We start from the raw sequence: 54,203 nt of genomic DNA on the forward strand, positions 1-54,203 counted from the left end.
GCCCAGCCGCAGCAACCGCGCCGCGGCCTGGGCAATGCCCAGACCGGCGCCTTCCAGCTCCTGGCGTTGGGGGACATACACGTAGGGCACCAGCGCCCGGGCGGGCAGAACTGGCGCCAGCAGCAACCCCAGCGCACCCACCAGAACCGCGCTCGAGCGGTGAGCCTTCGAGAGGCGGGTTGTTGTCAAACCAGTGAGCCACTGGCCCATGCGCCACTGGATGCGCCACGGGTCGATGCGCAATTGGCGCGGTGCCATCGCTTGGGGACAGATCCGTTCAGCCTAGGCAGTGCCGCCCTGGCTGGCCTGCAGGTTCCGCCGCCACATCCAGGGTTTGAGGCGGCGCAGGGCTGAGGCTCGCAGGCGTTGATCCCAGTCGGCATCGCTCCAGAGCAGGGCCTCGTCGGCCTGCAGATCGAGCAGCCAGGGCCTGGGCTGGAGATCCGGATCGTGGCTGCTGTCCAGGGGCTGCTGATTCCAGGGACACACCTCCTGGCAGATGTCGCAACCGGCCACCCAGCCCTCCAGGGCGCCGGCGATCGGCTCGGGCAGCTCGGGATCCCGATTCTCAATCGTGTGGAAGGCGATGCAGCGGCGGCTGTCCACCACGAAGGGCTCCGTGATGGCGCCGGTGGGGCAGGCGGGCAGGCAGCGGCTGCAGCTGCCGCACAGGGGCGTGGCGGGGGCATCCGCCGGTAGCTCCAGGCTGGTGAGCAGGTGGCCCAACAGCAGCCAGGAGCCGCGGCGGCGGTGGATCAGGTTGCCGTGTTTGCCGATCCAGCCGAGGCCGGCCTGCTCGGCCCAGGCTTTGTCCATCAGCGGGGCGCTATCGACGCAGGCCCGCCAGCGCACCCCGGGCACCTGCTGCTCCAGCCAGCGGCCCAGCCGGCGCAGCCGGCCATCGATCACCCGGTGGTAATCCCGGCCCCAGCCGTAGCGGGCCACCTTCAGGGAGCCGGGGGCGCGCTCGGCCGCTACGTAGTAGTTGAGCCCCACCGCCAGCAGGCTGCGCACCCCCGGCAACAGCTGCTCCACCGCGCGCCGGCGTGGGTCGGCCATCCAGGCCATGTCGGCTTGATAGCCGGCCGCCAGCCAGCGCTCCAGGGCCGCCGTCCGCAGGCTTAGGCGCTCTCCGGCAGGCACGGCGGCGAGGCCCACCGGGTCAAACCCCAGCTGCCGGGCCTGCTGTTTGAGCTGGTGTGCCAGCTCGTGGTGGGCGTGCTGCGTCATCGCCCGTACAGTTGCGCCGTCTTCTCAATCTGCCGCGAGCCCCTCCTGTGAGCACTGCCTCTTTCGGCCGCCTGGGCCATCTGCTGCGCTGGCTCGGCCTCACCCTGGTCGTGTTGCTGGCGCTTCAGCTGCTGGTGCTGCTGGGCTCCTGGAACTGGGGCGAGGAGGGTTACCGCCAGCTGCTGATGGACCGGTTGGTGACCCAGTCGCCGATGGCATTGGTGGGTCTGCTGCTGATGCTGTTCGGCAGCCGCCTCGACCATCCCGCCGCCGGCCGCACGCCCCTGCGCTGGTTGGTGGCAGTGCTCAGCATCCTGCTGGCCCTGGCGATGCTCGTGGCGGTGCCCGTGTCGATCAGTGGCGACCGCGCCCTTTCCGACCAGGCCGACCAGCAGCTCGAGGCCCGCAAGGCCCAGCTGGCGGCAGCCCGCTCCCAGATGGAGAATCCCCAGGTGATCGAGCAGTTGATTGCCCAGGCCGAGCAGGCTGGCCAGATTCCTGCCACCGCCACGGCTGAGCAGAAGCAGCAGGCCGCCAAGGCGTTCATGGAGCGCCAGCTCAAGCAGGCCGACGACCAATTGCAGCAGCAGCAGCGCGCCCGGGATCTCACCGTCAACCAGCGCCGCTACGGCGGCACCGGCACTGCCGTGGTGCTGGCCATCGGCTTTGTGCTGGTGGCCCTGGTGGCCCTGCTTTGAGCCTGGCTGGCTAAGTTGCCAACAGGTAGCGAATGGGCCGGACGTCCGGGTTGTCAGTTGGTTCAATTCAGTCCCAAATCTGATCAGCCCCTGGGGGACCGGCTTCAGGCCGACCTCAAGAATGACCTGATCGCCGGCCTGCTGGTCGTCATCCCCCTGGCGACCACCATCTGGCTGGCGACCACGGTGAGCCGCTTTGTGCTGGCGTTTCTCACCTCGATCCCGAAGCAGTTCAACCCGTTCAACACCCTCAACCCGTTGCTGCAGGAGCTGATCAACCTGGGGGTGGGTCTGCTGGTGCCCCTGCTCGGCATCCTGTTGATCGGCCTGATGGCCCGCAACATCGTCGGGCGCTGGTTGTTGGAGTTTGGCGAGGGCACCCTGCTGCGGATTCCCCTGGCGGGCTCGGTCTACAAGACCCTCAAGCAGTTGCTGGAAACCTTCCTGCAGGGCAGTTCCAGCAAGTTTCGCCGGGTGGTGCTTGTGGAATATCCGCGGGAGGGGTTGTTTGCCCTGGGTTTTGTCACCGGTGCGATCGGCACGGCGCTCCAGGCTGGTTTCAGCGAACCGATGCTGAGCGTGTTCATCCCCACAGCCCCCAATCCCACCACCGGCTGGTACACCGTGGTGCCCGAGCGGTCGGTCAAGGACCTGGACATCTCGGTGGAGGATGCTTTCCGCACGATCATTTCCGCCGGCATCGTCAATCCCGACGAGCGCTCCACGCCCAACCGCAGCTTCTCCAGCCTGCTGGCTCAGCTGCGCACCCCCCAACTTTCCTGAGGCCAAGTCGTTTTGATGCAGAGCCGCACCCTCTCGCGCGAACTGGCCCTGCTGATGCTCGGCCAGACCAGCGACCGCGCCGGCGCCCCTTCCGCAGCCCAGCCCACCGCGATGGAAGGTCTGTTGCAGCAGGTGCTCGCCACCCTCAGCCAGCACGTGCGCGAGGCCCTCGACCGCTCCGCCGAGGACCTGCAGGCCGCCCAGCAGGAGTTGCTCGACAGTGAGCTGCAGGACCAGGGCGAGCAGCAGTTGCCGCGGGTGCGCCAGCACCTCAATGCCGGCCTGGCGGCGGCGGAGCAGGCCATCAACCGCCTCTCCGCCAGCCTGGAGCTGCCCCGGCTGTTGCTGCTTGCCGACCAGGACGAAGTGCGCCGTGGCGCCATCGACCGGGTGGAGGCGGTGCTGCGCGATCGGGAGTCCATCGATGCCCGTCTCGACGGGGTGATGGAGGGCTGGCGGCTCACCCGCCTGCCCCGCATCGACCGCGACATCCTGCGCCTGGCGGCCGTGGATCTGGACCGTTTCCGCACCCCCGCCGCGGTGGCCTGCAACGAGGCCGTGGAGCTGGCCAACCGCTACAGCGACGAGCAGGGCCGCCGCATGATCAACGGCGTGTTGCGGCGCTTCACGGCCGCCCGGCCCGTGGCGGAGGCCTGAGGGCGCCATGGTTTACGACTGGTTTAATCGAACCGGGCCTGCCGCAGCCGACGGCGAGACCCCGCCCAGCCAGGGATCGGTGCCTCCGCTTGCCCCGGATGACGCGACCTCAGCGGCTGCCGCTGCTGCCCAGCCCGAAGGCGGTGCGGGCGATCCCAATGCGGAGGCCCTCGAGTGGGCGCGTCAGGCCTACGCCCGCCTGAAAGCTCAGCAGGAAGCCCAGAAGCAGGCCCAGCAGGAGCCTGCGCCGAACCTCACTGCCGAACCTCAGGCCGAACCTCAGGTCGGTTCCCAGGCAGATCCTCAGCCAGATCTCCAGGCGGATCTCCAGGCACAACCGCCTCTGCCCAGCTCCGGTCCAGATTCTGTACAGGCTGTACAGAATCCTGCAGAGGGCTTCGCTTCGCCTGCCTCTGCCGAGCCGGCTGCTGGGCTGTCGCTGCTGGAGCAGGCCGCCGCCCAGCGGGCCGAGCGCCAGCAGGCGATTACGGCCGCTGGCCCTGCACCGACGGACGCCCGGCCTGCGTCAGCCCTGGCCCCCCAGCCGCCGGCTGAAACCGATTCCCCCGAGCCCAGCCTGGGCGACTTCGACACCACCTTCACCTGGTCGGCCGAGGTGCTGGCGGCCCAGGGCAAGCGGGTCGACCAGGTGTCGCTCGAGGAGATCGACTGGCTGGGTCGCCTGCGCCAGGGCCTGGAGAAGACCCGCCAGGGCTTTGTCACCCAGCTGCTCGACACCCTCGGCGACGATCCACTCACCCCGGAGGTGGTGGACGACCTGGAAACCACATTGCTGCGGGCCGATGTGGGCGTTCAGGCCACCGATCAGGTGCTGGATGCCCTGCGCAAACGCATGAACGAGGAGGTGGTGGATCCGGCCGAGGGGCTGCGCTTCCTCAAGGAACAACTCCAGGACCTGCTGGATGCCCCGACCCGGGCCAGCGGCTCCCCCCTGCTGGCCCCCGAACGCGGTCGGCTGAACGTGTGGCTGATGGTGGGCGTCAACGGCGTCGGCAAGACCACAACCCTGGGCAAGCTGGCCAACCTGGCGGTGCGCAGCGGCTACAGCTGTTTGATTGCCGCCGCCGATACCTTCCGGGCCGCGGCGGTGCAGCAGGTGCAGGTGTGGGGCGACCGCAGCAACGTGCCGGTGATTGCCAATCCCAGCGCCAACGCCGATCCGGCTGCCGTTGTATATGACGCCATCGGTGCCGCCCAGTCCAAGGGCACTGAGCTGGTGCTGGTGGACACGGCCGGCCGCCTGCAGACCAAGCACAACCTGATGGAGGAGCTCAGCAAGGTGCGTCGAATTGTCGACAAGCTGGCGCCGGAGGCGGTGGTGGAGTCGCTGCTGGTGCTCGATGCCAGCCAGGGTCAGAACGGCCTGCGCCAGGCCATGGCCTTTGCCAAAGCAGCTGGGCTCACGGGCGTGGTGCTCACCAAGCTCGATGGCAGCGCCCGTGGTGGGGTGGCCTTGGCGGTGGCCTCTGAGGCGGGCCTGCCGATCCGCTTCATCGGCGCCGGCGAAGGCATCCGCGACCTGCGGCCCTTCAACAGTTTCGAATTTGTGGAGGCTCTGTTGGCGCGTTAAGCCGATCAGGCAGCGCCGGATTCGAGAGCTATCTTGCGGGCTCGCCGCGGCCGCCCCGTGCGCAATCGGTGAGCAACAAGCCGCCCCCCCACCCGCTCCAGCAGGCCTCGTCTGCAGACGCCCCGGTGCTCTCGGCCGCGGCCTCGCTGCGCCAGTTGCTCGACAGCCTCAACCGGGAGCAGCGGCGCAACCAGGAGCTGCTCGCCTCGTTGGCCTTTGCCCTGCGCAGCTTCACCAACCTGGGCCGATTTTTGGAGCTGGTGCCCGTGGTGGCCACCCGCCTGGTGGAGGCGGAAGGAGCTGTGCTGGTGGTGTTCCACGAGGACGGCCGCCTCTGGCGGGAGCAACTGCAGGCCACCCCGGTGGAGCGCTGCGCTGAGTTGGTTCGCCAGTTGGCGGCCCTCGGCGATGCCGAGCTGGCGGCCCTCAGCGGCGAAGCGGCGGTGGTGGCCCTGCTCGATCAGCGCATCGGTCGGCTGCTGGGGGGAGAGCAGGTGTTTGCCACGTCGGTGGTGTCCCGCAGCCTGCAGCGGGGTCGTCTGTATGTCTTCAGTGGCCGCAAGGGGTTTGCCTGGAGCGAGGTGCACCGCCGCCACCTGCAGCTGGTGGCCGATCTCACCGCCGTGGCCCTGGAAAATGAGGCGCTGCTGCAAACCATGCGGCGCCATGAGCGCTTGGACCGTCAGCTCAGCATCGGTGCCGAGATCCAGGCCCAGCTGTTGCCGGATCGCTGTCCGCTGATCGACGGCGTGGAGCTGGCGGCCCGCTGCCGCCCCGCCTTCCAGGTGGGGGGTGACTATTACGACTTCATCCCCACCCGCCCCCAGCTGTTGGGCCGCCGCCGCGAGCAGGCCCGCTGGGCTCTGGTGATGGGGGATGTGATGGGCAAGGGGGTGCCGGCGGGCCTGCTGATGACCCTGCTGCGCGGCATGTTGCGGGCCGAGGTGCTCAGCGGCCACTCCCCCGAGCGTATCCTCCACGACCTCAACCAGTTGGCCCAGGAGGACCTGGCCCAGTCGCACCGGTTCGTGACCCTGTTCTATTCCGACTACGACCCCCGCACCCGCCTGCTGCGCTATGCCAATGCGGCTCACAATCCGCCCTTGATCTGGCGCCGCCACCGCAATCAGGTGGAGCGCCTCGATGCCCCCGGGCTGCTGATCGGTTTGCAGAGCGAAGCCGATTATGGACTCGAGCAGACCGTGCTCGATCCCGGCGATGTCCTGCTCTATTACACCGATGGCGTGACGGAAGCCACGGGCTTCAGTGGCGACCGTTTCGACGAGGAGCGGTTGGTGCGGCACCTGCAGGGGGCCTGCCGCTCCGGCATCGGCGCCCAGGGGATTCTCGATCAGCTGTTCGCCCGGCTCGATCGTTTTGTGGGGGCCGATCGGCAGCTCGACGACGACGCCTCGATGGTGGTGCTCAAGGTGCGGGAGGAGGTGATGCTGCCCTCCCTGCCAAGCTGACTGCCTGCAAAGCCAACCTTCTGCCCCGCGCAGCCTGCCAAGTCCCGAATGGCCGTTGATTCCACCGCCTCCACCTGGAGCCAGCGATTCGAGCAGGGTCTGCATCCGGCCATCGAGCGCTTCAACGCCTCGATCGGCTTCGACATCACGTTGTTGCAGCAGGACCTGGATGGTTCGATCGCCCACGCCCGCATGCTGGGTCGTTGTGGCGTCATCGCTGAGGACGAAGCCAGCCGGTTGATCGAGGGCTTGGAGGCGATCCGCGCCGAAGCCGCCAGGGGTGACTTCAACCCAGGGCTGGAGGCGGAAGACGTCCATTTCGCCGTGGAGCGGCGCCTGATCGAGCTGCTGGGGCCCCTGGGCAAGAAACTCCACACCGGCCGCTCCCGCAACGACCAGGTGGGCACCGATCTGCGCCTGTGGCTGCGTGGTCAGATCGATGCGATCGATGCGGCGCTGTTGCGCTTTGAGCGGGCCTTGCTGGCCCAGGCCGAGCGTCACAGCAGCGTTTTAATCCCCGGCTACACCCACCTGCAGCGGGCCCAGCCGGTGTGCCTGGCCCACCACCTGCTGGCCTACATCGAGATGGCAGAGCGGGATCGCTCCCGGTTTGCCGATGTACGCCAGAGGGTCAATATCTGCCCGCTGGGGGCGGCGGCCCTGGCCGGCACACCGGTGCCGATCGATCGGCGCCAGACGGCCGAGGAGCTGGGCTTCGACACCATCTACGCCAACAGCCTCGATGCGGTCAGCGACCGGGATTTTGCGGTGGAGTTCATGGCGGCCGCCAGCCTGGTGTTGGTGCATCTCAGCCGCCTCAGTGAGGAGGTGATTCTCTGGGCTTCCGAGGAGTTCGGCTTCGTGGGCCTCACCGACCGCTGCGCCACTGGCAGCAGCCTGATGCCCCAGAAAAAGAACCCCGACGTTCCGGAGCTGGTGCGGGGCAAGAGCGGCCGCGTGTTCGGTCACCTGATGGGGCTGCTCACCATGATCAAGGGCCTGCCCCTCGCTTACAACAAGGACTTCCAGGAGGACAAGGAAGCCCTGTTCGATGGAGTGCGCACCTGCCTCGATTGCCTGGAGGCGATGGCGATCCTGTTTGAGGAGGGTCTGGAGTTTCGGCCCCAGCGGCTGGAGGCGGCGGTGGCGGCGGATTTCTCCAATGCCACCGATGTGGCCGACTACCTGGTGGCGAAGGGGGTGCCCTTCCGCGAGGCCTATCAACTGGTCGGCGGCCTGGTGAAGGGATGTCTGGCGGAGGGCATTTTGCTGCGCGACCTGCCGCTGGAGCGCTGGCAGCAGCTCCATCCTGCTTTTGAAGCCGACATCTACGCCGCCATCACCCCCCAGCAGGTGGTGGCGGCCCGTCGCAGTGAGGGCGGCACCGGTTTCGAGCAGGTTCAGCAGCAGTTGCAGCGAATCCGGATCCGTGTTGCCCCCTGAGCGGAAGCAGGCCTCACCGGGGGTCTTAGGCTGCTTTAGTTAGCGGCCTAATGGCCCACATGCATCGGCCCTGCGGTCGATCTCTGGTTCGTGAGTATTTTTGTCGGCAACCTTCCCTTCCGCGCTGAGCAGGACGACGTAGCGGAATTGTTTGCACCCTTCGGCGAAGTGGTCAACTGTTCGCTGCCCCTCGAACGCGACACCGGGCGCAAGCGTGGTTTCGCGTTTGTGGAAATGTCGGATGACACGGCGGAAAGCAAAGCCATCGATGCGCTGCAAGGCGCCGAGCTGATGGGCCGCCCCCTGCGCATCAACAAGGCGGAGCCCCGGGGAGCCGGTGGAGGAGGAGGTGGTGGCGGTCAGCGTCGTGGCGGCTACGGCGGTGGCGGCGGCTATGCAGGCGGTGGCGGTTATGGCGGCGGCGGGGGCTACAACCGCGGGGATAGCGGCGGGGGCTATGGCGGTGCCGGTGGTGGTGGAGATCGGGGTTCAGGGGCTCGGGGCTGGGAAGACCGCAGCTACGGCGCCGGCAGTGCCGCGCCGAGCGATGGCTTTGATGCCGGTCGCACCCGTCGCCGCCGCAGTGGCGGTGGTGACAGCGGTGGTGACAGCGGTGGATACAGCGGCGGTGACTATTACGGCGGCGCCGAGGGTTAGGCCGGAGCCCAGGGGCTAATACCCCCGTTCCTCCAGCGCTCGAGCAGCGGCCTCCAGCACCTCGGCACCGGCCTGCCGGTCTGCGGCGGCCTGGGTCAGCTGTTGGCGCCAACGCCGGGCGCCGCTCACTCCCTCCACCACGTGCACAAGGTGGCGCGCGATCGGCCAGAGCCGTTCGCCCCGGGCTCGCCACTGCTCGGCGTAGGGAATCAGTCCACGCACCACGTGCGAGGCGCTGGCCGGTGGTTGGCTGGTGTCGGCGAACACCCGCTGATCCACCTCGGCCCACTGCAGCGGATGGGCATAGGCGGCCCGGCCCACCATGGCTCCATCCAGTTGCTCCAGGTGTGTCAAACAGCTCTCCAGGCTCTCCAGGCCCCCGTTGAGTTCGATGGTCAGCCCGGCTCGATCCCGTTTGAGCTGGTACACGATGTCGTAACGCAGGGGCGGAATCGTGCGGTTTTGCTTGGGATCCAGGCCCTCCAGCCAGGCCTTGCGCGCGTGCACAGCAAAGCGCTGGGCTCCCGCGGCAGCCACTGCATCCACGAAGGCCAGCAGCTCGGCGTAGGAGTCGCGGTCGTCGATGCCAATCCGGTGTTTCACCGTCACAGGCAGTGGGCTGGCGCCGGCCATGGCGGTGACGCAGCGTGCCACCTGGTCGGGTTCGGCCATCAGGCAGGCTCCGAAGCGACCCTTCTGGACTTTTTCGCTGGGGCAGCCCACGTTGAGGTTGATTTCGTCGTAGCCCCAGTCGGCTGCCAGCTGGGCGGCCTCCGCCAGCAGGGCCGGATCGTCGCCTCCCACCTGCAGGGCCAGGGGCTTTTCGACGGGATCGAAGCCCAGCAGCCGCTCCAGCCGGCCCCCTGGCGCGCTGGCTCCGGCTTCCAGGCGGGCGTGGTGCAGGGCCTGGGCCACCACCATTTCGGTGTAGAGCAGGCTGCGCCGGGTCACCTGGCGCATCAACACCCGGAAGTGCCGATCCGTGTAGTCCATCATCGGAGCCACACTGAAGCGAAAGCTGGCTGGATCGGTCTGGCCCATCACCCCATGCTGCCCACCCGTGTCCCCCGCCCTGCTGCTCCGTGAGCCTCCCGAGCCAAGCCGCCGTGGTGGTGGCAGGTGGTGGCGCCGCCGGATTCATGGCCGCCATCGCGGCCGCTGAGGCGGGCGTCCGCGACATTGTTCTGCTGGAGGCCACCACCGAGCCGTTGCACAAGGTGTTGATCAGTGGCGGTGGGCGCTGCAATGTCACCCATGCCTGCTGGGATCCGCGGGCGTTGGTGGGGCACTACCCCCGCGGTGGCCAGGCTCTGCGGGGCCCCTTTTCCCGCTTCGCGACGGGCGATGCGGTGGCCTGGTTCGACGCGCATGGTCTGGAGCTGGTGGAGGAGGCCGATGGCCGGCTGTTCCCCCGTTCCAACCGCTCCGAGTCGGTGGCCGCCACCCTGCGCCGGGCGGCCCTGCAGGCCGGCGTGCAGCTGCACGCCGGGGTGGCCCTGCAGCAGGCCAGTCCCCGGGCTGGGAGCGGTTTTGATCTGCGGCTGCGCGGTGGCCAGCAGATGGCTGCCGATCGGCTGGTGTTGGCCACGGGGAGTCACCCCAGCGGCCGCCAGCTTGCCGCCGCCTTGGGCCATGGGCTGGTGTCGCCGGTGCCGTCGCTGTTCACGCTCTCCCTGGCGGGCGATCCCCTGCTGGAGTTGGCGGGAGTGGTGATGGATCCAGTGGAGCTGGCCCTGCATCTGCCAGCGGATTCGCAAGCCGGCGGCCGTGGCGCTGAACAGCGTTTCCGCCAGCGAGGGCCGGTGTTGATCACCCACTGGGGGTTGTCCGGTCCGGCCACCCTGCGTCTTACCGCCTTTGCCGCCCGGGCCCTCAAGGCCGCCGGCTACCGGGGGGAGTTGCGGCTCGACTGGAGCGGCGGACAGTCCCAGCAGGATCTCGACGCCCTGTTTGCCGAAGCGAAGCGGGTACAGGCCAAGCGGCAGCTGGCCAATTGGCGGCCCTGGCCCGCCCTCAGCCGGCGCCTCTGGCTGGCCCTGCTGCAGCGCCATGGCCTCGATCCCCAGCAGCGCTGGGCCGACCTGGCCAAGCGTCACCAGCAGCAGCTGATCACGGCGCTGCGCGACACCCGGGTGGCGGTCACGGGACGGGGCCCCTTCGGCGAGGAATTCGTGACGGCGGGCGGCATTCCCTTGGGGGAGGTGAATCTCGCAACGATGGAGAGCCGCCAGCAAGCCGGCCTCTACCTGGTGGGTGAACTGCTGGATGTGGATGGCGTGACCGGGGGATTCAACTTTCAGCACTGCTGGAGCAGTGGTTGGCTGGCCGGTCAGGCTCTGGCAACTAAATAACCCCCCAGAACTATTTGATATTTTCAAAAACGGCAAACATGGGCATATACATTGCCAGAAGGATGGAGCCTACGATTCCACCCACTAGCACGATCATGGCTGGCTCCAGCATCGAGGTGAGGGCTTTGACAATGGCCTCAACTTCGTCTTCGTAGAAGTCGGCAACTTTGGAGAGCATGGCATCCATTTCGCCTGTTTCTTCGCCAATCGAGAGCATGCTGATCGACATATCTGGAAAGACATTCATGCGTCCGAGGGCCACGCTCAAGGGGATGCCTTGGAGAACATCTTCGCGACTGTTGGTGATCGCGTCTGAAATGATGGAGTTGTTGGTGATCTCTCGCACAATGTCCAGCGACATCAAAATCGGGACACCAGCTCGGGTTAGGGAGCTGAAGGTTCGGCAGAATTGAGCTGTGGCTGTCTTTTGAATCAGTTCGCCAAACAGAGGAAGTTTGAGAATGACGGCATCCACCCGGCGACGGCCAATGGGAGTGGCATAGAATTTGCTGAAGAGATAGACGAAAACAATCAGACCGAGCCCTAGGTAGAGTGAAAAGGTTGAGCGCAGGAGACTGCTGAGATCCACCATCATTTGGGTAAACCAAGGCAGATCGGCGCCCAGGCTGTCAAAAATCTCAGCAAAGGTTGGAATGAGGAAGATTGTCATTCCTAGAAAAACTGCAACAGCGATGACAAGTACTGCCACCGGGTAGCCCAGGGCACCTTTGATCTGGTTCTGCAACTTGGCGTTGTCTTCCAGCAGCTTGGCCAGCCGCCTGAGCGATTCATCGAGGACGCCACCGGCCTCACCGGCTTCCACCATGGCGATGCTCAGCTTGTCGAACACCTTGGGCCAACGGCGCAGCGCTTCACCCAGGGACATTCCTTGGTTCACTTCTAGGCTGACCGACTGCAGGGCACGTTTGAACAGCGGCATCTTCTGCTGGGAAGCCATCAGGTCGATGCTGCGCACAATCGGTACCCCGGCATTAACGAGGGCGGCCATCTTGCTGGCAAACACAGCTTTCTCTTTGATGCCCGGCTTGGCCTCCAGCAGTTCGTTCAGCTTGGAAAACCTCAGCTTGTCGTTCAGTTGAGCGGCTGCACTCGAGCTGGTGGCGGTCGCATTTGGTTTGACTTTGATTTCGGTGGCTCGAATGCCCCGTAGGCGCAGGCTGCGTTTGGCCTGAATTGGATCGGCTGCATCAATGTCGATCAGCGCTGACTTGCCCTGGGGATTGATGTAGGTGGCGATGAAGGTGGCCATGGCTCAGGGGGTGGCCGGAGATCAGCTCAGTTGCGTCACGAGGCGTTTGAGTTCCTCGGGCCGGGAGGTTTTCAGCAGGGCTTCGTTCATGGTCACCTGGTTGCTCAGCACCAGATCGCCCAGGGCTTTTTCCAGGGTTTGCATGGAGAGCTGGCCACCGGTCTGAATCTGGGAGTAGAGCTGAGCCGTTTTGCCCTCCCGAATCAGGTTGGCGGTGGCCGGCGTGTTGATCATGATTTCCTGGGCCATCACCCGTCCAAATTGACCAGGACTTGGGTTGTGGCGTTTGCAGAGAGTTTGGGAGAACACGGCCACGAGACTGCTGCTCAGCTGGACGCGAATCTGGGTCTGCTGGCTGGCCGGGAAGACGTCCACCATGCGGTCCACCGTTTGGGCTGCGGAACTGGTGTGCAGGGTGCCGAACACCAGGTGACCGGTCTCTGCCGCTGTGATGGCCAGCTGAATGGTTTCCAGATCGCGCAGTTCCCCCACCAGGATCACATCCGGATCTTCCCGCAGGGCGGCTTTCAGGGCGTTGGCAAAGCTACGGGTGTCGTCATTGAGTTGACGCTGGTGGATCACGCTTTTGACGGGTTTGTAGGTGAATTCGATCGGATCCTCGATGGTAAGAATATGCTCAGCTCGTGTTTGATTGATGTGCTCCAGCATGGCAGCCAGGGTTGTTGTCTTGCCTGAGCCGGTGGGTCCGGTGACAAGAATTAGCCCCTTTGGCATGTGGCTCATTTCCTCAACAATTGGAGGCAGGCCGAGGCTTTCTAGGGTGGGTATGCTGTTGCCGAGAGCTCTCAAGCAGGCAGCATAAGTACCCCGCTGGCGATACACATTGACCCGGAATCGTGCGACCCCTTTGAGGCCGTAGGCGCAGTCTAGTTCCCAGGTTTGTTCGAGTTGTTTGCGTTGGGCATTGTTCAGCATCGAGAAGATCAGTTTGTTGCAATCTTCCTCGGCTAATGGTTCATCCTGCAGGGGCCTAAGTTGACCATTGAAACGCCCATAAGGTGGCACTCTGGCGCTGATGTGGAGATCACTGCCACCATCTCTTACCAGCTGGCTCATCAGGTCTTCGATCATCACGGCCATGGGGCGTTCAACGGCTGGTCAGACAGTAGGGACATTCAAGCCATTCGTCTTGCAGTCCTGCACCACAGCAGCTGCAGGTGAGCGTGCTGAGTGAGCGAGACCGACGTTCTGATTCGAGCCCGGAGTCGGTCAACAGCATGCGCTCAACTTCCGTCAATGTTGTGAGACCTTCCCGGACGAGTTGGAGTCCATAGCCTAAAAGGGTTTTCATCCCGCCTTCAAGGGCCATCCGGCGGATCACATCTGTGCTTTCCCGTTTGGCCACAGCCGCAGCGAGCGTGTCGTTCATTCGTAGAACTTCGTAGACACCGACGCGCCCCTTGTAACCAGACCCGTTGCAGGTCGGGCAGCACCCCTCCTGGCTGTTTTGTTGGGTGTTTGCCCGAAAGAAGTTCACATTCGTTTCGTGGCTACTCAAGAGGCCAAAACGGCCAAGCTCTTCATGGCTGGGCTTGTAAGGCATGCGGCAATCGGGGCACACGCGTCGTACCAGTCGCTGGGAGACGATGCCCAGCAGTGAGGCGCTCACCATGAAGGGCTCCACGCCCATCTCATCCAGTCGGGCGATGGCACTGGCCGTGTCGTTGCAGTGCAGGGTGGTCATCACCAGGTGGCCGGTGAGTGCGGCTTCAATCGCCGTTTTTGCTGTCTCCAAGTCGCGCGTTTCTCCTACCAAGAGCACGTCAGGGTCTTGACGCATGAAGGCGCGTAGGGCTGTGCTGAAGTCGAGTCCCTTTTCGCGGTTGACCTGGGTTTGGGTGATGCCGTGGAGGGTGTATTCGATTGGGTCTTCAACGGTGGAGATGTTGATGCCGGGGTCGTTGCGCTCCGACAGCAAGGCGTAGAGCGTGGTCGATTTGCCCGAGCCTGTTGGACCCGTGACCAAAAGCATCCCGTAGGGCTTGGCCCCTAGGTCCCGAACGATCTTTCGGGCTTCAGGGTCGGTGATGAGCGTATCCAGGCCCAGTTGGGTGGCGCCGCTGTCGAGCAGCCGCATGCAGATCTTTTCGCCGTTGCGGCTGGGCAACGTGCTCACCCTGAAGTCCATTTTGCGGCCCCGAAACAGGCGTCGGACGCGGCCGTCTTGGGGTAAGCGCCGTTCGGCGATGTCCAGGTCAGCCATGATCTTGATTCTTGAGGTCACCGCCGGCGTCAGGCTCTTCGGTAGATCTTCAAATTGCTTCTGCAGCACCCCGTCGAGGCGAAAGCGGATCTCCAGGGAGTTTTCTTGCGGTTCCACGTGTATGTCACTGGCGCCCGAAGTCAGCGCCTCGACCAGAATTCGGTCCACCAGGCTGACGATGGGGGAGGCGTTCGTGCTGGCTGTCGCGGTGTCGATTTCGAGGTTTTCGATAGCGGCGATCTCCTCGAGATCACCGCCCGATGCACTGGGGATGTCTAGATCCTGGGTGAGGGATCGGGGGGCGTTGGTGGTAGCGGTGGGCTTGGGTTGGGAGGGTCTGGCTTGGAGAACTGCGGTCAGGTTGCTGGCCAAGGCCAGCTGGAGATCGGCGCTGAACCCCGCCCGTTGCAGCTCCTCGCGCAGCTCTTGCCGCTGCTGGGGGGCCCAGTGGCTGGGCACAGCCACGACCAGCCGGCCCTCGGTTTCGTGGAGGGGTAGGGCGCCGAGTTGGCGCCAGCGATCGGTGCTGAGTCCCTTGCCGCTCAGAAGCAGGTCTTGGCCGACAGCTTGCAGTTGGATGTCCTGCAGCACTGGTTCGCCCATCAGCAGTTCCACCTCCAGGCGTTGTTGCTCCTCGCTGGCGGCTTCAGGAACAGGACGCGAGGGGGTGAGGGTCATGGCGTCAGGAGGTGCGGGCTTCCGCCGCTTGTGGGAGGTGGGCCCTGAGCTTCAACATGTCTAGAAACAAAGTCTGACCATGTCAGCCATGAGTGGGGACACCTCGATGAGCGGTGATAGCAATCCGGGAGCTGAGGTCTCCCATCCCGGCGAATCCATCGAGACCTCGCCCAGCCCTGGGAGTGCCCCAGAACAGGCCGTGGCCGCCGATCAGCCTGATGGAGCCGAGGCCAACGGTTTGGATCGGGCCGCCCAGCTCGAGGCCCAGCTGGCGACACTGAAGGCCGAGCACGAGGCCCTCAATGGCCAGTACATGCGGCTGGCGGCCGACTTTGACAACTTCCGCAAGCGTCAGAGTCGCGACAGCGAGGACCTTCGCCTGCAGATCACCTGTTCAACGCTCGGCGAAATCCTGCCGGTGGTCGACAACTTCGATCGGGCTCGTCAGCAGCTCAACCCCCAGCACGAGGAGGCCCAGAGCCTGCACCGCAGCTACCAGGGCCTCTACAAACAGCTGGTGGATGTGTTCAAGCTGCTCGGCGTCTCGCCGATGCGGGTGGAGGGTGAGCCGTTTGACCCGAGCCTGCACGAAGCGGTGCTGCGGGAACCGAGCGATGCCCACCCAGAAGATGTGGTGATCGAGGAGTTGCAGCGTGGCTACCACCTCAATGGTCGGGTGCTGCGCCATGCGCTGGTCAAGGTGTCGATGGGCCCTGGTCCGGTCGATGCTGGTGCGGCGACCGTTTCGGACAACGGCCCGGTTGAGGAGCAAGGCGGCTGATGGCCGACTACTACGACCTGCTGGGCATCGCCCGCGATGCTGATCCCGACACCCTGAAGCGGGCTTACCGGCGTCTGGCGCGTCAGTACCACCCGGATGTCAACAAGGATCCAGGCGCTGAGGACAAATTCAAGGAGATCGGCCGGGCCTACGAGGTGCTGAGCGATCCCCAGACCCGCGCCCGCTACGACCAGTTTGGTGAGGCGGGCCTGGGCGGCGGCGGTGGCATGCCCGACATGGGCGACATGGGCGGCTTCGCCGATCTGTTTGAAACCTTTTTCAGCGGTTTTGGCGGTGCCTCCCCCGGTGCGTCGGGCCCCCGCCGCCGAGGGCCCCGGCAGGGCGACGACCTGCGCCTCGATCTCAGCATCAGCTTCCAGGAGGCCGTGTTCGGCATCGAGAAGGAGGTGCAGATCCGCCATCTCGAAACCTGCACCACTTGCCAGGGCTCCGGTGCCAAGGCGGGCAGCGGTCCCACCACCTGCGGCACCTGCGGTGGCGCCGGTCAGGTGCGACGCGCCACCCGCACTCCCTTCGGCAGCTTCACCCAGGTGGCGGCCTGTCCCACCTGTGAAGGCTCCGGTCAGGTGATCGCCGACCCCTGCAGTGCCTGTGGCGGCCAGGGGCTCCAGCAGGTGCGCAAGAAGCTGCGGATCAACATCCCCGCCGGCGTCGATTCCGGCACGCGGCTGCGGGTCGCCAATGAAGGCAACGCCGGCCAGCGGGGTGGTCCGGCCGGCGATCTGTATGTGTTCCTGAGTGTGCAGTCGGCCTCCGGCTTGCGCCGCGATGGCATCCACATCCACTCCGAGGTCACCCTCAATTACCTCCAGGCCATCCTGGGCGACACCATCGAGGTGACCACGGTCGATGGCCAGGAGCAACTGGAGATTCCAGCCGGAACCCAGCCTGGCGCCGTGCTCACCCTGCAGGGCAAGGGGGTGCCCAAGCTCGGCAATCCCGTGGCCCGCGGCAACCATCTGGTGAGCATCAAGGTGCAGTTGCCCACCAAGCTCAACAGCGAGGAACGGGAGTTGCTGGAGCAGCTGGCCGGGCACCACACCAGCAAGGGTCAGAAACACCCCCACAAGAGTGGCCTGTTTGGAGGCTTGTTCGGTTGACGCCGGGGTGCGCTGATGACGAAACGGCCGCCCAGCTCGACCTGCGGGGCACCCCCTGCCCGCTCAACTTCATCCGCACCAAGCTCGCCCTGGAGCAGGTTGCCCCTGGCAGCTGGCTCCAGGTGGATCTCGATGCCGGCGAGCCCCAGCAGCTGGTGACCCAGGGCTTGGAGAGTGCTGGCCACGGGGTCGACTGCCAGCCCCATCCTGACCAGGACGGGGCGGTGCGGCTGCGGATCCGGCGCCATGGGGGCTGAACCCGGGCACAGCGAACCGGGGCTGGTGGTGGCCCTGTTGGCTAATTACTGCTGGGTCGAGCTGGAGCGGGCGGGCCCGAGTGGCGTGAGCCGATTGCTGTGCACCCGCCGCACCCGGCTGGGCAAGAGCGGCCAGACCATCGCCGTGGGCGATCGGGTTTGGGTCGACGGCATCGATTGGCCGGCAGGCCGTGGGGCTGTGGCGGCCCTGGAGCCCCGCGAGGGCCTGTTGGAGCGGCCGGCGGTGGCCAACGTGGCGCGGGTGGTGGTGGTGGTGGCCCTGGCTGAGCCCGCGCTCGACCCCCTGCAACTCACCCGCTTCCTGCTCACCGCCGAGGCCACGGGCCGGCCGGTGTTGTTGGTGTTCTCCAAGGCCGATCTGGTGCCCTCAGACGTGGCCGACGACTGGTGCCAACGGGCCAGCGCCTGGGGTTACGAGGCCCTGGCGGTGTCCACCCGCACCGGCCAGGGCCTGGAGCGATTGCAGCAGCGGCTGGCCCAGCCGGGCATTGCCGTGCTCTGTGGCCCCTCCGGGGTGGGCAAAAGCAGCGTGCTCAACGGGCTTTGCCCGGAGTTGGGTCTGCGGGTGGCGGCCGTGTCGGGGCGGCTGCAGCGGGGGCGGCATACCACCCGCCATGTGGAGCTCTTCCCCCTGGCGCCCGGAGCCCTGTTGGCCGATACACCCGGCTTCAACCGTCCGTGCCTGCCCGCCGATCCCGCCGCCCTGGGGGCCCTGTTCCCAGAGATCCGGCAGCGGCTCCGTTCCGCGTCCTGTCGGTTCAGCAACTGCCTGCACCAGGGTGATCCGGGCTGTGCCGTGGGCTGCGACTGGGAGCGGTACGGGCTGTATGGCCAATGCCTGGCCGATCTGGTGCTGGAGGGCGAGCGGGCCGGCCGCAGCCAGGGCCGGTCCGTGGAGCCCGGTCTGCGTCGTCGCGGGCAGGGGTTGGAGCCGCGCTTGGCTCCAGGCTTGCGTCAGTTTTCCCGGCGTCGTCAGCGCCAGCAACTGCTCGACGGGGAAACAGACCAGGAATCAGACCACGAATCAGACGGGGAATCCGGTGCCGAAGACGGTGCAGACCCCAGCGACGAGCTCAGCCCCCCAGGCCCGGCAAATTGAGATTGAGACCGCCGGTGAGCTCTTCCATTCGGCCCTTCATGGTGCCGGTGGAGAGCTCATAGGCCGCCTTCAGGGCTTCGAGCACAGCGGCCTCGCTGGCTGCGGCCCCTTCGGCCACCAGCTCCGGCGCCAGCTGCACCCGCAGGGGCTGCTGGTTGCCGGAGAGCCAGACGCTGGCCCGGCCATCGCTGCTGCGGCCTTCCAGTTCCATGCCATCGAGCTCCTCCTGGAGCTTCTGGGCGTTCTGCTGGAGTTCCTGGGCCTTCTTGAAGGCCTCGGTGAGCTGACCGAAGTTGGGGAGTCCGAAGCCAGCCATGCCAAGGGAGTTGTTTGTTGCAGGCTAAGGGTCGGCTAAGGGGCTGGCTGGAAGCCCAGCCGTTTCACCTCCGGGTGAAGCGCGATGCCGTGGCTGGCTATGACCCGATCTTGCACCTCCAGGATTAGGGCATCGATGTCGGCGGCGGTGGCCTGGCCCGTGTTGACGATGAAATTGGCGTGGATCGGCGACACCTGGGCCGCACCGATTTGCAGCCCCTTGAGCCCCAGCTCCTCGATCAGGCGCCCTGCTTTGTGCGGTTCTGGATTGCGAAACACACTGCCGCAACTGGGTTGCTGGTAGGGCTGGGTGCTGGTGCGGCTGTGCAGGTTGGCGCTGGTGCGCGCCGTGATCGCCGCGGGATCGTGGCCGGGCTCCAGCCGGAAGCAGGCCGACAGCACGATCCAGGATTCGGCCTGGAGGCGGCTGTGGCGGTAGGCGAACGCCAGCTCGTCGGCCCGCAGTTCGAAGGGCGTTTCGGGCTGGGCGGGATCCAGCACCCAGATCGACTGCAGCCAGTCGGCGGTGCAGCCACCCTGGGCTCCCGCATTCATCACCACAGCCCCCCCCACGGTGCCGGGGATGCCCACGGCCCACTCCAGTCCGCTGAGCCCCAGGCGGGCCGCCTTGCGCGCCAGGCTGGGAATCGGCTCGCCGGCCTGAGCCTCCACCAGGCCGCTGCTGGCCTCAAGTCGGCTGCCCTGCAGGCGGCGGTTGCAGAGGGTGAGGCCCGGCAGCCCGGCATCGGCGATCAGCAGGTTGGAGCCGGCGCCGATGCAACGCAGGGGCAGGCCCTGGATCTGGGCCCAGCCCGCCAGAGCGATCAGCTCGTCCTGGGTGCCGGGTTCGGCGAACCACTCGGCCGGGCCCCCCACTTTCCAGGTGGTGAAGGCGTGCAGCGCCACGGCCTGGCGCAGCGCGGGAGGGCAGCTGGAGGCCGCAACCATGGGGTCAGGCCGCTAGGGCGGTGTCCGCGTCGGCCGTGCTGCTGTCAGCACCTGGTTGCCATGGGCCGAGGCGATCCCAGAGGCTGTTGACATCGCCTGCCCCCATCGCCAGCACCAGGTCGCCCTCGCGGCTGGCGCTGGCCACCTGGGCTGCCAGTTCCTCGAGGCTCGCGGCCACTTGAACCGGCAGCTGCGGGGCCCGTTTGCGCACGGCGTCGGCCATCGCCGCGCTGCTGATGCCCGGGATCGGGGCCTCACCGGCCGCATAGAGGGGCGCGATCAGCACGGAATCGGCTTCGCTGAGGGCCGCGGCGAAGCCCTCCAGAAACTGGGCTGTGCGGCTGTAGCGATGGGGCTGAAACACCGCCACCAGTCGCCGAGGCGGCACGGGCAGGGAGCTGCATCCGCTTGTCACCATCAGGCGGGCCATGGCCAGGGTGGCCGCCACTTCGCTGGGATGGTGGGCATAGTCATCGACCACCAGCCGGCCTTCCCAGAGCCCGCGGAAATCAAAGCGACGCCCAGGGGTTTTCAGGGCGGCCACGGCCTGGCGCAGCTCGGCAAACGACACCCCTTCCAGCCGGCAGGCGGCCATGGCGGCGACAGCATTGCTGAGGTTGTGGCGGCCGGGCAGGGGCAGCTCGAAGCAGCCCACCGCGACGCCGTCTTCGTAGAAGTCGGCCAAGGTGCCGTCCCCACGCTCTTCGCGGGCAATCGCTGCAAACGAGACCCCTTGAGATGTTTCGATCGACCACCAGTGCGCCGGTGTGAAGCGTTCCCGCAGGATCGGACAGTCCCGGTTGGCCAGCAGTCGCTCGGTGTTGCCGGCAAACCGCTGCAGGGTGTGGATCAGGGCCTCGAGGTCGGGGTAGTGATCGGTGTGATCAAGCTCAACGTTGGTGAGCACGCCCAGGGAGGCGCGGAATTTCACCAGTGATCCATCGGATTCATCGGCTTCGGCCACCAGCAGGCGCCCCTGCCCATGGCGGCCATTGCTGCTGAAGGCGGGCACGATGCCACCGATCACAGCGGTGGGGTCGTGGTGGGTGGCGGCCAGCAGCGTGGCCACCAGAGAGCTGGTGGTGGTTTTGCCATGGCTGCCAGCCACGGCGATCGAGGCCTGGCTGTTGATCAGGGCGGCCAGCACATCGGAGCGATGGCAGATGGCCAGCCCCACGCGGCGGGCTTCAACCAGCTCGGGATTGGTCTCCGGAACGGCGGAGCTGATCACCACCTGGGGCGCGACGGAGGTGCCGCTGCGGATCGCAGCCACGGTGGCGGCGCTCTGCTCGAGAAACACCCGCACGCCCAGCCGGCGCAGGCGGTCGAGCACGGCGTGATCGCGGGGATCCGAGCCGCTTACCGCATAGCCCCGCTCCGCCAGGATCCCAGCCAGGGCCGACATGCCGATGCCGCCAACCCCGATGAAGTGGAGCGGCTGGTGGCGATCGAGCATTGGCGCCAAGGGCAACTCCGGTTCAGGGCTTCGGTGAGCACGAAATTAAGCCGACAACGGCCCGTAAACCTTTACGAGATGCTGCGCGTCTGTGCATGGTCCGTCGTGAACGCCCCGTTTGCAAGAGGGGAGAGCGGATCAATTTCTGTATGATCTGCAGCCAAAACCACCTTCGCTAGCGGCTTTTGCCGTTTTCGGCCATGACTTTGCGCGTTGCGATTAATGGATTCGGCCGGATCGGTCGCAATTTCACGCGCTGCTGGCTGAGCCGTGGGGCGAACACCGACATCGAATTGGTGGGCATCAATGGCTCCGGTGACACCAACACCAACGCCCACCTGCTCAAGTACGACTCGATGCTCGGCCCCCTGCGGGGCGTTGACGTCACCACCACCGACAACACAATCGTCGTCAACGGCAAGACGATCAAAACGTTTTACGACCGCAATCCTGCCAACCTTCCTTGGAAGGAATGGGGCGTCGATCTGGTGATCGAGTCCACCGGTGTGTTCAACGACGATGTGGGAGCCAGCAAGCATTTTGAAGCTGGTGCCAAGAAGGTCATCCTCACGGCCCCCGGTAAAGGCGCCAAAGTTGGCACCTTCGTGGTGGGTGTGAACGCCGATCAATACCGCCATGAAGACTGGGACATTCTCAGCAATGCCAGCTGTACCACCAACTGCATGGCTCCCGTCATCAAGGTGCTGGACCAGGAGTTCGGCATCGTCAAGGGCACGATGACCACCACCCACAGCTATACCGGCGACCAACGCATTTTGGATGCGGCCCACCGCGACCTTCGCCGTGCCCGGGCTGCTGCGGTGAACATCGTTCCCACCAGCACCGGTGCCGCCCAGGCGGTGGCGTTGGTCTACCCGCCGATGAAGGGCAAGCTCAGTGGCATTGCCATGCGCGTGCCTACCCCCAACGTGTCGGTGGTCGACATGGTGCTGGATATCAGCCGCGACACCACCAAGGAGGAAGTGAACGCTGTGCTCAAGGCGGCATCGGAAACGTCCATGAAGGGCATCATCAAATACTGCGATCTGCCCCTGGTGTCGAGCGACCACGGTGGCACTGATGAATCCACGATCATCGATTCTCCTCTCACCCTGGTGATGGGCGGCAATATGGTCAAAGTCATTGCCTGGTATGACAACGAATGGGGTTACAGCCAGCGCGTTGTCGACCTCGCCGAAATCGTTGCCAAGAACTGGAAGTGAGTTGAGCCGATTAGCTCAGTTACTTAGCCGCCCGATAGGGCGGCTTTTTCATGCCCGTTCGTTTCAGCCGTGGGGCTGGAGGTTTTCGCCACCAGCCACCACCCGAGCTTTGACGATGCCGTCATCGGCGGTGAGTTCCTCCAGCACGTCAAAGCCATCCACCACATAACCAAAGGCGGCGTAGCGGCCATCGATCAGGTTGAGGCCTGCCGGGGTGAGCTCTGGTTCGAACAGAAACAGGAAGAACTGGGAGGAACCATCGTCCAGCACTTCGTCGGAGTGGGCCCAACCGAGGGTGCCCTTGGTTGAGAAGGGCAGCTCCGGGGCAGCCTTAAACAGGCCCAGGTCTTCGAAAGTCTCGTTGTAGAAGGGCGCCGGCTGACCGGGAACCTTGATCTCCAAGGGGACTCGGCGCTCGGATTTGGTGTTGGGGTCGATGAATCCGTCTTCCGGGCCGGCTGGATCACCGGTTTGCAGCACGTAGAAGTCTTCGGCGCGGATGAAGGGCAGGCCGTCGTAGAAGCCGCGCTGCACCAGATCCACGAAGGCGCCGGCGGTCAGGGGCGCGTTGTAACCGTCCACCACGGCGGTGAGGTCTCCCTTGGTGGTGGTGAGCTGCACGGTGGCCCGGCCCAGCAGCCGTGGCAGGCCGGCGAATTCGGCTGGAATCTCAAAGGGGAAGGGCCCCACCAGCAGGTCTTCCGCGTCCCCGATCGTGGCGAGGGCATCGCGGCGGGCGGCCAGGAAAGGATCGCGTTCCTGCTGTTCGGCGGCGGCGGCAAGCACCTGCAGCTGGTCTTCCAGCTGGTCGAGCAGGGCTGCGGCCTGGGGCCTGGTGTCGCTGGTGAAGCCCTCCAGGATCGCGGCCTTGCGGGTGCCAAGCAGGGAGCCGCAGCGCCGCACGGTGCTGTTCAGGGCTGGCCAGCGCTTGGCCCGGAGGTCGTCGCTGGTGCTCTCCAGCCGGTGCTGGAGATCCTGCAGGTCGGGGGCCTTGATCGGCAGGGCATTGCGCAGCAAGGCCGCCGGATCGGTCACGGCATTGCCCTGGGGCAGGGCTGCCCAGGCGGCGGGGGCTGCCAGCGTCAGGAGCACCAGCAGGCTGGTCAGGCCGGCCCACAGGGGCGCCCATCCGGACCGATGCGTCCACCCGGATTGGCGCCGTGCCATGGCAATGCTGTGTTGTTGAGCGGACTTTGGCACAACTCTCCAGCCCTCGGGATGCCCTGGGTCGGGCCCGCTCTGGTAGCCAGCCGTACAATCGCCCAGATCTGAACTGCCGGAATGATCTCCAGCAACGACTTTCGCACTGGTACTTCAATTGAGCTGGATGGCCAGGTCTGGAGGGTCGTTGAGTTTTTGCACGTGAAGCCCGGCAAGGGATCGGCTTTCGTGCGCACCAAGCTCAAGGCGGTGCAGAGCGGCAACGTTGTGGAAAAGACCTTCCGGGCGGGCGAGATGCTGCCCCAGGCCGTGCTTGAGAAGAGCACCCTCCAGCACACCTACATGGAGGGCGACGACTACGTGTTCATGGACATGGGCTCCTACGAGGAAACCCGGCTCACCGCCAAGCAAATCGGTGACAGCCGCAAGTACCTCAAAGAGGGCATGGAGGTCAACGTGGTGGCGTGGAACGGCAAGCCTCTGGAGGTGGAGCTGCCCAACTCGGTGGTGCTCGAGATCACCCAGACCGATCCAGGCGTCAAGGGCGACACCGCCACCGGCGGCACCAAGCCCGCCATTGTCGAAACCGGAGCTCAGGTGATGGTGCCCCTGTTCCTCTCGATCGGCGAGAAGATCAAGATCGACACCCGCACCGACAGCTACCTCGGTCGGGAGAACTGATCGCCATGCAGCTCAACCACGACCAGCTTCACCAGCTCCTGGCCCTTCTGGGAGACAGTGACATCCAGGAGTTAAAGCTCGAGGGAGACGATTTCCGCCTGGAGGTGCGTCGCAATCTCCCCGGCGTTGCACCGGCGGCGGTGGTTCAGGCCGCAGCGGCTCCTCCCCAGGTCCTGCCACTGCCTGCGGCTGCTCCCCTGCCGGCCACCCCTTCAGCCCCGCCCCCGCCCGCCGCGGCCAGCCGCGGCGATCTGCTGGAGGTCACGGCTCCGATGGTGGCGACCTTCTATCGGGCCGCGGCTCCTGGTGAGCCTCCGTTCGTGGAGGTGGGTGCTCGCATCAAGGTGGGCCAAACCGTCTGCATCCTCGAGGCGATGAAGCTCATGAACGAGCTCGAGTCGGAGGTGGGTGGTGAGGTTGTTGAGATCCTGGTGGAAAACGGCACCCCGGTGGAATTTGGACAGGTGCTGATGCGGGTGCGGCCGGCCTGATCGGTTTCGCTTGAATCCTCAGCCCAGATCCCGGGCCGTGCGCAGGGCTGCCGTCATGCTGTCGGCCCGGGCCAGGCCCTGGCCGGCGATGGCGAAGCCGGTGCCGTGATCCGGCGAGGTCCGTAGGAAAGGCAGGCCCAGGGTGGTGTTCACGGCCGCATCAAAGGCCAGCAGCTTCACCGGAATCAGGCCCTGATCGTGATACAGCGCCAGGTAACCATCCGGTCCCGAGCCTGAGCCCCTCCAGGCGCTTGCTGCGCTCAGCCAGCAGGTGTCGGGCGGCAGCGGCCCCTCCAGCCGCACCTGAGGATGGCGCTGGCGCCAGGCGTCCAGGGCCGCTTCCAGCCAGGTGGATTCTTCGCCGCCCAGTTTCCCCGCCTCCCCCGCATGGGGATTGAGCCCCGCCACCACCAGATGGGGTGCGGCGCTGAAGCGTTGGCAGAAGGCCAGCAGCGCATCGAGCTTGCGCTGCACCAGGGCGGCATTGAGCTGCTGGGGCACGGCGGCCAGGGGGATGTGGGTGGTGGCCAGCAGGGTGTTCAGGCGCCAATGGCCTGGGGGCGCCAGGGCGGTGAACAGCATCGAGGCCTCCGGGCTGCCCGTCAGTTCGGCCAGTCGCTCTGTCTGGCCTGGGTAGGTGTGACCCGCGGCATGCCAGCTGGCCTTGGCGATCGGTGCGGTGACCAGGGCCTGGCAGCGGCCGCTTTGCACCAGCTCAACGGCGTCGGTAAGCCAGGTGAAGCTGGCGTCCCCGCAGGCCGGCGTGCTGAGGCCAGCACGGCAGGGTTCGGCCAGGGGCCGGTCGATGATCTCCAGCTCAGCGGGATCCCGTAGCGGCTCCAGCCCGTTGGTGGCAGAAGCACGGCGGCGCAGCTGCTGGTAGCTGGTTTCCAGCCAGCGGCGACAGCCCACCAACAGGGGCTGGCAGGCCTCGGCCGAGGTCCATTCCGGTTGGGCCAGGGCTTTGAGGGTGACCTCGGCGCCGATGCCGGCGGGATCCCCCAAGGCAATGGCCAGCCGGACGGGCCTGGGGTTGGATGGGGCCTGGCTGCTGGTGGACGAGCCCATGCTGCGCTGGTTGGTGCTGGGGGGGTTGGTGCTGGGTCTGGGGACGGGATTCAGCAAGGGCTGGCTTGAGCTGCGCTGGGGTCGCTTGCTGGGCGACCTGGGCTTGCCCTATGTGGCGGATCCCGGTGATCTGGGGGACTGCCCGCCAGCCCGGCCTTCAGCCGCTCCTGCCGCCCCTTCCTCGGCCAGGCAGGCGCGGTAGCCCTCCCGGTAGCTGGGGTAGCGCAGCACGTAGCCGAGGCGCTGGCGCAGCAGCCGGTTGCTGGCTCTCCGGTTTTCGGCCCAGAAGCTACGGGCCATGGGGCTCATGCTGGCGGCAACGGTGTCGTAGCGCTCCATCGGCGGCAGGGTTTGCCCCAGCAGGTGGGCGGCGTAGCCCAGGGTTTCGCTGGAGGGGCAGGGGCAGTCGTCGGCCACGTTGACCACGGGCGGGCGCTGCTCCATCGGCAGGTTGAGGCAGTGCAGCAGGCCGCCGACGATGTCGTCCACGTGCACGCGCGAAAACACCTGGCCGGGTTTGTGGATCAGGCGGCTCTGGCCGGCCCGTAGGGCCGCAAACGGCGAGCGGCCGGGGCCGTAGATCGCTGGCAAGCGGAACAGTTGCACAGGCAGCCCACTGGCCAACCAGGCCTGCTCCGCCTCCAGGCGGGCCTGGCTGCGGCCGGCTCGGGCGGGGGTGGGGGCGGTTTCGTCCACCCAGGCCCCGCCGGTGTTGCCATAGACGCCGGTGGTGGAGAGGTAGCCCAGCCACTGCAGTGGCAGCTCCCGCAGCATCGGCTCCAGCAGCCGCAGCACCGGATCGCCCAAGCCCGGCTCGGGTGGCACCGACACCACCACGTCGGTGGTGCCGGCCAGGGCTGCGGCTGGCGGCAGGGAGAGCGCTTCGGGATCGCTGTTGAAGGGGAGCCACACCAGGCCGCCCGCGTCTGGGCGCAGCTGACGGCTGGTGAGCTTGACCGGCATGCCCTGCTGGCGGGCGGCCCGGGCGAGGCGCACACCGGTGTAGCCACCGCCAATCACCAGCAACTGCCGCTTGGACTTGACAAGCTCCTGGGTCATGAGTACATCTGTATTAGCGCTTTGCAATGGTCGCCATGACAGCTTCTCTCGCTCCCACTTCTCTGGCTCCCGCCTCCCTCTCCCGTCCCCGCATCACCCGGGCCTCCCGTTCCCTGCGCAGCCAGTCTGGGCCTCTGTCCGCGTCCCCGTCGCGCCCTGGTGCTTCGGGTGTCATGGTCCCGGCGGCACTGGCGGCGGTGTTGCTGTTGGTGGCGGTGGTGGTGGCCCCCGAGCGGCCCCAAGATCAGGAAGCCATCTGCCAGCGCCACAACGGGGTGGATGCCTGTCGCGTTTGGTGAGGCCCTGGAGCCGCCTGGGGCTGGTCGGGATGGGCCCACTGCAACAGGCGTAGGGCTAGGCGCAGGTCTCCGTCGGTCCAGGCCCGGATGGCCATGGCGCGGCGGGGGTCGTAGAAGGGCTGGCGGCGATACCACTCGAAGGCGTCCGCGTCGCCTTTGTGGCCGTTGCAGGCCAGGCAGGCCGGCACACAGTTTTCGGTCACGCTCAGGCCGCCCCGGCTTTGGGGATGCACGTGGTCGATGGATTCCGACCGCTCGCCGCAGTAGATGCAGCGTTGGTCGGTGGCGTGATGCAGGGATTGGCGCCAGCGTCTGACGCGCAACTTGGGGCAGAGATCCTCAAGGAAAACCGCATCCCTGGCCTGCATCGGCGCGCCTCGGTTGGCGGCAGTTTGCCCCCAGCGTCTGGGCTGTCAATGTGTCGAGGGTTGCACTTCCGCGGATGCGCTGTCTGCTGCGGTTGGGGGCGACAGGCCAGATCGAGGTGGTCAGTCCCTACGACGCGGTGACCCAGGCCCAGTTGCGGGCGATTCGCCCCCGGGGCGTCTGGTCGGGCCGGCAGCGCTGTTGGCACTTTCCCCTGGAGGCCGCCCCAGCGCTGCAGCGGGTGCTGGCGGGCCGCTTCCCCGTGGAGCCTGAGCTGGCCCAGTGGCTGGCCTGGATGGAGCAACCACTGCCCCCTCTGCCACTCCATCGGCAGCTGGTGGCAGCGGCCGATCTGCAGCGGCCCTTGCCGGATGGTCGTCAGCTGTTTGCCCACCAGCGGGCGGCGGTGCGGTGGTTGCTGGCCCGGCGTGGCGCGGTGCTGGCGGACGCCATGGGCCTCGGCAAGACCCTCTCCGCGCTGGCGGCGGCCCGGGCCATGGTGCGGCTGGCCGATTGCCGCATCCTGGTGATTGCCCCGGTTGGTCTGCATGGCCATTGGCAGAGCGAAGCGGCGGCCCTCGGCCTGCGGCTGGAGCTGCACAGCTGGGCGCGCCTGCCGCAGGCGTTGCCCCTGGCTGGCACCGTGCTGATCGCGGACGAGGCCCATTACGCCCAGAACGGCCAGACCCGACGCAGCCAGGGGCTGTTGCGGTTGGCCCGTCACCCCCGCTTGCGGGCCATTTGGCTGCTGACCGGGACCCCGATGAAAAATGGCCGGCCGGCCCAGCTGTTTCCACTGCTGGCCGCGATCGGCCATCCCCTGGCTCGCGATCAACGGGCCTTCGAGGAGCTGTTCTGTCAGGGCCACTGGCGCGAGCAGGGGGGACGCCGCCTCTGGCAGGCCAGTGGGGCTAGCCATCTCGAGGAGCTGCAACGGCTGGTTCGGCCCCTCGTGCTGCATCGACGCAAGCAGGATTGTCTCGATCTGCCCCCCAAGCACCGGCAGTTGTGGCCCGTGGCGTTGGATGACCTCCAGGCCCGTGGTTTTCAACACCGCCTGCAGATCAAGGTGGACGACTACCGCCGCCGGGCAGCCAGCGGTGAGGTGCGCCGCGATGCCGAGGTGTTGGCGGTGCTCACGGCCCTGCGTCAGATCGGCTCCGACTACAAGCTGCCGGCCACCTGCTCCTTGGTGGCATCGTTGCTGGCCCAGGGCGAGGCGGTTGTGGTGTTCACCGCTTTCGTGGCCACCGCCCAGTTGCTGCACCGCCGTTTCGCCGCCAGTGCGCTGCTCACCGGGGCCCTGCCACCGGCCCAGCGGCAGTTGCAGGTGGATGCCTTTCAGCGGGGCGATCACCCCCTGCTGATTGCCACCTATGGCACCGGCGGGCTGGGCTTCACGCTGCATCGGGCCCGGCATGTGGTGTTGGTGGAGCGCCCCTGGACGCCGGGTGATGCGGAGCAGGCCGAAGATCGCTGCCACCGCATCGGCATGGGGGCCGCCTTGACCAGCCACTGGTTGCAGCTGGGAGTGGCCGATCAGTTGGTGGATGGCTTGATCGCCAGCAAGGCCGAGCGCATTGCCCTGTTGTTGCAGCGCCGCCCCCATCGGCTCGAGCGCCGCAGCTTGCCGGCGATGGTGCGCGATCTGATCGATCGCTGGTAAGGGTTTCAGCGGCTGGGGCGTGGTTCCCGGCAGAGCTGCTGCCGCAAGGCCAGATCGGTGCGCAGCTGCGGGTCGAGGCGGCTGGCTGGCTGCGCGCGGGCCAGGGCTACCGCCCGGGTGATGTCGGCGCAGGCGGCCACTTCGTTGCCCGCCAGGCTGTGCAGCAAATAGCGGTCGTTCAGCGGGGCCGGGTTGTTGGGGAAGGCGGCCACCACGGCATCGCAGCGCCGGATCTGCTCGGCCAGCTGGTCAAGCTGCACGGCCTGGAGACAGTCATCGCTGCGCACCTGCCGCTGGGGCAGGGGTTCCTCCGCGCAGCCCGTGGCCAGGAGCAGCAGCCCGGTCAGGCTGGCCAGGCCGGTGTGGCGCCACGGGCGATGGGTCGACCTACTGACTGAGTCGCTCGCTGCGGGTAACGCCGCTGGGAGCCGCGCTGGTGCTGGCCTCTGGCTTGGGTTCGGGCTTTGTGAACAGGTCACCGAGATACCGGCCGCAGTCGGGAAAGACACTGGGGTTCTGGACCACCGCTTCCGTGATCATCACCGCGGCGTGCTCCGGCGAGGTCTTGAACAGCTTGTCGTTCTGGCGTTTGATCACGGCATAGGCCGCATCCCAGCTCACCTGATGGTTGTTGCCGCTGTTGCGCATGAAGCAATAGATCTGGGCGCCCTTGCCACCGGGTCCGGCGTTGGCCGCAGCGGTGTTGTTCTCCGCTGTCTGGGCCCGAACGGGCAGGCCACCGAGGCCCAGCCCCGCACCGCCAAGGGCGCTGATCAGGCCCACGCGGAGCAGGGCCCGGCGCAGCCGAGGACACAGTGGAGAAGACAGGCTCAGAGCCATGGCTGGGGGCAACGTCGAACAACCTGGCCCCAACGTATCGATCGGCCCGGCCTGGGTCGAGCCCTGGAGCAGCGGTCTGGTCTTGGCCTGGGCGGCTGGGTGTGTTGTCATCGGTTCCTCCGCTCGTTGCACCGTGGCTCCTGAGTCCGTGTCCTTCCGCATCAGCCGCAACGCTGAAGATCTGGCCTACACCGTGCATGCCCTGTCGCAGCGGTTGGTGAAGTTGGAGCAGCGCCTGGAAGCCCTAGAGCTGCAACTGGATCGCCAGGTCGAACGGGATCCGCAGGAGATCAGCAGTCTCGACAATGTGGAGCGTTTGTTGCTCGACTGCCGCGCCCTGCTCGAGATGGCAGAGCCGCCCGAGGACGTGTCCTACGCGACAGCAGCTTGAGCACGGGGGCTGGCCAGCGGTGTCACAATGGGAAGAAAGTGGCCATGGCTTACCCCACTGCTTCTCATCCGGGTCCGACTCACCTTGGCTCCCAGCCCGGATCGTCCAGCCGTTGCACCCAAGCCCCTCGCCCCGGATTGCCCCCCTCGTCTGGTGAGGGAGAGCATCAGTTGGAGAAACTAGAATTTGCTCTGGCTGTGGCCCTCACCCGCGGCGATGTTCAGCGTTCCCAGTCGCTGCGAGATCAAATTGCGGCCCTGGGTGGCAATCAGGAAGAGCCCGGTACGTGATGGCTTCCCCCGTGGCCTGAGCGTCCATCCAGGTCACGGCTTTGGCGATCGTCCTTCTTGGTGACACGTTTTCTTAGAGACATCGTCGTCTTGGTGACAACTTTTGACAGCAGCGGTTGCGATGACAGCTATTTTTTCCACGCCCATGCGATCGCCATCGGCAGCCCCCGTTCCTGACGAACGTCGCGGCCAGCTGCAGCTGGCCATTCGAGACCATGAAGCACGGGCTCAGCTCGCGGCTGAACAGGGGGACCTGGCTCAGGCAGCTCGCTTCATTTTGGCGGCTCTGGACGGTGAGCGCCGCATGGCTTCAGCGGGGCCCCAGGTGCTGCAACTGATCAAGCCCAGGGGCTAAGGCGCTTTGTTGATCGTGTCAGATTGTTGTTTGAATTCAGGGATATTTCTAACGTCTGCGAAATAAAGCTGTTTGTGAATCGAAGCGGGTGACCGGACTCGAATCGGCGACGTTCAGCTTGGGAAGCTTCTCGATTGATTGGCCTAACCGCCTGTACCGGTGTGAGTCTCGTAAGGCTTCAGGCTTGGATGTGAGAAGGTCTGTGAAAAGCTTTCGATCAGGCGCTTGCCATCGATAGCTGATCTGCAAGCAGCGCATAGCCCATGGCCCGATAGCCCCGCAGCCGTCGCTCCCACATCCGTTGGGTGATCGGATGGCCGAGATCAAGCCAATCGATGATGCGCACGCTTGTCTTGCCGCTCTGTTGTCTATGCAGGCGGCCGGCGTATTGCTGCACTGTGCCCTTCCACGACACGGGCATCGCCAGCAGCAGCGTGTTGAGTGGCGGATGGTCGAAGCCTTCACCCACCAGACGCCCGGTGGCCAGCACGATGCGGGATGCACCAGGAGGTAACGCTTCCAGCGCGGCCAGGGTGGCGCTGCGCTGGCGTGCGCTCAGCCGCCCATGCAACAGGAACAGGTTCGGCACCTCCCCAGCCAGAGCGGCGGCGATCGTCGTGATGTGATCGGTGCGCTCGCTCAGGAGCAACAAACTGCGGCCTTCACCCCAGCAGGCGAGAGCCTCCTCCACGATCCGCTTGGTGCGGCGTGGGTCCTCCGCCAAGCGGCGCATCAGCTCCTGGATCGGCAGATCGGTTGGCAGCCCCTCGAGCTGATGGGTGCGGATCACCAGCTCCAGGATCTGGGGTGCTCCGGCAGGCCGCTGGGCGGTGTGGCGAATGGGGCCGCACTGCATGAACAGGATCGGCTGCAGACCGTCGCGGCGCACCAGGGTGGCGGACAGCCCCAGCACGTAGCGGGCCTTCACCTGGCGCAGCCGATCTAGATCAGAGGGTTTGGCGTCGGCCATGGGGCATGCGCTTCAGCGCTGATCGGCATGCTGGTAGACAACATTGCGCTCCCGCTTGCCCACCGCCACGACAAGGACGAGGAGCTCATGGTCACGCACCTCGTAGACCAGACGGTACCCGGCGGTCCGCAACTTGATCTTGTAGCGGTTGGAAGATCCACGCAATTTGCTCGCTGGGATCCTGGGCTCAGTCAGCCGCTCGGCCAACTTGTTCTTGAACTGCTCCCGGATTCCTGGCGTCAGCTTCCTCCACTCCCGAAGGGCTTCCGGGTGAAAGGCCAGCTCAAAGGGCATCGAGGCTGACCCGCACCGGCTCCTGGCCGTCCGTCAGCCGGGCATCGGCGATGCGGCCCAGCTCCAGGTCGTCCACCAGATCCATCAGTTCTTCGTAGGCCCTGGCTGGCACGCAGTAGAAGGCCGGCTCGTTGCGGTTGAGCACCGCGACGGCCATCCCCTCTCCTGCCACCAGGGTGGCCATGGGGTTTTTCTTGTGTTCCGAGATGCTCACGGCTGTCTCGGCGAGTACGCGGTGGGCCATCAGCGGGACAGGAAGGCAATACACCACACTCTAGATCTCCAGCTAGGTCGCTGGAAAGGTCTCTGGACAGGTCTGGATCGAGTGGGTGGTGCCCGGCTGGTCTCCAGCAATTTTGGAGACCGTTCTGGGGAATTGTTTCCCTGTACTTGCACTGTCAGGCGACCGGGCGTTGATGCTGAAGCGGCTTGCCCTGATCACCTCCGGACACGATGTTGGGACGAATTCAGTTGACAACCTCGGCCCAGCCGTGATTCCGGACGATCCACGGCTGGACGGGACCATGAGTTCACCCTGCTCAGATGAATGCCTGACTCATCAATGGCGCAGTAATGAGAGAAGCTCTGTGAGAAGGTCGCTGTCACTCCCTGGCACTGCCGGTGATCGCCAGGCTCCGATTCGCGAACTGCCAGCCGATGGGAGAGAAGCCCAGCGCTTGATCTTCAGCGATTTTTAGTCCTGGACTAGAAGCGGGTGACCGGACTCGAACCGGCGACGTTCAGCTTGGGAAGCTGACATTCTACCACTGAATTACACCCGCAGAAGTGAAGTAAAGCTGTTTGGATTTTGCTTCACTTCACCAATGTACCTGGTCAGGACTTCAGCCGGCCAGGGCTGCTGCGCAGGCGGCCACGCCGGCACCTGGTGTGCCCTTGTGCAGACCAAGATCGGCCAAGGTGGCTTCGATGGCGGCCACGGCGGTGAGCACGTCGCGGTCGCACACGAAGCCCAGGTGGCCGATGCGGAACACGTGGCCCTTGAGGTGGTCTTGGCCGCCGGCCAGCAGGATGTCGAACTTCTCCTTCACGGCCTTGCGCAGTGCTTCGGCGTCGATGCCCTCGGGGGCCACGGCGGTGATGGCGGGGCTGCCGGTGCCCTCAGCGGCGTAGAGGGGCAGGCCGATGGCCTTCATGCCGGCCTGGGCGGCGGCGCGGTGGCGGCTGTGGCGAGCAAAGATCGCCTCCAGGCCCTCCTTCTGCATCATCTCCAGGGCCGCCTCCAGGGCGAAGTAGAGGTTGATGGCGGGGGTGAAGGGGTTGCTGTCGGCCTTGGCCGATTTGCGGTATTTGCCCAGATCCAGATAGAACTTCGGTAGGTCGGAGCGCTCGTAGGCGGCCCAGGCGCGCTCGCTCATGGCCACGAAGGCCAGGCCCGGCGGCATCATGTAGCCCTTCTGGGAGCCTGAGCCGATCACATCGAGGCCCCAGGCATCCATCGGCACGTTGCAGGCGCCGAGGCTGGTGACGCAGTCGGCAATCGTGAGCGCCGTGCCATGGGCACGCACGTGTTTGGCGATGGTCTCCAGGTCGTTGATCACGCCCGTGGAGGTTTCCGAGTGGGTGAGGATCACCGCCTTGATCGCCTTGGCTGTGTCGGCCTCCAGGGCAGCGCGGAAGGCCTCGGGATCGAGGGGCTGGCCCCACTCAGCCTTGATCACCTGCACGTTCAGGCCATAGGCCTGGGCCACCTTCACCCAGCGCTCCCCGAATTTGCCGTTGTCGCCGCAGAGCACCGTGTCGCCCTTGCTCAGCACGTTGATGATCCCGGCTTCCATGGCGGCGGTGCCGCTGCCGGTGATCACCAGCACGTCGCTGCTGGTTTGATGCAGCCACTGCAGCTGCTCGGTGGTGCGCTTGACGATCTTCTGAAAGTCGGCGCTGCGGTGGCCGATCGGGTGGCGGCCCATCGCCTGCAGGACGGTTTCCGGCACCGGGGTAGGGCCGGGGATCATCAGGGTGAGCTTGTCCTGCATGGGGTAGGGGGGCGCTGCGGCGGGCGGCGGCGGACCGCACAATCGACCACCATAAAAAACAGTGCTCTCCAGGCCCTTGGCCGAGTCGATCCAACCCCAGAACACCGCCGGGGATTTCACCGGGGGTTACACCGGGGGCTACACCGTGCCGGTGTGGCTCACTGCGGCGGCGCGGGCAGCCCTGCTGACCCTGCGGGGTGAACCCTGGGAGCGGCTGCAGCCGCTCTGGCTTGATCCCGCAGCCGCCCCTGGTGCACCTGGTCGCGAGCCCCGGCGCGTGCCGGTGGAGGCGGCTGCCCCCCTGGCGGATGGCTGGGTGCTGGCCATCGCCCGCTGCGATCCCGGCCCTGGCGTGCTCGATCTCACCCGCGACCTGGCCCTGTGGGTGCTGCTGCGTTGGCAGGAGGGGCCCGGCGACTGGCTCACCTTGCGGGCCGGAGCGGGCGTGGGGGTGCTGCAGGCCAGCGGCGAGCCCTGTCTGTCGACCTATGCCCGCCAGTTGCTGGAAGCCAATCTCCGCCCCCTGCTGCCGCCGGGGCGTCGTTTGGAGCTGCAGGTGGTGATTCCCGAGGGACGCCGGCTGGCGGAGCGCACCAGCAACGCCGCCTTCGGGGTGGTGGAGGGCCTGGCCCTGATCGGCACCCAGGCCGAGGTGCAGCGCAGTGCCGCCCCTGATCAGCTGGAGGCGGCTCTGGCGGCGCTGCGCCAGCGAGCGGCAGCTCCGCAGTTCGCTGGCGATCTGGTGCTGGTGATCGGCGAGAACGGCCTCGATCTGGCGCCGCGTCTGGGCTTGCCGCCCGAGCTGGTGGTGAAGGCGGGCAACTGGCTCGGCCCGTTGCTGGTGGCGGCGGCCGAAGCGGGGGTGCAACGGCTGCTGCTGCTGGGCTACCAGGGCAAGCTGATCAAGCTGGCCGGGGGCATCTTCCACACCCATCACCACCTGGCCGATGGCCGCGCCGAGGTGCTCACGGCCCTGGCGGCCCTGGCGGGCCTGGGGGGCGAGGCGCTGCAGGCCCTGCACGACGCCCCCACGGTGGAGGCGGCCCTGGCCGAGCTGGCCCAGCGCGATCGCCCCCGGGCCGACCAGCTCCGCCAGCGCATTGCCGCGGCGGTGGAGCAGCGCAGCCAGCGCTACCTGGTGCGCTACGGCCAGGAGGCGATGGCGGTGGGGGCGGTGCTGTTTGATCGGTCCCGCCAGATCTGCGGCCAGGGCCCGGTGGGTCTGGATCTGCTCACGGCGCTGCGGGGTGTTGCCTGAGGGCGCCGCCTAGGGTGGTCCGAATGCCCCTGGGCCCAGCGTTGTCGATGTCTCAAACCGCGTCCCCTATCGCCGCGTCCAACTCCTCAGCGTCGCCCCGGCTCGACGCCGCTTCCCAGTCGACACGCCATCCGGCGATTGTGATCTTGGATTTCGGCTCCCAATATTCCGAGCTGATCGCCCGACGGGTGCGGGAAACGGAAGTGTTTTCCCTGGTGATGGCCTACACCACCACGGCCGAGGAGTTGCGGGCGATTGCACCAAAGGGGGTCATCCTCAGCGGCGGCCCCAGTTCGGTTTACGAGGCGGGCGCTCCGGTGTGCGACCCCGGCATCTGGGAGCTGGGCATCCCGGTGCTGGGGGTTTGCTACGGCATGCAGCTGATGGTGCAGCAGCTGGGCGGTTCGGTGGTGGCCGCTGGCCGCGCCGAATACGGCAAGGCGCCGCTGCATGTGGATGATCCGGTGGATCTGCTCACCAACGTCGACGACGGCTCGACGATGTGGATGAGCCATGGCGACTCGGTGGAGCGCCTGCCGGAGGGGTTTGCGCGCCTGGCCCACACCGACAACACGCCCGAAGCCGCGGTGGCCGATCACCAGCGCCGGCTGTATGGCGTGCAGTTTCACCCCGAGGTGGTGCACTCCATCTGCGGCATGGCGATGTTGCGCAACTTCGTGTACCACATCTGTGGATGCGAAGCCGACTGGACCACCGCTGCCTTCATCGACGAAGCGGTGGCTGATGTGCGCGCCCAGGTGGGCGACAAGCGAGTGCTGTTGGCCCTTTCGGGCGGCGTCGACTCCTCCACCCTCGCCTTTTTGCTGCACAAGGCGATCGGGGATCAGCTCACCTGCATGTTCATCGACCAGGGCTTCATGCGCAAAGGCGAGCCCGAGTTTTTGGTGGAGTTCTTCGACAAGCGCTTCCACATCAATGTCGAATACATCAACGCCCGCGAGCGCTTCATCAACAAGCTTGATGGCGTGACCGATCCGGAGGAGAAGCGCAAGCTGATCGGCACCGAGTTCATTCGCGTGTTTGAGGAGGAGAGCAAGCGCCTCGGCCCCTTCGACTACCTGGCCCAGGGCACCCTCTATCCCGATGTGATCGAGAGCGCGGGCACCGGCATCGACCCGAAAACCGGGGAGCGGGTGGCGGTGAAGATCAAGAGCCACCACAACGTGGGCGGCCTGCCCAAAGATCTGCAGTTCAAGTTGGTGGAGCCCCTGCGCAAACTGTTCAAAGACGAGGTGCGCAAGGTGGGCCGCAGCCTGGGCCTGCCTGAGGAGATCGTTGGCCGCCACCCCTTCCCGGGGCCGGGTCTGGCGATCCGCATCCTGGGCGAGGTCACCAGCGAGAAGCTCAACATCCTCCGCGATGCCGACCTGATCGTGCGCGAGGAGGTGAAGGAGGCCGGCCTCTACAACGAGATCTGGCAGGCCTTTGCCGTGCTGCTGCCGGTGCGCAGCGTGGGCGTGATGGGCGACAAGCGCACCTACGCCTTCCCGATCGTGCTGCGCTGCGTGTCGTCGGAAGACGGCATGACGGCGGATTGGTCGCGCCTGCCCTACGACCTGCTGGAGACCATCTCCAACCGCATCGTCAATGAGGTGAAGGGCGTCAACCGGGTGGTGCTCGATATCACCAGCAAGCCTCCCGGCACGATCGAGTGGGAGTAGGGGGGTGGGAGTAGCCCCGGCGGTCGACCTTCGATACCATCGGCTCCCAGCCCAGCCGTCGTGACTGCCGCCTCCGCGCCCCCCAGCTCGACACCCCCGGATCCCGACATGCAGCGCCGGTTGCAGCAGGACAGCATCGTGCTGGGCGGGAAAACGGTTTACCTCAACCCCTTTCTCTACTGGCGCCGCTTCGACGCCAACACCGACCGGTGGCTGCGGGAGCCCGGTCAGTTGATGGAGGATCAGATCGCCAGCAATCGGGCGCGCTTCTACCCCGAGATCGACTGGGAGCTCCTGGATGACGCCGAACGGGCCGCCAAGGATGGCGCCGTGGAGATGTTTCTCAAGAGCCTGGAGCTGATCAGCACCTTCAACCCCGAGCTCACGGCCGGCCAGTTGCTCGAGGTGGAGCGCAAGATGGCGGTCACCAAGAAGAAGTCGTTTGAGCGCTGGGTGGCCCGCTCCCTGCGCCGGCGCCAGCAGGAGGAGGACAAGGCCCGGCGCCGTTTCGATCGGGAGCGCACCCTGCGGGCCTGGAGTGAGTGGCTGGCCTTGGATGTGACCCGCCAGGCCCTGGTGCCGCTGGCCTCGCTGTTGGTGATTGCGGTGGGGGCGGGCTGGTGGTGGGGCAGCCAGCAGAACTGCCGCCAGGTGATCGTCGATCCGGGCATCCAGCGCCCGGCCCCCTAACGCCGGCCGGGCGCGCGTCAGACTGCAGATTCTGAGCCAGGACCGCCGCCATGGCCACCGACCCCCTCGATGCCCTCCGGCTCACCCTCATGCAGGATGTGCTGCCCGTGGGGCTGGCCGTGGTGGAGCGGGCCCGCAAAGGCGGGGCCCAGGAGGTGATGGCGGCCTTCGATGGCCGGTCCGACGATCCCCTCGGCACGTTGCGCCAGGAAGGCGAACCCGCCGCCAGCGAGCTGCGCCAGGGGCTGGATCGTGTCCGACCCGGTCTGGGCAATCCCGTGATGAAGGTGGAGGTGCACGATGTGGCCGCCGAGGCTGCGGACGCCCGGGTCGCTGATCCCCAGGACGCCTTGGAGCTGCAGCAGGGGTTGGCCCGCATTGCCGAGCGGTTGGAGCAGCTGGAGCAACGGCTCGGCAGCCCAGAGAGTTTGGCAACCGGCAGCAACTGAGCATGGCGTTTGGTCCGGCAGCGTCGCGCCACACCGGCATGGGCCGTCAACCGGCTGTGTTGCTGCTGGTGGTGTTGCTGTTCAGCAGCGCCATGGTGGCGCGCCTGGCTTGGCTGCAGCTGGCCCACGGCGCTGAGAACCGCGCCCGGGCCGATGAAAACCGGATCCGGTTGATGCCCCGTAATCCAATCCGGGGCCGGCTGTTGGATCGCCATGGCCAGGTGCTGGCCACCAGTCGCCTCACCTACAACCTCTACATCCAGCCCCGGGAGGTGGGTGATGCCCAGTGGCCGGCCCTGCGGGAGCGGCTGGCTGCGGTGATCGGCGTTGATCCGTCCCAGCTGGAGGAGCGGCGCCGCAGCGGCGCCAATGCGGAAGGATTTCGCATCGCCCTAGCCAGTGGCCTCAAGCCCGAGCAGGTGCTGCGCTTCCGCGAGCAGTCCGCCGGACTGACGGGCGCCGAGGTGGATGTGGACATCCTGCGCAGCTATCCCCATGGCCGGCTGGCGGCCCACGTGCTGGGTTACACCAGCGGCATCACGGAGGAGGAATACGACCAGCTACAGGTCAAGGGCTACCGGATCCGCGATCGGGTCGGCCGCAGTGGGCTGGAGAAGCAGTTTGAACGCCACCTGCGCGGCGAGTGGGGTGGTCAGCAGGTGGAGGTGAATGCGGCGGGTCAGGTGCAGCGGATCCTGGGGGAGAAGCCCGCTCGGGCTGGCCAGGATCTGCGCCTCACCCTCGATCTGGCTTTGCAGCAAGCGGCGGAGCGGGCCCTCGATGGGGTGCGCAAGGGGGCGATCGTGGCGCTCGACCCCCAGACCGGGGCGATCCGGGCCCTGGCCAGCCGCCCCAGCTTTGATCCCAACGTCTTTTCACCTGGTCCCAGCAGCCGCGAGTGGGCCAACCTCAATGCCCCGGACGCGCCCCTGCTCAACCGCGCCTTCCAGGGCTTCCCCCCCGCCAGCACCTTCAAGATCGTCACCTCCGTGGCGGGGCTGGAATCGGGCCGCTATTCGGCCGATTCCAAGGTGATGACGATGAATTCGTTCTGCTACGCCGGCCTTTGCTACGGCGACCATGGCGCCCATGGGGCCATCGGCTTTCCCTTCGCCCTGGCGGTGAGCAGCAACACCTTCTATTACCAAGTGGGGCTCAAGGTCGGGCCCGATGAGCTGTTCAAGGCTGCGCGCCGCATGGGCTACGGCCGGGTCACCGGTGTGGAGCTGGTGGAGGAGGAGACCCCAGGGCTGCTGGGGGATCAGGCCTGGAAACGGGAGGTGCTGGGTGAGGGCTGGACGCCGGTCGACACCATCACCTCGGCGATTGGCCAGGGGGCCCTGCAGGTGACCCCGATCCAGATGGCCCGCCTCTACGCCGCGGTGGCCAATGGCGGCTGGCTGGTGACGCCCCACTTGGTGGACCGCCCCACCGAACGCACCTGGATCGGACTCAAGCCAGCCACCCTGCAGGTGCTGCGCGATGGGTTGCGTCAGGTGGTCACCAACGGCACCGCCACCATGCTCAACGATCCCAGCCTGCCGCCGGTGGCGGGCAAGACCGGCACCGGCGAGGATCCGCCCCGGCCCGACCATGCCTGGTTCGGCGGCTATGCGCCGGCCGACAAACCCACCTTGGTGATCATTGCCTTCGGGGAAAATTCCGGCGGCTATGGCGGCACCGTGGCGGTGCCGATGGTGAAGGCCCTGATGATGACCTGGTTCCGAGGCAGCCTGCCCAGCGCGGCCGCCCGAACCTGATTCAGGCCACCAGCTGAAGTTTCGGTTGCTCCAGCAGCGTGCGGTAGTAGCCGCGTAGCTGCTCGGTGGCTCCGGCCCAACCCCAGCGTTCGGCTTCCTCGCGGGCGTTCTGGCGCAATTGGGCCCGCTGGCTCGCATCCCCGAGCAGGCGTTCCACGGCCGCGGCCAGACTGCCTTCCTGGTTGGGCTCGTACAGACAGCCGTTCACCCCGTCACTGACGATGTCGGGAATGCCGCCCCGGTTGGCGCCCACCACGGGGCAGCCTGCTGCCATGGCTTCGAGCAGCACCAGCCCCAGGGTTTCGGTGCTCGATGGGAACAGGAAGGCGTCGCCGCTGGCGTAGGCGGCCGCCAGGTCTTGGCCGGCCAGATAGCCCACGAAATGGGTGGGGGTGCCGGCAAAGATCTTTTCCAGTTGCTGGCGGTAGGGGCCATCGCCCACCAGGGCCAGGCGGGCATCGGGCATGGCGTCGAGCACCGGCCGAATCCGCTCGATCTGCTTCTCGGCTGAGAGGCGGCCGATGTAGAGCAGCAGCTTGCCCGTGTCGCTCTGGCCGTTGAGCAGCCGCGCCCGCATGGCATCGGAGCGCAGCGAGGGCTGAAACAGCTCGGTGTCGACACCGCGTTGCCACAGGTCGGTGTGCTGGATGCCCTTCTCGCTCAGCTCCTGCACCATCGCCGTGGAGGTGCAGAGGTTGAGGCGGGCCTGGTTGTGGGCGGCTTTGAGCAGCTCCCACAGCAGGGGCTCCAGCATGCCCATGCCGTAGTGCTCGAGGTACTTGGGCAGGTGGGTGTGGTAGCTGGCCACCAGGGGGTAGGCCTTGGTTTTCGCCAGCCAGATGCCGCCCAGGCCCAGCACCGCCGGGTTCACCACGTGCACAAGGTCGGGCTGGAAGCGATCGAGGGCTTCGGCCACCGCTGGCCGCGGCAGGGCCAGTTTCAGCTCGGGATAGAGGGGCAGCGGCATGGCGGGCACCCCCACCACCCGGGCTCCCATGTAGGTGTCCGGCGCGCCCTCGGGACAGAAGATCAACACTTCATCGCCGGCGGCCACCAGGTGCTGCACCGTCTTGGTGAGGCGCGTGACGATGCCGTCCACCTTGGGCAGGAAGGTCTCGGTGAAAAAGGCGATCTTCAAGGGTGGGGGGCCGGCGTCAGACCGTTTGGATGGCCTGGGCCTGGGTGCGGGTCCAGGCGGACTGGCAGGGGATGCGGCTGCGGTCGCAGCGGTCGGCCCAGCGACGGGCCACGTCCACCACCTCCGCCAGCAGGCCATCGTCGAGGGTGGTGGGGTTGAGGCCCAGCTCGATGAAGCAGCGGTTGTCGACGATCAGGTCGTTTTCGACGGCCTCGTTGCGGGGGTTGGGCAGGTAGTTGAGCTCTGCACCCGTCAGGTCGGCCACCTTGCGGGCCAGTTCACCCACCTGATGGCTCTCGGTCATCTGGTTGAAGATCTTGACCCGTTCGCCCCGGCTGGGGGGGTTTTCCAGGGCGAGCTGCACGCACTTCACCGAGTCGCGGATGTGGATGAAGGCGCGGGTCTGGCCGCCGGTGCCATGCACCGTGAGCGGGTAGCCGATGGCTGCCTGCATCAGAAAGCGGTTCAGCACGGTGCCGTAGTCACCGTCGTAGTCGAAGCGGTTGGTGAGGCGTGGGTCGCGCTCGGTGGCCTCGGTGTTGGTGCCCCAGACGATGCCCTGGTGCAGGTCGGTGATGCGGATCTGGTCGTTTTTGTTGTAGTAGAGGAAGAGCAGCTGATCCAGCGTCTTGGTCATGTGATAGACGCTGCCCGGGCTGGCCGGGTGCAGGATCTCCTCCTCGAAGCGGCTGCCATCGGGCTGGGGCACCTCCACCTTGAGATAGCCCTCGGGGATGGTGGCGCCGCGGTGGGAGCCGTAGCCGTACACGCCCATCGTGCCCAGGTGCACGATGTGGATGTCGAGGCCGCTCTCCACAATGGCGGCCAGCAGGTTGTGGGTGCCGTTGACGTTGTTGTCGACGGTGTAGCGCTTTGTGGCGCTGCTCTTCATCGAGTAGGGCGCGGCCCGCTGCTCGGCAAAGTGCACGACTGAATCAGGGCGCTCGGCCACCAGCAGATCCACCAGCCGCTGGTACTCATGGGCCAGGTCGAGGTGCACGAAGCGCATCGGCTTGCCGCCCACCTGCTCCCAGGCCTTGAGGCGGTCGCCCATGGTGGCGATTGGGGTGAGCGAGTCGACCTCCAGGTCGACATCGATCTTGCGGCGGCTGAGGTTGTCGATGATCACCACCTCGTGGCCCGCATCGGCGAGGTTCACCGCGCAAGGCCAACCACAGAAGCCGTCGCCACCGAGAACGAAGACCTTCATCCCAACCCCCATTCCGACCTCATTCCGAAAAACCCCAGACCCCTGCAGGACGAGCGGATGCTCTGCCTCGCAAGCTACTACAGGCGTTCGGCCACGGGCTCAGCTGATCTGGGCGGCTAGCAGCACCAGCACACCCACCAACACGGCGCCGCCGATCAGCAGCACCCGGGAGCCGGCTGTGTTGGCTTCGCCCTGCTCCATCACCACCATGCGGGGTTCGCGGGCGAAGGCGTTGAGCCGGCCGCCGTCTTCTTCGGTCACCTGCATGGGGAAGGGAGCGCAAGGACGATCAAGTTATGGATGCTGTCCGGCGCTGCCAAGCCCCTGGCACCGTTCGTCACAGAGCAGTTCGTCACAGAGCGCCCCCTCACAGAGCGCCCACCCGGCCGGTGCTGGGGGAACTGGCGCTGGCCTGGCCCCGGACTGGCAGCCGGCCGGCGTGGAAGGCCGTGCGGCCGGCTTCCGCCGCCAGGGCCATGGCGCGGGCCATGGCCGGGGGATCGCCCGCCAGGGCGATGGCGCTGTTGATCAGCAGGGCGTCGGCCCCCATTTCCATCGCTTGGGCAGCCTCACTGGGCACACCGATGCCCGCGTCCACCACCACCGGCACCGTGGCGTTTTCGATGATCAGGGCGATGTTGGCGGCGTTGCGGATCCCCTGGCCCGAGCCGATCGGTGAGCCCAGCGGCATCACCGTGGCGCAGCCCGCCTCCTCCAGCCGCTTGGCCAACAGCGGATCCGCATTGATGTAGGGCAGCACGGTGAAGCCCTCCTTCACCAGTTGTTCGGCCGCCTCCAGGGTGCCGAAGGGGTCGGGCAGCAGGTGTTTGCTGTCGGGGATCACCTCCAGCTTCACGAAGTTGTTGTCCTCCTGGCCGGCCAGCTTGGCCAGCTCCCGCCCCAGGCGGGCCACGCGGATCGCTTCCTCGGCAGTGGCGCAGCCGGCGGTGTTGGGCAGCATCCAGATCCGCGTCCAGTCGATGGCGTCCATCAGGCCTTCATGGCCGGCGGCCTGGCTTTGCACACGCCGCACCGCCACGGTGACGATCTCGCAGGCACTGGCGGCCAGGCTGGCCTGCATGGCCTGCAGGCTGGGGTACTTGCCGGTGCCGGTCATCAGGCGGCTGCGGAAGCGGCGACCGCCGATCACGAGCGGATCCCGGTCGGTGTGCGGATCGCTTGGACGAACGGGGGTGACCACGGAGCAGGCCTAGATCTCGGCAACGGTCCTAGCCTCCCATCAGTTGGTAACCCTTGTCGTGTCCATCGCCGTGCTTCGGGCCGCCTGGCCGTTGGCTGCTCTGTCCCTGGCTGTTTTGCCCCTGCTGGCATCTCCCGCGATGGCCGCCACCCCCCTGGCCAGCGACGCATTTGTGCCGTTCACGCCCCCTGCGGGCTCGAGTTTGGGTGGGGAGTCGCTCAGCGGGCTGGGCGGCGCCGAAACCTTCGATCCTGTGGCCAGGGCTCAGCTGTTGGCGCGGGAGATGCCGCTCAACTGGAGCGGGCGCTATCAGTCGTTTGGCCAGTCCCAGGCCGTCAACGCCGAGCTGCGGCTGGCCAGTGTCACGCCGATGGGCCAGATGATTGACCTGCGCGGTGAGCTCACGCTGGGCGGGGTCACCACGCCGGTGCAGGGCAATCTCAATGCGGAGTCGGACCAGCTCGATTTGCTGATGCTCTGTCAGTGCGAGGTGGCAGGTCTCGAGCCCGGCGGGGTGTTCACGGGCTTGCAGGGGCTGCAGCTGTCCGGTTGGCAGGCGCCTCGGCTCACCAACCCAGGTGGCCGTCTGGATCTGCGCCCGGTGAGCTCCAGCAGTGCAGGCAGCTCAGGCGGGATGGGCCGTGCTGCTGGTGCAGCGGTGCGCGGACTCTGGTAAGCGCAGGGGATTGGCCGGTTCAGGTGGCTTGGTTGAGGCCGGCCTTGCGCTCGAGCAGCTTCAAGCGTTTGCGCGCTGTTTTGTTGCTGGCATCCAGGGCGATCACCTGCTCGTAGGTGGCCCGGGCCTCTTCCAGCTTGAGCTGCTTTTCGAGGGCGTAGGCCAAATTGTTGAGCGCCACGGGATAGGCCGGCTTGGCCTCCAGGGCCAGGCGGTAGTGGCGGAGGGCGCCCTTGTAGTTGTTTTGGGCGGCCAGCGCAAAACCCAGGGCGTTTTGGATCACGGCCTGGGCTTCGGGGGGTTCCTTGGCAGCTTCGGCCTTCTTCAAGGCCTGCTTCAGAGACTCGGCGGCCTGGCCATAGAGCCGCTTGCGCAGCTGGACGGAGCCGAGTTCGTAGAGCGTTGCTGCATCGGAGGGCTTGGCCGCATCCTTCTGTTCCAGCTTGGCGAGGGTGACCTCATCGGCCCGCACCCGCCAGATCTGACGGGCCACCACCACAGCGGCGACCCCGAGGAGAACAATCAGCCCAATCAGGTAGGCCTGCGGCAGGAGGGCGTCCAAGGAGACCTACAGATGAAACTCAGTTGTTGGCGGCACCCACCACGCTGGCGAAGCTGGCCGGATCCACCACGGCGAGCTGGGCCAGCATTTTGCGGTTGATGCGCACGTCAGCCTTCTTCAGGCCCCCCATCAGGCGGCTGTAGCTGAGGCCGTTGAGGCGGGCGGCGGCGTTGATGCGGGCAATCCACAGACGGCGGAAGTCGCGCTTGCGGCGACGACGGTCGCGGTAGGCGTTGCACAGCGCCTTCATCACCCGCTGGTTGGCGGTGCGGAAGAGGGAACCGTTGCCGCCGCGGAAGCCGCGGGCGAGGCGAAGGATCTTGTTACGGCGTTTGCGGGCAACGTTGCCCCTCTTGACGCGAGCCATGGCAGGGAATCAGAAAAAATAAAAACTTGAGGATGCGGCGGCGGGCCTGCAGGTCAGGCGTAGGGGAGCATGGCGCTCACGTTGTCTGCATCGCGCTCGTCAACCACCGCCATGGTGCCCAGGTAGCGCTTGCGCTTGGGGCTCTTGTGGTCGAGCAGGTGGCTGCGGAAAGCCCGACGACGCAGGAACTTGCCGCTGCCGGTGGCCTTGAACCGCTTGGCGGCTGCTTTGCGGGTCTTGAGCTTCGGCATGTCTCGCGTCGCGGCGGGCACAAACAAGCAGAGTACGACGTGGCAGTGCCTTCCACCAAGACCCCCGACCCACCGCGATGCCCTCCTCCCGGATCTCCCCGCCCCAATCGCTGTTGCCGGCGGCGGTCTGGATGGGTTCGCTGCTGCTGGCCGGGGGCTGTCGGGCGGCGGTGCCTCCGGTTCCCTCGGCGGCGGTGCCCCCCTCTGCCCTGCATTGGCCCGTGCCGCCCCTACCGGCGCTGGCCGCTGCCTCACCCGTGCTCTGGGTGGCCCTGGCGGCCCATCTGCGCCCGCCGGCTCCCCTGGAGCTGCGCAGTGCGGCCGGCAACCTCACCCTGCAAACCGCCAGCGGCCAGCGGTTTCAGGCGCCCCAGCTGCAGCTGCACTGGCGCAGCGAGCCCCTGGCCGATCCCCTCAACCTGCGGCGCCAGGTGTGGGGCCCCTTCGCCAGTCATGAAAGTGCCCAGGAGGCTGCAGCCCGCTGGCGCCAGGCCGGAGCCAGCCCGGTGATCGCCCATCCGGGGGAGTGGGAGGTGTGGGCCGCTGCCGATGCGCCCGTGCCTGCGGGGGTAATCGTGCGGCGGCTGGAGCAGCTGCAGCGCCAGCGCCTGGTGTTGGAGCTGCGGCGCCCCGATGGCCCGCTGCTGCTGGAGGGCCCGTTGCGACTCGAGGCGCCGGGGGGCCTGCGTTGGCAGGGGGGCGTGTTTGCCGGCCCGTTCCGGCTGCAGAGCGATGCCTACGGCAGCTGGACGCTGGTGGAGGAGGTGCCCCTGGAGCGCTATCTGCTCGGCGTGGTGCCCCACGAGATCGGGGCCGGTGCTCCCCCGGCCGCCTTGGCAGCCCAGGCGGTGCTCGCCCGCACCTGGGCCGTGCGCAACCAGGAGCGGTTTGCGGTGGATGGCTACCACCTCTGCGCCGACACCCAGTGCCAGGTGTATGGCGATCCGCGCCAGGCCGGTGCGGCGGTGCGCCAGGCGATCGGGGCCACCCGCCACCAGGTGTTGGCCTGGCAAGGCGCCCCGATTCATGCGGTGTATCACGCCACCAACGGCGGCATTGCGGCTGGGTTTGAGGAGGTGTGGAGCGGCGAGGCCCTGCCCTACCTGCGGCCGCGGGTGGATGCATCACCTGCCGTGCAGGCCCGCGTGGCCCTGCCCCTGGAGCCAGCCCGCGTGCCGGCGGCCCTGGCCGCCACCGCCCAGGCCTACGGCTTCGACCATCCCCGCTTCCGCTGGAGCCGCAGCCTCGATGCCGCCCAGATCCAGCAGGCCCTCAGCCGTGCCGCCCTGCCACTGGCTGCCCCCACCCGTGTGGCGGTGCTGCAGCGGGGCCCCAGCGGCCGGGTGCTGGCCCTGGAGATCGAGGCGAAGGGCTCGGCTGGTGCCCCGCAGCGCCTGGTGCTGCGGCGCGATGCCATCCGCCGCACCCTGCGGCAGTTGCCCAGCACGTTGTTTGTGGTGAGGCCCGATGGTTTGGGGCGCTGGCGTTTTGAGGGCGGTGGTTTTGGCCATGGCGCCGGTTTGTCGCAGGCCGGTGCCATCGATCTGGCCCGGCGCGGCTGGAGCCTGGCGCGCATTCTCGAGCTCTATTACCCGGGCACCAGCCTGCAGCCCTTGGACGCCTTGCCAGGTGCCAACCCCATGGGGCCCCACAGCCCTGCCGCAGGCTCCCTTTAGAGTTCGGCCACTTCCGGGATCGCCATGGCTGCGGGTGACCGTTCCACCGATCACCGTCGTGGCAAGTCGGCCCTCTTCCTGATCGGTTGCGGCTGGGCGGGGCTGGCCCCCCACTGGCTCTCCGAATCCCTGCGCCTGATTCCTGCCCTCAGCCTGGCGCTGCTGCTGGGGAGCTACAGCTTGCGCACGGTGTTGTTGCAGGCTTTCCGCCCCGCGTCTCCCCCTGCGGCAGACCCCCCCCAGCCCCCTGAGCCGCTGCCGGCGGTGGATGTGGTGGTGGCCGCCCGCGATGAGCAGGCCGTGATCGGCCGGCTGGTGGAGCGCATCGCCCAGCTGCGCTACCCGGATGGCCAGCTGCGGCTCTGGGTGATCGACGACGCCAGCCGCGACCGCACCCCCCAGGTGTTGGCGGAGCTGCAGGAGCGCCACCCTTTTCTGCAGGTGCTGCGCCGGGAGCCCGATGCCGGCGGTGGCAAATCCGGTGCCCTCAACCTCGTGCTGCAGCAATTGCAGGGGCGCTGGATGTTTGTGCTCGATGCCGACGCCGATCTCCAGAGCGACACCCTGGAGCGGCTGATCCCCTACGCCGAAGCGGGTGGCTGGTCGGCGGTGCAGCTGCGCAAGGCGGAGGTGAATGCCAACGCCAACTGGCTCACCCGGGCCCAGGCCATGGAGATGGCCCTGGATGCGGTGATCCAGCAGGGCCGACTGGCGGTGGGCGGTGTGGCGGAGCTGCGGGGCAACGGCCAGTTGCTGCGCCGCGATGCCCTGCTCAGCAGCGGTGGCTTCAACGAGGCCACGGTCACCGACGACCTCGACCTCAGTTTCCGGTTGCTGCTTGATGGTCAGCCGATCGGGATCCTGTGGGACCCGCCGGTGCAGGAGGAGGCCGTGCTCAGCCTGGCGGCCCTGTGGCGCCAGCGTCAGCGCTGGGCCGAAGGAGGCCTGCAGCGCTTCTTCGACTACGGGCCGGGCTTGCTCTCGGATCGGCTCAACGGCACTCAGAAACTCGATCTGGCCAGCTTTTTCCTGCTTCAGTACGTCTTGCCCGTGGTGGCGATCGCCGATCTGCTGGGCGCCGTGCTCACCCGCACCCCACCGACGATCTGGCCCCTGTCGTTTGTGGCCTTCGGTCTCTCGGGCGGCGCGATCCTGGCCGGCTGCCGCCGTCCTGGCGAAGGCCCGGCGCTGCCGGCGATGAATCCCTGGAACCTGGCCCTGGGCATCGCCTATCTGGCCCACTGGTTTGTGGTGATTCCCTGGACCAGCCTGCGGATGGCCGTGTTGCCCAAGACCCTGGTGTGGGCCAAAACCATGCACCTCGGCGAAGACGAGGAGGCCCCGATCGAGGATCCGGCCACCGCCTGAGCCAGAGGGATCATCTGAGCTCTGGGTGGTTCAGACCGCCGTGGTTCAGGCCGCCGCTTCGTTGGAGGGAATGCCGTCGAGGGGGCCATCGAGTTCGATCACCTCGCCGTTGAAGAACTCGGCCAGCCGACGGGCCTTCTCATCGAGGGGAGCGGCCTGAGCTGGAGCCGGCGCTGGAGCTTGAGCTGGAGCGGGGGTTGGAGCAGGCGTTGGAATCGCAGCCGCAGCCGGCTGGGCCATTGGGTTCATGGCCACCGACGCGGGCGGGGTCACGGCCGCTGGAGTTGCGGCAGGAGCTGGGGGCGCGATCACCCGGGCGACCGCTGGCGCTGGGGCGGCGCTGGGGGGGGGCGTGTGTTCGCCCCCGCCTTCCAACACCAGCTGCCGCGGGCTGCCCAGGGCCTTGGCCACGGCGGCCTCCAACAGGGAGGCGCGGCTCTGCACCATGGCCATCCAGTTGCCGGCCACCTGCACCACCGCCCGGCGCTCGTCGAGGCGCACCAGCTGGGCCTGCTGGGACAGCAGCATGCGGGTGGAAGGCAGCTCCAGCCCGGCCAGGATCTGTTGCCACAGCTCTGGCAGGTTGGTGGTGTTTTCGGCTGCCGCAGCTGGTGCCGCCGCCGCCGCTGGTGGTGCCGGGGTGGCCGGCAGGGGGGCGGCCGCGGCCACAGGACTTGGCGCTGGAGCTGGGGCGGGTGCGGGGGTTGATGCAGGCGCGGAGACTGGAGCGGCCACCGGAGCCGCTGTTGCTGTGGCAACCGGTTCGGCCAGCAGGCCCAGCAGCAGCACCTCCAGCCACAGGCGCGGGTTGACGCTGTGGCGCAGTTGCTGCTCGCTGCCCTTGAGCTGGGCCTGCCACTGCAGCAGGCGCGCCTTGCCGATGGAGCGGGCCAGATCGGGCAGCTCGGCGCGGAACTGGGGCGACACGCTGGTGAGCTCGAGCCGGTCGGGGGCGGTGCCGGCCAGCACCAGATCCCGCAGCAGGCTGACCAACCCCTGCAGCACCGCGGCGGGCTCCCGGCCCCGCTCCAGCAGCTCCCGGCTGCCCTCCAGCAGGGCGAGGGGTTCGGCGCCAGCCAAGGCCCGGGCCAGCGCCAGCAGCTCCTGTTCCGGCACCGCCCCCAGCAGCTCCCACACCGCCGTGGCCTCGATCGGTGCCGGCAGCAGGCTGAGCTGATCCAGCAGGCTCTCGGCGTCGCGCAGGCCCCCCTGGGCCCGCTGGGCCACCACGTGCAGGGCTTCGGGGGTAATGCCGATCGACTCCTGCTCGGCGATCCAGCCCAGGTGCTGCTCCAGAGCCTGCAGGGGGATGCGGCGGAAATCGAAGCGCTGGCAGCGGCTGAGGATCGTGGGCAGCACCCGCTGGGGGTCGGTGGTCGCCAGCACGAACACCACCCGCGGTGGCGGCTCTTCGAGGGTTTTGAGCAGGGCGTTGAAGGCAGCGGTGGAGAGCATGTGGCACTCGTCCACCACGTACACCTTCCAGCGGGCCTGCACCGGTGCGAAGCGGGAGCGCTCGATCAGCTCGCGGATGTTGTCGACGCCGGTGTTGGAGGCGGCGTCGATCTCGATCACATCGAGGGCGTTGCCGGCGGCGATGGAGGTGCACAGCTCGCACACCCCGCAGGGCTCGGGTGTGGGCCCCTCACTGCCGATGCAGTTGAGCGAGCGAGCCAGGATGCGGGCGCTGGAGGTTTTGCCGGTGCCGCGCGGGCCGCAGAACAGGTAAGCCGGGGCGATCCGGCCGGTGCGCAGGGCGTTGCCCAGGGTGGCGGCGATCGCCTCCTGGCCCACCAGCTGGTCGAAGCGCTGGGGCCGGTACTTGTGGTGGAGGGGCTGGTAGCTGGACATCGCCGCTTGAGGTTACTGGTCCTGTCCCGGTTCGAACTGACGCCGCAGCCGCTCTTCCAGTTCTTCCACCTCCGTGAGCCGGTCGGCCAGGTTTTGGGCGGCGAGCCGCAGGCTTTCAAAACGCTCCTGGCCCCAGCGCGCCTCGGCCCGGCTCAGCTCCTCCTCCAGCTTCTGCTGCAGGCTCAGGCGCAGCTGGTCGAGTTGGGCCAGGCTGCGGCGGGCCAGCTCCTTGCCCTTCTCCACTTGGGTGTTCTGGCGCAGCAGCAGCCTGGCGCCAGTGAGCACGGCGGCGGGCATCCACTGACCGAAGGCCAGGGCCCCGAGGCTGCCGGTGTGCAGCCAGTCTTCGACCTGGGCGCTGCGGTGGCGGCCGGTTTTGCACCAGTGGGCGAAGTGCTCGCAGTTGTTGAACAGCAGGTTGTAGTTCTGCTCGCCCAGCCGACCCATGGCCCGCCGCAGGGTCACTCCGGCCGGCGAGCAGGTGCCTTCGGCGTAGGGCACCACCGCCACCGGTTCGTCGCGGCTGAACTCCGCCACCGGGCTGCGCAGAATTTCGCGCCCCTCCAGGTAGTGGGCCACGCTGCCGTCGCCCAGGTCGATGCCGTGGTGCAGGAATAGGCCGTGCTGGCGCGGCACCTGCAGGTGGTCGGCGGCGGACATCGGTGCAGGGGCAGCGGGGTCCGGCCTCAGGCGCTGGCCTGTTGGGCTTCGTCGAGGTTGCCGGCGCTCAGCGGCACCACCTGACCCTTGCTGCGCTGCTCCACCAGCTCCCGGGTCACGGTGAAGGCTTTGACGTCCTTGCGGGAGGGCAGGTCGTACATCAGATCGAGCATCAGCTCCTCCACGATGCCCCGCAGGGCCCGGGCGCCGGTCTTGCGGCGGTGGGCCTCGATGGCGATGGCTTCGACGGCCCCCGGTTCGAACTCCAGTGCGACGTTGTCCATGCTCAGCAGCGTCTGGAACTGCTTGACCAGGGCGTCGCGCGGTTCGGTGAGGATGGCCTCCAGGGCGGGCGTGTCGAGGGGTTCGAGCACCGCGCTCACCGGCAGGCGCCCGATGAATTCGGGAATCAGGCCGTAGCGCACCAGGTCTTCGGGTTCGAGGTGGCGCAATACCTCCGCCGCATGACGATCCTTGCCGCTGCGGGGCCGGCTGCTGCCATCGGCGTTGAGGAAGCCGATGGCATTGCGGCCCATCCGCTTCTGCACCACATCTTCGAGGCCCACAAAGGCACCGCCGCAGATGAACAGGATCTGGCTGGTGTCGATCTGGATGCAGTCTTGATAGGGATGCTTGCGTCCGCCCTGGGGCGGCACGTTGGCCACGGTGCCCTCCAGCATCTTCAGCAGCGCCTGCTGCACTCCCTCGCCGGACACATCGCGGGTGATCGAGGGGTTTTCGCTCTTGCGGGCGATCTTGTCGATCTCGTCGATGTAGATGATGCCGCGCTGGGCCTGCTCCACATCCAGATCGGCCTTCTGCAGCAGGCGCAGCAGGATGTTTTCCACGTCTTCGCCGACGTAGCCCGCCTCGGTGAGGGTGGTGGCGTCGGCCACCGCAAAGGGCACGTCGAGCATGTCGGCCAGGGTTTGGGCCAGCAGGGTCTTGCCGCAGCCGGTGGGGCCGATCAGCAGGATGTTGCTCTTGTGCAGGCGCGTGGCGGTCTGGTCGGTTTCACCCTTGCCGTCGCCCTGCCAGGCCAGACGCTTGTAGTGGTTGTACACCGCCACGGACAGGTTTTTCTTGGCTTCTTCCTGACCCACCACCTGGCGGTCGAGGAAGGCCTTGATCTCCTGGGGCTTGGGCACCTCCGCCAGGGTGGGGGCAGGCTTGGAGGTTTTCTTGGCAGGCGACTTGCTGCGGCTGGTGTCCGGGGTATGGCGCCCGCCGCCGCTGCTGCTGCTGCCCTGGCCGTCCACCAGCTCCTCATCCAGGATCTCGTTGCAGAGATCGATGCATTCATCGCAGATGTAGACGCCTGGACCGGCGATCAGCTTGCGCACCTGTTCCTGCGATTTGCCGCAGAACGAGCACTTCAGGTGGGCGTCGAACTTGGCCATTCGGGGCGGCGACGGGCGGGCAGGGGGCCTGGGTCCAGGATCGACGGGAAACGACGGTTCGTCAGCCGACCTTAAGGATCAAACCGGGCTCGAGTCAGTCACCACCCGGTCGATCAGGCCGTATTCAACCGCTTCCGCCGGCGAAAGGAAGTAGTCGCGGTCGGTGTCTTCGGTGATTTTTTCGAGCGGTTGGCCGGTGTGCTCGGCCATCAGGCCATTGAGGGTGTCCTTGAGGAACAGGATTTCCTTGGCCTGGATTTCGATGTCGATGGCCTGGCCCTGGGCGCCGCCGAGGGGCTGGTGAATCATGATCCGGGCGTTGGGCAGGGCGAGCCGCTTGCCCTTGGTGCCACCCGAGAGCAGGAAGGCGCCCATCGAGGCCGCCAGGCCATAGCAGATGGTCACCACGTCGGGCGCCACCTGCTGCATGGTGTCGTAGATGGCCAGGCCGGCCGTCACCGAGCCCCCGGGCGAATTCACGTAGATCTGGATGTCCTTTTCCGGATCTTCGGCTTCAAGAAACAGCAGCTGGGCCACCAGGGAGTCGGCCACCTGGTCGTCGATGCCGGTGCCCAGGAAGATGATCCGCTCGCGCAGCAGGCGCGAGTAGATGTCGAAGGCGCGGTCGCCTTTGCCCGACTGCTCCACCACCGTGGGCAGCACCCCGGGGGAGCCGCTGGGGCTCCAGCTGCTGTGGATGGGATGGCGGATGGTGGCGTCGATCACGCGCGGGGGAGGACTCGTGGTTGCAATCTATGGGCTTTGACCGGGCACCGGGCCCGGATCAGGCGTCGCCCTTGTCGGCCTTGGTTGCTTTCGCTTTGGCTTTCGCCTTGGGCTTGGCCTCATCACCGCTCCCCGGAGCGTCGTCCTCGGGAGCTTTTTCGGTGATGGTGCTGTTGGCTTCCAGCCACTCCAGCAGCTTGTCCCGCAGCAGGTCGTCGGCCACGGCCAGGCGCAGCCGTTCGGGATCGATGTTGCCCTGCTGGCTGAGGCCGCGGCTGATCTCCTTCACCTTGGCCTCCAGCTCCTGGGCTTCCACCTCGATCTTTTCGGCGGTGGCCAGGGCCTTGAGGGCCAGGCTGCGGCGCAGACGCTCCTCGGCCTCGGGGCGGGAGGTGTCCATCAGGCTGCGCACCAGGTCGGGGGTGAACAGCTTTTTGACGTCCATCCCCTGCTGGGCGATCTGGCCGGCGGTCTGCTCCACCAGGTTGCGGATTTCCTGCTGCACAAGGGTTTCGGGCAGCTCCACCTCGAGCTCTTCCACCAGGGCGGCGAGCAGGGCGTCGTGACGGCTGGCCTTGGCCCGGCGCTCGGCGTCGTCCTTGAGACGGGTTTCCAGATCGGCGCGCAGCTCCGCCAGGGTGGCTTTGTCGCTGGCCTGTTGGGCGAAGGCGTCGTCGAGGGCGGGCAGCTCCCGGCTCTTGAGGTCTTTGAGGCTGATCTCGAAGCGGGCCGCTCGACCGGCGGCGTCCTCCTGGGGGTAGCTCTCGGGGAACTGGCAGTCGATGGTTTTGCTGTCGCCCACCGCCATGCCGATCACGCCCTCAACGAAGCCCGGGATCATGCGGCCCTCCTCCAGCTCCACCTCCATGGCATCGCTGCTACCGCCGCTGATCGCCTCGTTGGTGTCGGTGTAAACGCCACTGAAGCTGAGCACCGCCACGTCGCCACTGGCGGCCGAGCGGCCCTCCACCGGCACCAGGGTGGCGAGCTGCTTGCGCGATTGGTCGATCAGCTCGTCCACGCGGGCGGCGTCATAGGCGATCGCTTCGGCCTCGGCCTTGAGCCCCTTGGTGGCCTTGAG

57 protein-coding genes and 1 tRNA gene (2 of these 58 only partly in view) are annotated in these 54,203 nt (G+C 67.0%); 26 read left to right on the plus strand and 32 right to left on the minus strand.

The window, feature by feature from the left end:
* Both KBY57_RS03675 and queG read right to left on the minus strand, forming a co-directional pair.
* Nucleotides 1-258, minus strand: partial view of a tetratricopeptide repeat protein gene (locus KBY57_RS03675; RefSeq protein ID WP_254994513.1) — the 5' portion only. 723 nt of this gene lie to the left of the window's left edge; the window shows 258 of its 981 coding nt (coding positions 1-258); it begins with the start codon at nucleotides 256-258; the stop codon falls past the left edge of the window.
* A gap of 24 nt (nucleotides 259-282) precedes the next feature.
* Nucleotides 283-1,230, minus strand: a complete 948-nt coding sequence (queG, locus tag KBY57_RS03680) for a tRNA epoxyqueuosine(34) reductase QueG (protein WP_254994514.1) — start codon at nucleotides 1,228-1,230, stop codon at nucleotides 283-285.
* Nucleotides 1,231-1,277: 47 nt separating this feature from the next.
* Between queG and KBY57_RS03685 the strand changes: the two genes are divergently transcribed.
* The 7 genes from KBY57_RS03685 to KBY57_RS03715 all read left to right on the plus strand — a co-directional run bounded on the left by KBY57_RS03685 (nucleotide 1,278) and on the right by KBY57_RS03715 (nucleotide 8,528).
* Nucleotides 1,278-1,928, plus strand: a complete 651-nt coding sequence (locus KBY57_RS03685) for an HpsJ family protein (RefSeq protein WP_254994515.1) — start codon at nucleotides 1,278-1,280, stop codon at nucleotides 1,926-1,928.
* Nucleotides 1,929-1,985: 57 nt separating this feature from the next.
* Complete coding sequence (locus KBY57_RS03690; protein ID WP_254994516.1) at nucleotides 1,986-2,711, plus strand: DUF502 domain-containing protein; 726 nt, start codon at nucleotides 1,986-1,988, stop codon at nucleotides 2,709-2,711.
* A 15-nt stretch (nucleotides 2,712-2,726) separates the two neighbouring features.
* Nucleotides 2,727-3,368 (plus strand): transcription antitermination factor NusB, encoded by a 642-nt coding sequence (gene nusB, locus KBY57_RS03695; protein ID WP_254994517.1) that lies wholly within the window; start codon nucleotides 2,727-2,729, stop codon nucleotides 3,366-3,368.
* 7 nt (nucleotides 3,369-3,375) lie between these two features.
* A complete protein-coding gene (ftsY, locus tag KBY57_RS03700) occupies nucleotides 3,376-4,959 on the plus strand; it encodes a signal recognition particle-docking protein FtsY (protein ID WP_254994518.1) in 1,584 nt (527 codons plus the stop codon).
* Between the two features lie 68 nt (nucleotides 4,960-5,027).
* On the plus strand, nucleotides 5,028-6,428 hold the full coding sequence (locus KBY57_RS03705) for a PP2C family protein-serine/threonine phosphatase (RefSeq protein ID WP_254994519.1): 1,401 nt from the start codon (nucleotides 5,028-5,030) through the stop codon (nucleotides 6,426-6,428).
* Nucleotides 6,429-6,476: 48 nt separating this feature from the next.
* Nucleotides 6,477-7,871: an argininosuccinate lyase gene (argH, locus tag KBY57_RS03710; protein ID WP_254994520.1), complete on the plus strand. Its 1,395-nt coding sequence runs from the start codon at nucleotides 6,477-6,479 to the stop codon at nucleotides 7,869-7,871.
* A gap of 90 nt (nucleotides 7,872-7,961) precedes the next feature.
* Complete coding sequence (locus tag KBY57_RS03715; protein WP_254994521.1) at nucleotides 7,962-8,528, plus strand: RNA recognition motif domain-containing protein; 567 nt, start codon at nucleotides 7,962-7,964, stop codon at nucleotides 8,526-8,528.
* A 15-nt stretch (nucleotides 8,529-8,543) separates the two neighbouring features.
* On the opposite strand, the gene dusA is transcribed toward KBY57_RS03715, so the two are convergent.
* Nucleotides 8,544-9,569 (minus strand): tRNA dihydrouridine(20/20a) synthase DusA, encoded by a 1,026-nt coding sequence (dusA, locus tag KBY57_RS03720; protein WP_254994522.1) that lies wholly within the window; start codon nucleotides 9,567-9,569, stop codon nucleotides 8,544-8,546.
* Between the two features lie 98 nt (nucleotides 9,570-9,667).
* Between dusA and KBY57_RS03725 the strand changes: the two genes are divergently transcribed.
* Nucleotides 9,668-10,879, plus strand: coding sequence for an aminoacetone oxidase family FAD-binding enzyme (locus tag KBY57_RS03725; protein WP_254994631.1), 1,212 nt, complete (start codon nucleotides 9,668-9,670; stop codon nucleotides 10,877-10,879).
* Between the two features lie 10 nt (nucleotides 10,880-10,889).
* Here KBY57_RS03725 and KBY57_RS03730 read toward each other — a convergent pair whose 3' ends face one another.
* Genes KBY57_RS03730 through KBY57_RS03740 form a run of 3 tightly spaced genes read right to left on the minus strand, consistent with a single transcriptional unit; the run spans nucleotide 10,890 to nucleotide 15,051 of the window.
* A complete protein-coding gene (locus KBY57_RS03730; protein WP_254994523.1) occupies nucleotides 10,890-12,149 on the minus strand; it encodes a type II secretion system F family protein in 1,260 nt (419 codons plus the stop codon).
* 21 nt (nucleotides 12,150-12,170) lie between these two features.
* Entirely contained in the window at nucleotides 12,171-13,250 is a 1,080-nt protein-coding gene (locus KBY57_RS03735; protein ID WP_254994524.1) for a type IV pilus twitching motility protein PilT, read from the minus strand.
* 7 nt (nucleotides 13,251-13,257) lie between these two features.
* Entirely contained in the window at nucleotides 13,258-15,051 is a 1,794-nt protein-coding gene (locus KBY57_RS03740; protein WP_254994525.1) for a GspE/PulE family protein, read from the minus strand.
* Nucleotides 15,052-15,139: 88 nt separating this feature from the next.
* Between KBY57_RS03740 and grpE the strand changes: the two genes are divergently transcribed.
* From grpE to rsgA, 4 genes are read left to right on the plus strand one after another with little or no spacing between them, the layout of a single operon-like run.
* Nucleotides 15,140-15,832 (plus strand): nucleotide exchange factor GrpE, encoded by a 693-nt coding sequence (gene grpE / locus KBY57_RS03745; RefSeq protein ID WP_254994526.1) that lies wholly within the window; start codon nucleotides 15,140-15,142, stop codon nucleotides 15,830-15,832.
* Nucleotides 15,832-16,953 (plus strand): molecular chaperone DnaJ, encoded by a 1,122-nt coding sequence (gene dnaJ, locus KBY57_RS03750; protein WP_254994527.1) that lies wholly within the window; start codon nucleotides 15,832-15,834, stop codon nucleotides 16,951-16,953. Before grpE ends, dnaJ begins: the two co-directional genes overlap by 1 nt.
* Complete coding sequence (locus KBY57_RS03755; protein ID WP_254994528.1) at nucleotides 16,950-17,210, plus strand: sulfurtransferase TusA family protein; 261 nt, start codon at nucleotides 16,950-16,952, stop codon at nucleotides 17,208-17,210. Before dnaJ ends, KBY57_RS03755 begins: the two co-directional genes overlap by 4 nt.
* Nucleotides 17,200-18,330: a ribosome small subunit-dependent GTPase A gene (gene rsgA / locus KBY57_RS03760; RefSeq protein WP_254994529.1), complete on the plus strand. Its 1,131-nt coding sequence runs from the start codon at nucleotides 17,200-17,202 to the stop codon at nucleotides 18,328-18,330. Before KBY57_RS03755 ends, rsgA begins: the two co-directional genes overlap by 11 nt.
* Here the strand turns inward: rsgA and KBY57_RS03765 are convergent.
* From KBY57_RS03765 to murC, 3 genes are read right to left on the minus strand one after another with little or no spacing between them, the layout of a single operon-like run.
* The gene (locus KBY57_RS03765) at nucleotides 18,305-18,646 is read right to left on the minus strand and encodes a YbaB/EbfC family nucleoid-associated protein (protein WP_254988390.1); all 342 of its coding nucleotides are present in this window, start codon (nucleotides 18,644-18,646) and stop codon (nucleotides 18,305-18,307) included. The two genes, rsgA and KBY57_RS03765, sit on opposite strands and share 26 nt — an antisense overlap.
* Nucleotides 18,647-18,681: 35 nt before the next feature.
* Nucleotides 18,682-19,593 carry a UDP-N-acetylmuramate dehydrogenase gene (gene murB, locus KBY57_RS03770; RefSeq protein WP_254994530.1) on the minus strand — a complete coding sequence of 304 codons (912 nt, stop codon included), beginning with the start codon at nucleotides 19,591-19,593 and terminating at the stop codon, nucleotides 18,682-18,684.
* Between the two features lie 4 nt (nucleotides 19,594-19,597).
* A complete protein-coding gene (gene murC / locus KBY57_RS03775) occupies nucleotides 19,598-21,049 on the minus strand; it encodes a UDP-N-acetylmuramate--L-alanine ligase (protein WP_409996401.1) in 1,452 nt (483 codons plus the stop codon).
* A gap of 200 nt (nucleotides 21,050-21,249) precedes the next feature.
* Between murC and gap the strand changes: the two genes are divergently transcribed.
* Nucleotides 21,250-22,272 (plus strand): type I glyceraldehyde-3-phosphate dehydrogenase, encoded by a 1,023-nt coding sequence (gene gap, locus KBY57_RS03780; protein WP_254994531.1) that lies wholly within the window; start codon nucleotides 21,250-21,252, stop codon nucleotides 22,270-22,272.
* A gap of 63 nt (nucleotides 22,273-22,335) precedes the next feature.
* Here the strand turns inward: gap and KBY57_RS03785 are convergent, their stop codons facing one another.
* Nucleotides 22,336-23,439: a peptidylprolyl isomerase gene (locus KBY57_RS03785; protein WP_254994532.1), complete on the minus strand. Its 1,104-nt coding sequence runs from the start codon at nucleotides 23,437-23,439 to the stop codon at nucleotides 22,336-22,338.
* 114 nt (nucleotides 23,440-23,553) lie between these two features.
* Between KBY57_RS03785 and efp the strand changes: the two genes are divergently transcribed.
* Together efp and accB are read left to right on the plus strand one after the other, a co-directional pair.
* On the plus strand, nucleotides 23,554-24,114 hold the full coding sequence (efp, locus tag KBY57_RS03790; protein WP_254994533.1) for an elongation factor P: 561 nt from the start codon (nucleotides 23,554-23,556) through the stop codon (nucleotides 24,112-24,114).
* 5 nt (nucleotides 24,115-24,119) lie between these two features.
* Entirely contained in the window at nucleotides 24,120-24,605 is a 486-nt protein-coding gene (accB, locus tag KBY57_RS03795; RefSeq protein WP_254994534.1) for an acetyl-CoA carboxylase biotin carboxyl carrier protein, read from the plus strand.
* Between the two features lie 18 nt (nucleotides 24,606-24,623).
* On the opposite strand, the gene pdxA is transcribed toward accB, so the two are convergent.
* From pdxA to KBY57_RS03810, 3 genes are all read right to left on the minus strand, one after another.
* Nucleotides 24,624-25,673 (minus strand): 4-hydroxythreonine-4-phosphate dehydrogenase PdxA, encoded by a 1,050-nt coding sequence (pdxA, locus tag KBY57_RS03800; protein WP_254994535.1) that lies wholly within the window; start codon nucleotides 25,671-25,673, stop codon nucleotides 24,624-24,626.
* A gap of 108 nt (nucleotides 25,674-25,781) precedes the next feature.
* Nucleotides 25,782-26,732: an SDR family oxidoreductase gene (locus KBY57_RS03805; protein ID WP_254994536.1), complete on the minus strand. Its 951-nt coding sequence runs from the start codon at nucleotides 26,730-26,732 to the stop codon at nucleotides 25,782-25,784.
* Between the two features lie 244 nt (nucleotides 26,733-26,976).
* The gene (locus KBY57_RS03810) at nucleotides 26,977-27,399 is read right to left on the minus strand and encodes an HNH endonuclease (protein WP_254994537.1); all 423 of its coding nucleotides are present in this window, start codon (nucleotides 27,397-27,399) and stop codon (nucleotides 26,977-26,979) included.
* A gap of 74 nt (nucleotides 27,400-27,473) precedes the next feature.
* Between KBY57_RS03810 and KBY57_RS03815 the strand changes: the two genes are divergently transcribed.
* Nucleotides 27,474-29,063 (plus strand): DEAD/DEAH box helicase, encoded by a 1,590-nt coding sequence (locus KBY57_RS03815; protein ID WP_254994538.1) that lies wholly within the window; start codon nucleotides 27,474-27,476, stop codon nucleotides 29,061-29,063.
* A 5-nt stretch (nucleotides 29,064-29,068) separates the two neighbouring features.
* Here the strand turns inward: KBY57_RS03815 and KBY57_RS03820 are convergent, their stop codons facing one another.
* Nucleotides 29,069-29,350, minus strand: a complete 282-nt coding sequence (locus KBY57_RS03820; RefSeq protein WP_254994539.1) for a hypothetical protein — start codon at nucleotides 29,348-29,350, stop codon at nucleotides 29,069-29,071.
* A gap of 100 nt (nucleotides 29,351-29,450) precedes the next feature.
* On the minus strand, nucleotides 29,451-29,903 hold the full coding sequence (locus KBY57_RS03825) for a DUF6554 family protein (protein ID WP_254994540.1): 453 nt from the start codon (nucleotides 29,901-29,903) through the stop codon (nucleotides 29,451-29,453).
* A 133-nt stretch (nucleotides 29,904-30,036) separates the two neighbouring features.
* Here KBY57_RS03825 and KBY57_RS03830 point away from each other — a divergent pair, with 133 nt between their 5' ends.
* Nucleotides 30,037-30,294 carry a hypothetical protein gene (locus KBY57_RS03830; protein ID WP_254994541.1) on the plus strand — a complete coding sequence of 86 codons (258 nt, stop codon included), beginning with the start codon at nucleotides 30,037-30,039 and terminating at the stop codon, nucleotides 30,292-30,294.
* Between the two features lie 44 nt (nucleotides 30,295-30,338).
* Nucleotides 30,339-30,584, plus strand: a complete 246-nt coding sequence (locus KBY57_RS14350; protein WP_409996396.1) for a hypothetical protein — start codon at nucleotides 30,339-30,341, stop codon at nucleotides 30,582-30,584.
* A 572-nt stretch (nucleotides 30,585-31,156) separates the two neighbouring features.
* Here the strand turns inward: KBY57_RS14350 and KBY57_RS03835 are convergent.
* From KBY57_RS03835 to KBY57_RS03855, 5 genes are all read right to left on the minus strand, one after another.
* On the minus strand, nucleotides 31,157-31,909 hold the full coding sequence (locus KBY57_RS03835) for a DEAD/DEAH box helicase (protein ID WP_254994542.1): 753 nt from the start codon (nucleotides 31,907-31,909) through the stop codon (nucleotides 31,157-31,159).
* Between the two features lie 12 nt (nucleotides 31,910-31,921).
* Complete coding sequence (locus tag KBY57_RS03840; RefSeq protein WP_254994543.1) at nucleotides 31,922-32,203, minus strand: type II toxin-antitoxin system RelE family toxin; 282 nt, start codon at nucleotides 32,201-32,203, stop codon at nucleotides 31,922-31,924.
* The gene (locus tag KBY57_RS03845; protein ID WP_254994544.1) at nucleotides 32,193-32,447 is read right to left on the minus strand and encodes a type II toxin-antitoxin system Phd/YefM family antitoxin; all 255 of its coding nucleotides are present in this window, start codon (nucleotides 32,445-32,447) and stop codon (nucleotides 32,193-32,195) included. The genes KBY57_RS03840 and KBY57_RS03845 overlap by 11 nt, the downstream gene beginning before the upstream one ends.
* Before the next feature lie 466 nt (nucleotides 32,448-32,913).
* Nucleotides 32,914-32,985: transfer RNA gene (locus KBY57_RS03850), tRNA-Gly, on the minus strand.
* A gap of 60 nt (nucleotides 32,986-33,045) precedes the next feature.
* Nucleotides 33,046-34,197: a pyridoxal-phosphate-dependent aminotransferase family protein gene (locus KBY57_RS03855; RefSeq protein WP_254994545.1), complete on the minus strand. Its 1,152-nt coding sequence runs from the start codon at nucleotides 34,195-34,197 to the stop codon at nucleotides 33,046-33,048.
* Nucleotides 34,198-34,273: 76 nt separating this feature from the next.
* Between KBY57_RS03855 and cbiD the strand changes: the two genes are divergently transcribed.
* The 5 genes from cbiD (at nucleotide 34,274) to mrdA (ending at nucleotide 40,036) form a co-directional block, all read left to right on the plus strand.
* Nucleotides 34,274-35,455, plus strand: coding sequence for a cobalt-precorrin-5B (C(1))-methyltransferase CbiD (cbiD, locus tag KBY57_RS03860; RefSeq protein WP_254994546.1), 1,182 nt, complete (start codon nucleotides 34,274-34,276; stop codon nucleotides 35,453-35,455).
* A gap of 47 nt (nucleotides 35,456-35,502) precedes the next feature.
* Nucleotides 35,503-37,137: a glutamine-hydrolyzing GMP synthase gene (gene guaA / locus KBY57_RS03865; RefSeq protein ID WP_254994547.1), complete on the plus strand. Its 1,635-nt coding sequence runs from the start codon at nucleotides 35,503-35,505 to the stop codon at nucleotides 37,135-37,137.
* A 108-nt stretch (nucleotides 37,138-37,245) separates the two neighbouring features.
* The gene (locus KBY57_RS03870) at nucleotides 37,246-37,827 is read left to right on the plus strand and encodes a hypothetical protein (protein WP_254994633.1); all 582 of its coding nucleotides are present in this window, start codon (nucleotides 37,246-37,248) and stop codon (nucleotides 37,825-37,827) included.
* A gap of 50 nt (nucleotides 37,828-37,877) precedes the next feature.
* Nucleotides 37,878-38,276, plus strand: coding sequence for a hypothetical protein (locus KBY57_RS03875; protein ID WP_254994548.1), 399 nt, complete (start codon nucleotides 37,878-37,880; stop codon nucleotides 38,274-38,276).
* 2 nt (nucleotides 38,277-38,278) lie between these two features.
* Nucleotides 38,279-40,036: a penicillin-binding protein 2 gene (gene mrdA, locus KBY57_RS03880; protein WP_254994549.1), complete on the plus strand. Its 1,758-nt coding sequence runs from the start codon at nucleotides 38,279-38,281 to the stop codon at nucleotides 40,034-40,036.
* Nucleotide 40,037: 1 nt separating this feature from the next.
* Here mrdA and KBY57_RS03885 read toward each other — a convergent pair whose 3' ends face one another.
* The 4 genes from KBY57_RS03885 to KBY57_RS03900 all read right to left on the minus strand — a co-directional run bounded on the left by KBY57_RS03885 (nucleotide 40,038) and on the right by KBY57_RS03900 (nucleotide 43,585).
* Nucleotides 40,038-41,174: a glycosyltransferase family 4 protein gene (locus KBY57_RS03885; RefSeq protein ID WP_254994550.1), complete on the minus strand. Its 1,137-nt coding sequence runs from the start codon at nucleotides 41,172-41,174 to the stop codon at nucleotides 40,038-40,040.
* A gap of 16 nt (nucleotides 41,175-41,190) precedes the next feature.
* Entirely contained in the window at nucleotides 41,191-42,384 is a 1,194-nt protein-coding gene (locus KBY57_RS03890; protein WP_254994551.1) for an NAD-dependent epimerase/dehydratase family protein, read from the minus strand.
* Between the two features lie 99 nt (nucleotides 42,385-42,483).
* On the minus strand, nucleotides 42,484-42,651 hold the full coding sequence (gene psb34 / locus KBY57_RS03895) for a photosystem II assembly protein Psb34 (protein ID WP_254994552.1): 168 nt from the start codon (nucleotides 42,649-42,651) through the stop codon (nucleotides 42,484-42,486).
* Nucleotides 42,652-42,751: 100 nt separating this feature from the next.
* The gene (locus KBY57_RS03900) at nucleotides 42,752-43,585 is read right to left on the minus strand and encodes a thiazole synthase (RefSeq protein ID WP_315859769.1); all 834 of its coding nucleotides are present in this window, start codon (nucleotides 43,583-43,585) and stop codon (nucleotides 42,752-42,754) included.
* Nucleotides 43,586-43,643: 58 nt separating this feature from the next.
* Here KBY57_RS03900 and KBY57_RS03905 point away from each other — a divergent pair, with 58 nt between their 5' ends.
* The gene (locus KBY57_RS03905) at nucleotides 43,644-44,261 is read left to right on the plus strand and encodes a hypothetical protein (protein ID WP_254994553.1); all 618 of its coding nucleotides are present in this window, start codon (nucleotides 43,644-43,646) and stop codon (nucleotides 44,259-44,261) included.
* 19 nt (nucleotides 44,262-44,280) lie between these two features.
* Here the strand turns inward: KBY57_RS03905 and KBY57_RS03910 are convergent, their stop codons facing one another.
* The 3 genes from KBY57_RS03910 to rpmI are packed head-to-tail and all read right to left on the minus strand — an operon-like array spanning nucleotide 44,281 to nucleotide 45,441.
* Nucleotides 44,281-44,823, minus strand: a complete 543-nt coding sequence (locus tag KBY57_RS03910; RefSeq protein WP_254994554.1) for a tetratricopeptide repeat protein — start codon at nucleotides 44,821-44,823, stop codon at nucleotides 44,281-44,283.
* A 19-nt stretch (nucleotides 44,824-44,842) separates the two neighbouring features.
* Nucleotides 44,843-45,190 carry a 50S ribosomal protein L20 gene (gene rplT, locus KBY57_RS03915; RefSeq protein WP_254994555.1) on the minus strand — a complete coding sequence of 116 codons (348 nt, stop codon included), beginning with the start codon at nucleotides 45,188-45,190 and terminating at the stop codon, nucleotides 44,843-44,845.
* A gap of 53 nt (nucleotides 45,191-45,243) precedes the next feature.
* A complete protein-coding gene (rpmI, locus tag KBY57_RS03920) occupies nucleotides 45,244-45,441 on the minus strand; it encodes a 50S ribosomal protein L35 (protein ID WP_094558996.1) in 198 nt (65 codons plus the stop codon).
* Between the two features lie 77 nt (nucleotides 45,442-45,518).
* Here rpmI and KBY57_RS03925 point away from each other — a divergent pair, with 77 nt between their 5' ends.
* Both KBY57_RS03925 and KBY57_RS03930 read left to right on the plus strand, forming a co-directional pair.
* Entirely contained in the window at nucleotides 45,519-47,117 is a 1,599-nt protein-coding gene (locus KBY57_RS03925) for a SpoIID/LytB domain-containing protein (RefSeq protein ID WP_254994556.1), read from the plus strand.
* Between the two features lie 24 nt (nucleotides 47,118-47,141).
* Nucleotides 47,142-48,485 carry a glycosyltransferase gene (locus KBY57_RS03930; RefSeq protein WP_254994557.1) on the plus strand — a complete coding sequence of 448 codons (1,344 nt, stop codon included), beginning with the start codon at nucleotides 47,142-47,144 and terminating at the stop codon, nucleotides 48,483-48,485.
* A 45-nt stretch (nucleotides 48,486-48,530) separates the two neighbouring features.
* On the opposite strand, the gene KBY57_RS03935 is transcribed toward KBY57_RS03930, so the two are convergent.
* The 5 genes from KBY57_RS03935 to tig all read right to left on the minus strand — a co-directional run.
* A complete protein-coding gene (locus KBY57_RS03935) occupies nucleotides 48,531-50,336 on the minus strand; it encodes a DNA polymerase III subunit gamma/tau (RefSeq protein WP_254994558.1) in 1,806 nt (601 codons plus the stop codon).
* Nucleotides 50,337-50,348: 12 nt separating this feature from the next.
* The gene (locus KBY57_RS03940) at nucleotides 50,349-50,996 is read right to left on the minus strand and encodes a lecithin retinol acyltransferase family protein (protein ID WP_254994559.1); all 648 of its coding nucleotides are present in this window, start codon (nucleotides 50,994-50,996) and stop codon (nucleotides 50,349-50,351) included.
* Between the two features lie 26 nt (nucleotides 50,997-51,022).
* The gene (gene clpX / locus KBY57_RS03945) at nucleotides 51,023-52,396 is read right to left on the minus strand and encodes an ATP-dependent protease ATP-binding subunit ClpX (protein WP_254994560.1); all 1,374 of its coding nucleotides are present in this window, start codon (nucleotides 52,394-52,396) and stop codon (nucleotides 51,023-51,025) included.
* 78 nt (nucleotides 52,397-52,474) lie between these two features.
* The gene (gene clpP / locus KBY57_RS03950; protein WP_254994561.1) at nucleotides 52,475-53,122 is read right to left on the minus strand and encodes an ATP-dependent Clp endopeptidase proteolytic subunit ClpP; all 648 of its coding nucleotides are present in this window, start codon (nucleotides 53,120-53,122) and stop codon (nucleotides 52,475-52,477) included.
* Nucleotides 53,123-53,180: 58 nt separating this feature from the next.
* Nucleotides 53,181-54,203, minus strand: the 3' portion of a protein-coding gene (gene tig / locus KBY57_RS03955) for a trigger factor (protein ID WP_254994562.1). Its footprint extends 396 nt past the window's final position; the window shows 1,023 of its 1,419 coding nt (coding positions 397-1,419); its start codon lies beyond the right edge, outside the window; its stop codon occupies nucleotides 53,181-53,183.

This window comes from Cyanobium sp. Aljojuca 7D2 (assembly GCF_024346415.1).
Classification (GTDB): Bacteria; Cyanobacteriota; Cyanobacteriia; order PCC-6307; family Cyanobiaceae; genus Cyanobium_A.

Bases quoted from the DNA above. Each gene is read 5' to 3' on its own strand.
- queG (WP_254994514.1), bottom strand. From the start codon at position 1,230: ATGACGCAGCACGCCCACCACGAGCTGGCACACCAGCTCAAACAGCAG.
- nusB (WP_254994517.1), top strand. From the start codon at position 2,727: ATGCAGAGCCGCACCCTCTCGCGCGAACTGGCCCTGCTGATGCTCGGC.
- ftsY (WP_254994518.1), top strand. From the start codon at position 3,376: ATGGTTTACGACTGGTTTAATCGAACCGGGCCTGCCGCAGCCGACGGC.
- argH (WP_254994520.1), top strand. From the start codon at position 6,477: ATGGCCGTTGATTCCACCGCCTCCACCTGGAGCCAGCGATTCGAGCAG.
- dusA (WP_254994522.1), bottom strand. From the start codon at position 9,569: ATGGGCCAGACCGATCCAGCCAGCTTTCGCTTCAGTGTGGCTCCGATG.
- KBY57_RS03725 (WP_254994631.1), top strand. From the start codon at position 9,668: ATGGCCGCCATCGCGGCCGCTGAGGCGGGCGTCCGCGACATTGTTCTG.
- KBY57_RS03730 (WP_254994523.1), bottom strand. From the start codon at position 12,149: ATGGCCACCTTCATCGCCACCTACATCAATCCCCAGGGCAAGTCAGCG.
- KBY57_RS03735 (WP_254994524.1), bottom strand. From the start codon at position 13,250: ATGGCCGTGATGATCGAAGACCTGATGAGCCAGCTGGTAAGAGATGGT.
- KBY57_RS03740 (WP_254994525.1), bottom strand. From the start codon at position 15,051: ATGACCCTCACCCCCTCGCGTCCTGTTCCTGAAGCCGCCAGCGAGGAG.
- grpE (WP_254994526.1), top strand. From the start codon at position 15,140: ATGAGTGGGGACACCTCGATGAGCGGTGATAGCAATCCGGGAGCTGAG.
- dnaJ (WP_254994527.1), top strand. From the start codon at position 15,832: ATGGCCGACTACTACGACCTGCTGGGCATCGCCCGCGATGCTGATCCC.
- rsgA (WP_254994529.1), top strand. From the start codon at position 17,200: ATGGGGGCTGAACCCGGGCACAGCGAACCGGGGCTGGTGGTGGCCCTG.
- KBY57_RS03765 (WP_254988390.1), bottom strand. From the start codon at position 18,646: ATGGCTGGCTTCGGACTCCCCAACTTCGGTCAGCTCACCGAGGCCTTC.
- murB (WP_254994530.1), bottom strand. From the start codon at position 19,593: ATGGTTGCGGCCTCCAGCTGCCCTCCCGCGCTGCGCCAGGCCGTGGCG.
- murC (WP_409996401.1), bottom strand. From the start codon at position 21,049: ATGCTCGATCGCCACCAGCCGCTCCACTTCATCGGGGTTGGCGGCATC.
- gap (WP_254994531.1), top strand. From the start codon at position 21,250: ATGACTTTGCGCGTTGCGATTAATGGATTCGGCCGGATCGGTCGCAAT.
- KBY57_RS03785 (WP_254994532.1), bottom strand. From the start codon at position 23,439: ATGGCACGGCGCCAATCCGGGTGGACGCATCGGTCCGGATGGGCGCCC.
- efp (WP_254994533.1), top strand. From the start codon at position 23,554: ATGATCTCCAGCAACGACTTTCGCACTGGTACTTCAATTGAGCTGGAT.
- accB (WP_254994534.1), top strand. From the start codon at position 24,120: ATGCAGCTCAACCACGACCAGCTTCACCAGCTCCTGGCCCTTCTGGGA.
- pdxA (WP_254994535.1), bottom strand. From the start codon at position 25,673: ATGGGCTCGTCCACCAGCAGCCAGGCCCCATCCAACCCCAGGCCCGTC.
- KBY57_RS03805 (WP_254994536.1), bottom strand. From the start codon at position 26,732: ATGACCCAGGAGCTTGTCAAGTCCAAGCGGCAGTTGCTGGTGATTGGC.
- KBY57_RS03810 (WP_254994537.1), bottom strand. From the start codon at position 27,399: ATGCAGGCCAGGGATGCGGTTTTCCTTGAGGATCTCTGCCCCAAGTTG.
- KBY57_RS03815 (WP_254994538.1), top strand. From the start codon at position 27,474: ATGCGCTGTCTGCTGCGGTTGGGGGCGACAGGCCAGATCGAGGTGGTC.
- KBY57_RS03825 (WP_254994540.1), bottom strand. From the start codon at position 29,903: ATGGCTCTGAGCCTGTCTTCTCCACTGTGTCCTCGGCTGCGCCGGGCC.
- KBY57_RS14350 (WP_409996396.1), top strand. From the start codon at position 30,339: ATGGCTTACCCCACTGCTTCTCATCCGGGTCCGACTCACCTTGGCTCC.
- KBY57_RS03835 (WP_254994542.1), bottom strand. From the start codon at position 31,909: ATGGCCGACGCCAAACCCTCTGATCTAGATCGGCTGCGCCAGGTGAAG.
- KBY57_RS03840 (WP_254994543.1), bottom strand. From the start codon at position 32,203: ATGCCCTTTGAGCTGGCCTTTCACCCGGAAGCCCTTCGGGAGTGGAGG.
- KBY57_RS03845 (WP_254994544.1), bottom strand. From the start codon at position 32,447: ATGGCCCACCGCGTACTCGCCGAGACAGCCGTGAGCATCTCGGAACAC.
- KBY57_RS03855 (WP_254994545.1), bottom strand. From the start codon at position 34,197: ATGCAGGACAAGCTCACCCTGATGATCCCCGGCCCTACCCCGGTGCCG.
- guaA (WP_254994547.1), top strand. From the start codon at position 35,503: ATGTCTCAAACCGCGTCCCCTATCGCCGCGTCCAACTCCTCAGCGTCG.
- KBY57_RS03870 (WP_254994633.1), top strand. From the start codon at position 37,246: ATGCAGCGCCGGTTGCAGCAGGACAGCATCGTGCTGGGCGGGAAAACG.
- KBY57_RS03875 (WP_254994548.1), top strand. From the start codon at position 37,878: ATGGCCACCGACCCCCTCGATGCCCTCCGGCTCACCCTCATGCAGGAT.
- mrdA (WP_254994549.1), top strand. From the start codon at position 38,279: ATGGCGTTTGGTCCGGCAGCGTCGCGCCACACCGGCATGGGCCGTCAA.
- KBY57_RS03890 (WP_254994551.1), bottom strand. From the start codon at position 42,384: ATGAAGGTCTTCGTTCTCGGTGGCGACGGCTTCTGTGGTTGGCCTTGC.
- psb34 (WP_254994552.1), bottom strand. From the start codon at position 42,651: ATGCAGGTGACCGAAGAAGACGGCGGCCGGCTCAACGCCTTCGCCCGC.
- rplT (WP_254994555.1), bottom strand. From the start codon at position 45,190: ATGGCTCGCGTCAAGAGGGGCAACGTTGCCCGCAAACGCCGTAACAAG.
- rpmI (WP_094558996.1), bottom strand. From the start codon at position 45,441: ATGCCGAAGCTCAAGACCCGCAAAGCAGCCGCCAAGCGGTTCAAGGCC.
- KBY57_RS03925 (WP_254994556.1), top strand. From the start codon at position 45,519: ATGCCCTCCTCCCGGATCTCCCCGCCCCAATCGCTGTTGCCGGCGGCG.
- KBY57_RS03930 (WP_254994557.1), top strand. From the start codon at position 47,142: ATGGCTGCGGGTGACCGTTCCACCGATCACCGTCGTGGCAAGTCGGCC.
- KBY57_RS03935 (WP_254994558.1), bottom strand. From the start codon at position 50,336: ATGTCCAGCTACCAGCCCCTCCACCACAAGTACCGGCCCCAGCGCTTC.
- KBY57_RS03940 (WP_254994559.1), bottom strand. From the start codon at position 50,996: ATGTCCGCCGCCGACCACCTGCAGGTGCCGCGCCAGCACGGCCTATTC.
- clpX (WP_254994560.1), bottom strand. From the start codon at position 52,396: ATGGCCAAGTTCGACGCCCACCTGAAGTGCTCGTTCTGCGGCAAATCG.